Here is a 56877-nt window from a genome sequence, read left to right as displayed (position 1 = left end):
CTGAATTAACGTATACGCAGCAGCTGTTTCCGGGCACGCGTACGGAACTATTGGCCAAGATCAAGGCCCAATTAGATGATGCGCGCTACCAACACGTATTACGCGTGGAGCAAACGGCCATTCAGTTGGCTCAGGCTAACGACGTTGACGTGGAGCATGCTAGTATCGCGGGCTTGACCCACGATTACGCTAAGCAGCGCCCGGACCAAGACTTTATCGACGCCATTCATCAGTACCGATTGACCACCGATTTATTAGACTACGGTAACGCCATCTGGCACGGTGTCGTGGGAGCTGAGTTCGTCAAACGTGAACTCGGCGTGACCGATGAAGACATCTTAAATGCTATTCGCCACCACACCACGGGAGCAGAATACATGACCCCGTTGGAACAAGTGGTCTATATGGCCGACTTTATCGAATCTGCCCGGAATTTTCCGGGGGTCGACCGCGCTCGCGAGTTGACGGCTCAGCAACTGCAACTCGGGGTGACCTACCAGTCTAAGCACACGCTGGCTTATTTGGTCAGTCAGGGTCAGCCCATCTATCCGCAGTCGATTTTGGCGTATAACGCCTGGATTCGCCGTTATCCCAACGTTTGAGAGGAGAACAAAAACTATATGGAAAGTAAAGCACTATTAGAAATTGCGGTGAAGGCCGCCGAAAGCAAACGGGCCGAAAACATGGTCGCACTAGACATGCAAAAGGTCAGTCTGATGGCTGACTACTTCCTCATCATGGAAGCTAACTCCAGTCGGCAGGTCAAAGCCATTGCTGACGAAATCAACGACCAAATGGCTGCTAACGACGTCCAGATTCGGGACATCGAAGGTAAGGACAATGCCAGTTGGATCCTATTGGATTTAGGTGACGTGGTCGTCCACGTCTTTCAAAAGGAACAACGGGCCCACTACAATTTGGAAAAGCTGTGGGGTGACGCGCCGCTCGTTGACCTCAGCGATTGGGTCGAAGCGTGATCTACCAGTCTTTCGCCCAGCTTTACGATGAGTTATTCGATCCAGCCATGTACACCCAATGGCTGGATTTTGTGGCCTCACGGGTCGACCCGGCTAGCGGCAACTTGCTGGATCTGGCCTGTGGCAGTGGTCGTTTAGGCGTCCAACTAGCCCAGCGTGGCTACCAGGTTAGTGGCTTGGATTTGTCCGAAGAAATGCTGGCGTTGGCCGCAGAGCACGCTGAAGAGGCCCAGGTGACCTTCCCGTTGATGGCGGGAAACATGTTGGACTTGCAGGATATCGGGCAGTACCAGACCGTGACCTGTTTTGCCGACTCATTTTGCTACCTAACGGACCTAAACGAATTGACCCAGGCTTTCACGCAAATCCACGACCACTTGCAGGTTGGCGGACAGTTTTTGTTTGACGTCATCACGCCATACCAAACGGATGACGTCTACCCGGGGTACATGTATAATTACGTTGACGACCACCGGGCTTTTCTCTGGCAAAGTTATGGCCTCGAAGATGAGGCCCACGCGGTCGAACATGAGTTGACCTTTTTTACTCAGGATCAAGGCGATGAGGCTTATCGGAAAGTGACGGAACTTCACCATGAACGGACGTACGAATTAGCTGATTATCGGCGCGCCTTGGCGCAAGCTGGCTTAACTTTACAACGGGTCAGTGCTGACTTTGGCCAACAACCGATTGACGACCACACGACCCGGTGGTTCTTTGAAGTGACGCGGGAGGCGTAAGCATGACGTTACAAGCAGCGGGCATTATCGCTGAATATAATCCGTTTCATAACGGGCACGCTGACCAACTTCGTCGTGTCAAGGCCACGACTCACGCAGACGTCTTAGTGGTCGCCATGAGTGGTAACTGGGTCCAACGCGGGGAACCGGCGTTACTGGATAAGTGGCAACGCACCGAACTGGCGTTAGCGGGTGGAGCCGATTTGGTCATCGAACTACCGACCGCCAGTGCCCTGCAACCGGCTCATTTGTTTGCGGCCGGCGGCGTCCAGGTACTTGCCGCGTTAGGTTGCCGGTGGTTAGCCTTTGGCACTGAACACCCCGATTTGGATTATGACCGGTTGATGGCTCACCTGCCCACCGATCCGACGACGTTCAAACGTTTTGATCAGACTTACGCCAGCCTCTTTCAGGGCTATTTGCGTGAGCAGACCGGCATCACCCTGAACGCGTCGAACGACATCTTAGGCTTCTTCTACGCGTTGGCGAACCGCCGGCAGGGAGACCCGTTGACGCTGTTACCCTTAGCGCGGCGGGGCAGTCAACACACCGACCAAACCATTGCGGCCGATACGGCCTTTGCCAGTGCCAGTGCGATTCGCACGGCGGCACTAGCTGGAGATTGGGCTGCCGTGGCGCCGGTGGTGCCCCCAGCGACCCTGGAGCGGCTCCAAACCAGTCAATTGACCAGTTGGGCCGACTTCTGGCCATTATTGCGCTATGAGCTGGTTAGCGGGGCTGTGAGCGATTTGCACCAGTTGTATCAGCTATCGGAAGGCGTTGAGTACCGCTTGAAGCAGGCCGCACTACCGGCGACAAGCTTTGCGGGCTTCATGCACGCGGTGAAGACCAAGCGCTACACCTACACCCGCTTACAGCGGCAGGCTGCATCGGTGTTGCTGCAGACTAAGCCAGCCGAGATGCTGACCGGCCCGCAGTACTTGCGGGTCCTGGGCTATCGCACGGCGGGGCGTCACTATCTGCACCAAATCAAGAAGAGTGTGACGCTGCCAATCGTGAGTCATTCCGACCGGGATTGGCAACGCGGGGTCGGTGCTCTCGATGATCGGGCGGGCAACGTCCGCACGCTAGTGACCGGTATCGCACAGGATAACGGTCGGGTGCCGGTCGCGTTTCCCGATTCTCCGGGACTATCAAGGAAATTCCCTTGACATCAAATCTGTTGACAGGTATAATTTATCACGTTGCATTGGAGGGATAACGATGAAATGGTCGTTGACCGAGTTACGTAAGACCCACCGCAATGACCCGCTGACCTTTGAGGAGACGTTAGATTTAACGGCTGATTTGAAGGCTCGGTACGGAGATGAGGTCTTAGATCTCAGTCCGGTGAAGACGAAGGGCTTAGTGTCCGTCGTTTCCGGGGGAGATGTGGTGGTCGTCGCGCAGGTCAAGGCGGTCCTAACGGTACCGTCAAGCCGGTCTTTGACACCGGTGAAGCTACCAGTTGATTTTCAAATGACTGAGTACTATGTCGCGGACGCCGCCGCAACGCAACGGTTTGAGAAGACCGATGTTGTGATGGTCGTCCCCGATGGCGTGATTGATTTTAACAAAGCCGTCGGTGATAACCTTATTTTGCAGATTCCAATGCACATTCTGTCTGACGCTGAGAAACAGGGTTCCGCAATGCCTGAAGGGCAGGACTGGCAAGTTGTCAGTGAAGCGGATCTCGATCAGGTCGAGGCGGAACATCAATCAGTTGATCCACGTCTTGCAAAGCTCAAAGACTTCTTCCCTGATCAGGATGATAAGTAGTCACTTTGTAAGCCTTAAAAATTTTTTCACTAGTGGATAATTTTAATTAAAGGAGGTGTTTTCTTTGGCTGTACCAGCACGGAAAACGTCTAAGACGAAAAAGCGGATGCGTCAGGGTCACATTAAGTTGAATGTCCCTGGCTTGACCCCTTGCCCAAACTGTGGAGAATTACGTAAGTCTCACATGGTTTGCCCAAGCTGTGGCTTCTACGATGGCCGTCAGGTCGTTGCAACGAAGAACGCAAGCAACAACTAAACCAAACGAAAAACTCCCATGAAGTCCGCGGCTTCTGGGAGTTTTTTGGTTCTTGGTCAACCAGTGTTGATGAGGCGTTTTAGCGGAATCCAGTTCATTTTCGAATAGAGTTCCTTTTCTTTATGGTCATAAATCATTGACATAGCGTTTGTTTTTGCGTCGCTTAATAACGTCACCGGGTAAGTGCTAATATTAAGAAATACAGCTTTCTATTGATGCCAGGACTGGCGTTTTTCAGAAATACGAAGGGAAAAATGAGATATATTTTTTAATTATTTTAGGCTTACTTTATTTGGGGGCGATGATTTTGTAGAACTACTAAGATATAAATTAGCTCCTTAAAGCTGGTCACGCAAGTTAAGAAAAAATAGAAAAAACAGGAGGAAATCTTAGCTAATTCCATTGGGATTCGTGGTACACTGAGGGTATTGAAAGTTAGGGTAGCATAAGTATTTTTGAGCTAGGGCATAACTTGAAGAAGGAGCGGGTCACATGCTACGAATTCATTTCAATTGGCGGTTTTATCGCAATTTAAGCTTTTACATATTTTTGCTGTGGGTCGTTTTAGCATTGATTGTTTTGCGCCATGGCGATATCTTGGGTGGTTTAGTTTTTGTTTTGGCCATGCTGGCCCAAGCTGGAGACGCGTTTACCGATTGGGATAATCACGAGTCTCACCTGACGCAATCGCACGCTAAGTCGTTAAAAACAGGCGAATCGGGGAAATTCAGCGGAAAATAAGCAGTGGCATCGCACTCGTTCTTAAGACGAATGGGCCGCCAATTTTTAGGGTACTTGATTACCCGATGATGGTGAACGACCATCTTTTTGACATAGCATAAAGCCAAGACAACTCAAAAGGGAACGAGAAATTTGATTTCTCGTTCCCTTTGATGGTTTATCATGAATTAATAGGATTATTTAGTGAAGTCGACAACCATCCGGCCAACGATCGAGTTAGCTTTCATTTCATCGATGATGTCGTTGACTTCATCCAACCGCCGGGTTTGAACGATTGGGTGAACCTTGCCTTCAGCACCGAACTGGAAGGTTTCGGCTAAGTCTTGCCGGGTCCCGACTAAGGAGCCACGTACAGAGATACCGTCTAGGACCGTCTTAGCGATGTTCAGTTGCATGTCACCTTGTGGTAAGGCCACGGCAACTAACTTGCCATCGGGACGTAGCGCGTTAACAGATTGGGTAAAGGCGTCGGGCGTAACGGCCGTGATTTGAGCGTTGTTAACGCCGCCGACTTTTTCTTGAATCTGTTCAGCCACATTGTTGTCGTGCCGGTTGATTAAGACCTCGGCACCATCTTTCTTAGCCGCAGCTAATTTGTCGGGGTTCCCATCAACGGCAACCACGTGAGCACCGAAGACGTTGTGGGCGTATTGAACGGCTAAGTTCCCTAAGCCCCCACAGCCAACGACTTCGACCCATTGACCGGGTTTCGTTTCACCGACCTTTAAGGCCTTGTACATGGTCACCCCAGCACAGGTGAGGGAAGTGGCTTCAACGGGATCCAAGCCTTCTGGGACTTTGACCGCGTAGTTAGCGTCCACGATGCATTCTTCCGCCATCGCACCGTCAACCGTGAAGCCGGAGTTTTTAACGTTGCGGCACAACGTTTCCCGACCGGTCAAGCAGTATTCACAGTGGCCACAGCCCTTAAAGAACCAAGCAATGGAAACCCGGTCACCAATCTTCAAGTTGTCCACGTCGTCAGCGACTTGGATGACCCGACCGACACCTTCGTGCCCAATAATCCGGCCTGGTTGCTTGCCAAAGTCACCGGCAGCTACGTGTAAGTCGGTGTGACAGAGACCACAATATTCCATCTTGACTAAGGCTTCACCGTGGGTGATTGGCCGTAAGGTAACATCCTTAATATCAACATACCCATCAACAGAATCGCGAATAACAGCAGCTTTCATGAAAAGAACCCCTTTTCTTTTTTGTCTACAGTCCTAGTATACTTAAAAAGTGAGCAAATTCAAGTGAAAAAATGAACAATAAATAAAAAACTTAGTGCCCCTGAATGAATGCGGGCCAATACGGCCGCATAACAAGGGGAGTTGAGTTTCCTGTCTTGTGAAAGAAAACGTTTTCTGAACCTTTCAAAATAACAAAAAAATTGTATGCAACCGGTTGCTGTTTCGCGGCTTGCTCATTAATTACGCTAAATTGAATTCTCTCAGAAGGGTGATGTAAAAGCCGCACAATTAGAGTGAAATATGATAAAATTAAATATTGGAATGAATCACGGTTGTTCGCGGAATTAATGAGTATTGGCTTCCCGAACACAGCTAAATCGCCCTAGAGGAGTTAAAGAGTAATGAGTCGAATTTTAATTATTGAAGATGAAAAGAATCTCGCTCGTTTCGTGGAGTTGGAACTCAAGCACGAAGGATACGACACGAACGTGCAATTTAATGGTCGCACGGGATTGGACGCAGCGTTGTCCCAAGACTTCGACGTCATCTTATTAGACCTGATGTTACCCGAACTGAACGGTATTGAAGTGGCTCGGCGGGTACGCGAAATGAAAAGTACGCCTATCATTATGATGACGGCCAGAGATTCCGTGATTGACCGAGTATCCGGTTTAGATCACGGTGCCGATGATTACATCGTTAAGCCCTTTGCCATCGAAGAACTGTTGGCCCGCGTCCGGGCGTTGCTCCGGCGGATTCACCTTGAAGGTGAACAGAAGAGCACTAAGCAGACAACAGTCAAGTTCAAGGACCTGACCATTGAAAAAGAAAATCGCATCGTGCGCCGCGGCGACGAGGTCATCAATCTGACCAAGCGGGAATACGAACTTCTGCTAGCGTTGATGGAAAACGTCAACGTGGTTTTGGCTCGAGACGTGTTACTCACCAAGGTGTGGGGCTACGAGTCCGAAGTCGAGACTAACGTGGTGGACGTGTACGTCCGGTACTTACGCAACAAAATTGATGTCCCTGGCCAGAAGAGCTACATTCAGACGGTCCGGGGGACGGGGTACGTGATGCGTTCATGAGAGAACCCGATGTTGAAACGGAAGCACCGCAAAAAGCGGCCTTCCGTTTTTCCTTAAAGTGGAAGTGGACGATTGCCACGACCGCGGCGGTTTTGGTGATTTTTAGCGTCATTGCCATCCTGATTTTCAACAGTTTTATGACGGTTTTGATGCGTCAGGAGCGCAGTCACGTCAATGATACCTTGAACGTGGTAATCGAAAAACTTGAGACCCAAAGTCAAGACTTGGATAGTCAAAGTGTGAATAGTCTGTTACGGCCTAAGGCGGTTACGTTCCAACAGGGCAAAGACCCCCGCACCCCGTACAACAACGCCGTGATTACTAGTCTGGCGCGTGACAGTCAGACCGTTGTGGTCTACAATCGTGCCGGCCAGCAGTTGTTCAGTAGCCGTGATACCCCGAACGTGACCTTCAAGGCCGCGACAAAGCAACACGTTCGATCCCAAAGGGTTCAAAACGGCCCCGGCCTGATTGGTCGCGCGCCTATCCATTCGAAGAAAAATAACCGCACGATTGGATACGTTCAGGTCGTCGATACCTTGCAAGATTATCGTGAGACCCGGACCACTTTGATTCAGGTGGTTATCGTACTGGGCTTGATTGCGGCGTTGGCCGCGGCGGTCCTTAGCTACATTTTAGCGTCGTTTCTCTTGCGACCCATCGACGCGATTCGTGAAACCATCGATGCGGTGCGCGACGACCCACAAACGGATCAACGGGTTCCCGAATCTAAGCGAAGCGATGAACTGGGCGACTTGACGGAGCTGTTGAACGACATGATTGACACCACGCAACGCTACATCGACCAGCAACAGCAGTTCGTCGAAGATGTGTCCCACGAGTTGCGCACACCGGTGGCCATCATTCAGGGCCACATGGAGATGCTCGACCGGTGGGGCAAGGACGACCCAGAAGTCCTGAACGAATCGATTCAGGCTTCGTTACAAGAGACCAAGCGGATGAAGAGCCTGGTCCAAGAGATGCTCGACTTGCAACGGGCCGAACAAATCGAAATCACCTTTACCAACGACGTCACCGACGTCACCGAAGTGGTCAACCAAGTCTACGACAACTTCAAGATGATTCATCCGGACTTCATCTTTATCTTGGATGACGATGTCCACGAGACGGTTCAAGCGCAGATCTACCGCAATCACTTGGAACAGATTTTGATTATTCTGCTGGATAACGCGGTGAAATACTCCACCACGCGCAAGGAAGTCCACTTGTCCTACGAACGCGACACGCGCAACGTGGAAATCGCGGTCCAAGACTTCGGGGAAGGCATCTCGCAGGCCAACCGTGAACGGGTCTTCAACCGGTTCTACCGGGTCGATAAGGCGCGTTCCCGGACTAAGGGTGGTAACGGGTTAGGCTTGTCGATCGCTAAACGGTTGATTGAGGGCTACCACGGGAACATCACGATTGAGAGTGCCGTGGGCCACGGCTCGGTCTTCCGCATCTCATTACCGATTTTGTCGGCCAAAGCGGCGAAAACACTCGAACGTAAGAAACAACAGGCCCAAGCTGCTAATAACGGGATTCCGGGCATCAAGTCCGAGTTGCTAGAAGATGCGCCTAAAGACGATACCAATCACGATACGTCCCCCAAGGACTAATCACCTGCGTGAAAATGATGAAATTGGGGATTTAGCGGGTTTAGTACCTGAAATTGTTAGCTGCATAAATATAGAAAATGAACGGCCACATGTCAGTAGTTTACTGAGGTGTGGCCGTTTTTATCGGGGAACGTTAACGGTGATGGCCGGTTGACGAATAAGGGTGAGACTTATAGTATTAAGATTGAAAAGTCAACAGGTCAGAAGGTGTTAGGGTAAGGGGGTTGACGTTACAGTCAAAGGAGGTGGTAGCCCACCCGTGACGAGTCCAGACTCGTCAGCAAACGGTGCTCGCATTTTTTGAAAACTGGGGATGATCAATTAATGGTGAAGCGCAGCAACCATAAAATTGCTGGTATAAGGAGAGATTCACCTTGGAACAACAAGATATACATAGTCTGAGCAAGCAAGAGTTGCTCGACGCGTTAGCCATTTTAAGTCGGGGATTCAACATGTACGCCCAGACCCTTCAAAAAAGAAATCAGGATCGGTCCAGTTGGCAGGCCCGTTTGGGACAACAAGCCCATGAAAAATATCAAAAGGGCTTTTGGACGGTCTTTGGTGTGCTAATGGTTCTTTTCTATATGATGGTGTTCAGGGAAGATGGCTTTTTTACAGGTATTTTTCAGAGCTTCATCGTTTGTCTGGTAATCGTAGGACTACCGGCACTATGTTTCCGAATCAAAACAAAGTACGTGGCGGATGAGGTCAACCGCCTGCTGCCCAAGAGTCAGGGGTGGCAGCGAGTCCTAGCGGTGGACAACCAAAAGATCAATCAAGCGAACACCAACTTGAAGCGCTTAGGTACGGCGTTCAACTATCCGGCAAAGTACCTTTATTACGGGTACCCATCACGGCTGTACGACATCGTGTCCGTCGGTCGCGCCGATGACTTGAAGGAAGCGCTCAACGCTTTAGAAGACGATCTTTATCATGATAAAATGATTAGCAAGGCGGACTCCATTTACGAATCGAGTCATCAAGCCGAGATCAACGCCCGCGCGGCCAAAAATTGGGCCATCGCGTCGACGATTTTTGCGGCCAGTGCCAGTTACAATTCTTCACGCAATAACGATTAGTCAAGCACGTCAAAAAACGGTCACCCGTTCTCCAAACACGAGAACGGGTGACCGTTTTAAGTATCAAGTTATATGATTAGTGGTGATGTTGTTGCTTACCCGCGTTCCGATTTCGGTTGCGGTTGTGCGTGTGAGTCTCCGCGGCGGCCTGTTCGGGCTTAGCCGCTGGTTTGACTGGCGTTGGCATGACGGGTGCCGGTTGGTCCTTCATCTTTTCCTTAATTTCGCGGCGAATCCGTGGCCGATAGAAGTTGATGATCAACGTTTGCAGGCAGGCGAAGAGGCCCCCGACGAAGAAGTATAACCCTAATCCGGCTGGTGAATTCATAGTGAAGAAGAGAATCATCACGGGTGAGAGAAGCAAGGTGTAGCGCATTTGTTTCTTTTGTTCCTGTGGCAACCCCAACATGGAGAGGTAACTTTGTAACAGGTAGGACAGGAAGGACAATAACGCTAAAATCCAACTCGCCTTTCCCAGCGGGATGTTCATGAAGACCGCTTTAGACAATTCCGGAGAGTAGCGAATCGCGGCGTACAGAGCGGCAAAGATTGGCATTTGGATCAGGAGGGGTAAACACCCGATTCCACCAGTCATGCTGATACCGTTATTGCGGTACAACGCCATCATGGCTTGCCCCGCGGCGGCTTGTTCTTCCTGGGTCTTGGCGGCCTTTTGTTGTTTCTGTAAGGCGGCCATTTGTGGCCGAATCATCGAGATCTTTTCCTGTTGAATCGTGGCGTTGCGCATTTGCTTGACCATGATTGGCAAGAGGACCATCCGGACGATCACGGTCAAAATGATAATGGCCCAACCATAGCTGCCAGAAAAGATGCTGGCCAGCCAGTCCATCACGTGTTGGCCGGGGACGGCGAGGTAGTCGTAGACGAACCCGTAAGGCTTACCGTTCTTGGTTTGGACACAGCCACTTAGGACCAGTGCCAACCCCGCTAAGGCGGCGGTAGCCGAAAATTTCTTGGAGATTTTCATGTGTTTTCTTGAACCCCTTCATTAGTTAACAATGGGCGACGTGACCGTCCCCATGCGGCGTAAACGCCGTGAACACCCAACATATTACTTGATTTGGCGGGCTTTTTCAAATAATTATTGAAAAATCAGTAAAGCGGTGGACGGGCAAGTCCGTCACGGCCAAATCGACGACGTCAATCCAGGGCGACGCTTGTGGATGTTGGAGTGCCGTTTGAAACTGTGCGAGTTGCTCGGCACTGCCGCTAGCCACCACGGCGACTTGGCCGGAGCGCAGGTTCTGCACGGTGCCGGTTACCCCGAGGCGACGGGCAATCTGGACCGTCGTCCAGCGAAAGCCAACGCCCTGGACCCGCCCCGAAATCACGAAACGTTGCGTTTGCACGTCAAGGCCCCCTTTAAAAAAGTTTATATCTATCATACAGCGGTCGTCCCGGTCTGCCTAGGGATATGGTAGAATTAACCTAAAATTGAAAATAGGGGCAACTAACGGTGAGAGAAAAAATTACATCAAGTCAAAACAAACGGGTCAAGCAGTGGCGGGCGTTGACCACCAAAAAGGGCCGCAAGCAGACCGAAACTTACCTATTAGAGGGGTGGCATCTGGTCCAGGAGGCCATCAAAGCCAAGCAAGCGTTAACGGCCATCATGGGGACCGCCGAACAATTGACGGCCCACGCGGCGGTCTTCCCCCCCGACGTGGCGACCTTTGAATTAACGGACAGCATCGCCAAGACCATCGGCGATGCCAACACGCCACAGGGCATCTTTGCCACGGCACCCTTGGCGGAGACGACTTCGGTCGACCCACAGGACGCGCAGGGCGGCTGGCTCTTTTTGGATCAGGTCCAAGACCCGGGCAACATTGGTACCATGGTCCGGACCGCTGACGCCGCGGGCTTGACCGGCGTGGTCTTTGGACTGGGGAGCGCCAGTCGCTACCTGCCTAAAGTCTTACGGTCGATGCAGGGCAGTCAGTTTCATATTCAGTTAGTTGAAGATGATTTGCATGAGTGGATTCAAACCTTTACGGCCCGGCATTTGCCGGTCTACGGGACCAACTTAGATCCTCAGGCTAAGGACTATCGCGACGTTTCGCCGCTAACGGCAGGGGCCATCGTGATGGGTAACGAAGGTAACGGCATGGCCCCCGACTTGCAGCAACTGACCACGCGCAACCTCTATATCCCCATCAAAGGGCAGGCGGAATCATTGAACGTGGCTGTGGCCGCTGGAATCGTTATGTTTCAACTATTTGGCTAAATTCTATAAGAAATGATTAATCCCCGGGAAAACGGGGCGTTTTGATTGCATTTTGGCCAAAAGGCATTAAGATATACAGTAACTATAAGATTGAGTTTTTAGCTTTAAATTTAAAGGAAAAGGAAGCATTCTATGACCAAACTGACATGGCGTGATGACCCCGAGTATCTGGCACTTGTTTCTGATTTGTTGGCCAAAGAGCCGGTCCAACGACTGGCGAATTACACACAACATCACCATTCAAACCGCTTGGACCACTCCATTTCGGTTTCGTACAACAGTTACCTGATTGCTAAACGGCTGCATCTAAACGTCCGGGCGACCGCTCGGGGTGGCTTATTGCACGATTTATTTTACTATGATTGGCGGACCACGAAGTTCAACTTGGGTTCCCACGCCTTTATCCATCCCCGGGTCGCGCTACGTAACGCGGAGAAATTAACGGACTTAAGTCCGATGGAAAAAGACATTATTTTGAAGCATATGTGGGGCGCCACGCTGGCCGTGCCGAAGTACCGGGAAAGCCTGATTGTGTCATTGGTGGATGATTACGAAGCCATCCACGAGTTTTCCGGTCCAGCGCGGCAGCACGTTCACACGTGGCTGGCAAAAGGAACGCCCAACGCTTAACGTTTAAGCCGTTCGGGTGGAATAGGAGGCGAAATTGCTGATGCAAATGATGACATCTTTAAACTCGTCACCGGTGGACTTTACCCTGTGTCCCCGCTTCGAACGGACTTTTTCCTTTTTAGGGAAGAAGTGGAACGGGCTCATCATCGATGTCCTGTTACAGGAGGGGCCGCAACGTTTTCGGGACCTCGCCCACAACATCCCGCGCTGCAGTGACCGGGTCCTAGTCGAACGACTCAAGGAACTGGAAGCTAACGGCGTGGTCCTCCGGCAGACTTATCCGGATAATGCGTTGATCGAGTACCGCTTGACCCCTAAAGGCCAAGAATTGCAGGGTGTGATGACTGCGGTTCACGCATGGTCCGATAAGTGGTCGTGTGAAGACGACCAGAAGTAGTTGACAGGTTTTCAAAAAACCGTTACCCTTAAAACGATATCAATTAACTTAAAAACGATGACAGAAAAGTAGTAACCGGGCCGTTTTGCCAGGGAGGGTCGTTCACGATTGGAAGATGACCTCGAAGCGGACACGGTGAATTCAGTTCTCGAGTTGTGGCCGGGATTTACATCCGTAATGAATGGCCCACCGGTGAGTGACCGTTATCACGTCTGAGTGTGGCGACGCAATGAGTCGCTGAATCAGGGTGGTACCGCGAAGCGCTTCGTCCCTCTTTAGTGAGGGACGGGGCTTTTTTGTGGCCTCATCTGCGGATTGGGATAAGACAGAAATGGAGGATATGAGATGTCGTTAAAAGATAAATTAACTGCGTTGCGACAGCAGGGGTTGGCCGATATTGAACAGGCCACGGACCTCAAGGCTGTCAACGAGATTCGGGTGCACCTGTTAGGCAAGAAAGGCCCCATCACCGAGGTGCTGCGGGGGATGCGCGATTTAGAGGCTAGTGAACGGCCCGTAGTCGGTGCCTTTGCTAACGAGGTGCGCGATGACTTGACCACGGCGGTGGCTAACCGGCGCGAAACTTTAGAGAACGCGGCGTTGAACGCCCGTTTGGCTAAGGAAGCGCTGGATGTGACTTTACCAGGGACCCCAGTGGCAAAGGGTGAACCGCACGTGATCCAACAGATCATCGACCAAATTGAAGACTTGTTCTTAGGCATGGGCTACCAGGTCTTGAGTGGCCCCGAAGTCGAAGAGGACAAGTACAACTTTGAAATGATGAACTTGCCGAAGGACCACCCGGCCCGCGACATGCAGGATACGTTCTACATCACCAAGGAAATCTTGATGCGGACGCAAACCTCACCAATGCAGGCGCGGACGTTAGAGAAGCACGATTTCTCGCAAGGCCCATTGAAGATGATTTCTCCGGGAGTCGTTTATCGCCGGGATACCGATGACCCGACGCACTCCCACCAGTTCCACCAGGTTGAAGGCTTAGTCATTGACAAGCACGTGACCATGGCGGACTTGAAGGGGACCTTACAAGTCTTGGCCCATGAGCTATTTGGTGACAAGTTCGACGTACGGTTACGGCCAAGCTACTTCCCGTTTACGGAACCTTCCGTCGAAGCCGATATCACCTGCTTTAACTGTGGTGGTAAGGGCTGCAGCGTCTGCAAGCAGACCGGCTGGATCGAAGTCTTAGGGGCCGGCATGGTGCACCCGAACGTCTTGAAGATGGCCGGCGTCGATCCCGACGTTTACGGCGGGTTTGCCTTTGGGGTGGGCCCCGACCGCTTCGCCATGCTGAAGTACGGGGTGGACGACATCCGGAACTTCTACTTAAATGACGTTCGCTTCCTCACCCAATTTACCAAGAAAGGATAACCGCCAACCATGAAGATTTCATACAATTGGATTAAAAATTATCTCGATTTAGACGTTTCTGCCACTGACTTGGCGGAAAAGATTGAACGGACCTCCGTTGAAGTCGACAGCGTGGTCCAACCTAGTGCCGGCTTGAAGAAAATCGTCGTGGGCCACGTCTTGAGCGTGAAGGCCCATCCCGATTCCGACCATTTGCACATTTGCCAGGTCGATGTGGGCGATGAGGAGCCATCCCAAATCGTTTGTGGGGCCCCGAATATCGCTGAAGGCCAAAACGTCATCGTGGCCTTACCCGGCTCACGGATTGCGGACAACGTAAAAATCAAGCGTTCCAAGATGCGCGGCGTGGAATCCGCCGGCATGATCTGTGCCTTACAGGAAATCGGCTTTCCCGAAGACGTGGTGCCTAAAGCTTACGTGGATGGCATTTACGTCTTACCGGCTGACGCCCAGCCAGGCGCTCCCGTGTTTGACTTATTAGGCATGAATGATAGTTTAATTGACTTAGACGTCACGCCGAACCGGGGGGACATGCTGAGCTTGAACGGGACGTTACGCGATTTAGCGGCCATTTACGACCAACCCGTCCAACTTGACGTGCCTGAAGTTAAAGCGGAAGGTCCCGCGGTGGCGGACCAACTGACGCTGCACGTCGACGAGGCCTTAGCACCACAATACCGGATGCGCTTGGTGCGCAACTTAAAAATTGCACCTAGCCCAATGTGGCTCCAGATTCGCCTCTGGAACGCGGGCATGCGGCCCATCAATAACGTGGTCGATGTGACGAATTATGTGATGTTGAAGTACGGTCAACCACTTCACGCCTTTGACTACGACAAGTTCGATGGTCAAGACGTTTATGTGCGGGCTGCTCAAGCAGACGAAAAACTGACTACGCTAGACGAAAATGACCATGACTTGGATCCACAAGACATCGTGATTGCTGACGCTAAAGCACCGATTGCCTTAGCTGGCGTCATGGGGGGGCTGTCGACGGCCATTACCGACCAGACGACGACGGTGGCTATTGAATCGGCCGTCTTCGACCGGACTCACATCCGTAAGGCAGCCCAACGGCATAACCTGCACACCGATGCGTCCCAACGTTTCGAACGAGGCGTTAACCAGGCCGGGGTTCAAGATGCGGCGGACGCGGCAGCGCAATTGTTCACCGAATTAGCTGGCGGTGAAGTCCAAGCTGGAACGGTGGTCGGGAGTAATAATCAACCCGACCCTGCAATCATCAAGTTAACTCTGACCCGGGTCAATCAGGTCCTGGGAACATTATTGAGCTTAGACCAAGTGACCCATATTTTGGACACGTTGGGCTTTGCCGTGGAAACGGCTGACGACGAAATGACCGTCACGGTCCCGATTCGGCGCAACGATATCCATATTCCCGCGGATTTGTTGGAAGAAATCGCCCGAATCTACGGGTACGATAAGCTGCCGGCCACGTTACCGACCGGCCGGATGACGCAGGGCCGGTTGACGCCCGCCCAACGTCTAGTGCGGGCCACTCGGCACTCGCTTGAGGGCTTAGGGTTGAACCAGGCCATCTCCTATGCGTTGACCACCGAAGATAAAGCCAAAATGTTCTTGACCCATCCTGATAGTCAAGTCACGAAGCTGGCTTGGCCGATGAGTGTGGACCACGCGGTCTTGCGGATGAACTTGGTCACCGGCTTGTTAGACGATATCGCCTACAACACGGCCCGGAAGGTCAAGGATGTGGCGCTGTACGAACAAGGCCGGGTCTTCTACCGTGAAGACGGTCAAGAACGGCCGGCAGAAGAAGAACATATTGCCGGGGCTGTGACTGGAACGTTACTGCCGAAGGCCTGGAACCACCCCGCCCAACCCGTTGATTTTTATCAACTGAAGGGTATCGTGGAGGCCTACCTGCAAGACATGGCGGTCAATGGCGACGTGACCTTTGAAGCAAACCCGCAGATGAAAGAGATGCATCCGGGTCGGACTGCGGACATCTTGATTCACGGGCACAAGATTGGCTTCATGGGTCAGATTCATCCGACGGTGGCTAAAGCCTTTAAGATTGGGGCTACGATGGTCTTTGATTTGAATCTCCAGGCCATTATCGATATGCCAAAACGCGCGAACCAGTACGACGTGATTTCCCGTTACCCAGCCATTACGCGGGATATTGCGATGTTAGTCGACGAGAACGTCACGAATGATCAAATTATGGCGGTCATCAACCGGCGGGGTGGCGCTTATTTACAATCCACGAAGCTGTTTGACGTTTACGCGGGAGACAATGTGCCAGCCGGCAAGAAGTCACTGGCGTACACCTTGACTTATCAGGACAAGACGGCGACGTTGGTCGATGATGCGGTCAACCAAGCCTTTGAAAAGGTCACGAAACGCTTAGAATCGGATCTGGGTGCCGAAATTCGGTAAGCCACCCGTAAAAGAGTTTGGGAACTTCCCAAACTCTTTTTTGCAGGGACGCTAAGCCGTTGTGGGGCTTGAAAGATTACATTTTGGTCAAAGTCGGCTTTGCCGGTTTTCGTGAGCGCAGAAGTTCTGTATAATATAGGGGATTATGGCATAGAACGGAGGAAACAAGTTGGATAATGGTACGGATCCTACGCCTAAGCATGACGCCAGAGGACCCAAACGTAGTTCGTTTGGCCGGCGAATCATGATTGGTGTGGTAAGTTTATTAGTTATTTTAGCAGTGGCAATCGGCATCATCGGGTATCACTACTTTCAAACGGCGTTAAAGCCGTTGGATACCCATAACCAAAATGTCGTGCAGGTCCACGTGCCGATGGGGGCAACCTCGAATAAGATCGGTCAGATCCTGCAGGACAAGAAAATCGTCAAGAGTGGGATGGTCTTCAATTATTACGTGAAATCCCATAAATTTACGAATTTTCGGGCGGGGTATTACCAATTGAAGCCCTCGATGACGCTGAAGACGATTGCCAAGCAGTTGCAGCAAGGTGGCTCGGCGGAACCGGTTCAAAGTGCAACGGGAAAGGTGTTGTTACGTGAAGGCGAGACCATCGACCAGTTGGCCAAGGAGATCCCCAAGCAAACGGACTTCACCAAGAAGGAATTCTTGAGCTTGATGACCAATAAAAAGTTCTTTAACCAGTTGGCCGCCAAGTACCCGCGGTTGTTAAGCTCGGCCAAAAAAGCCAAGCACGTGCGCTACCGGCTCGAAGGTTACCTGGCTCCGGCAACTTACCAGGCTGGCAAGAAGATGACCTTAAAGGACATCGTCACGTCGATGGTTGCTAAGATGGACCAGAACTTACAGGGTCAGTACCAGACCATCAAGAAAAACAAGCTCACCGTTCAAGAAACTTTGACCTTGGCGTCGTTAGTCGAACGTGAAGGGGTCAACCAAAAGGACCGTAACAAGATTGCCGGCGTCTTCTTGAACCGCATCAAGGCCAACATGGCTCTGCAGTCCGATATTTCCGTGCAATACGCGTTGAAGACGACCAAGAAGACGTTGACCTATAAGGATTTGAAAGTCAAGTCACCGTATAACCTCTACGTACACACGGGGTATGGCCCAGGACCGTTTGACAACCCAAGTGTGTCGTCAATCAAGGCGGTGCTCCATCCCGCGGCCCGAAGCAAGGGGTATTACTACTTCATTGCCAATACCAAGACCGGGAAGGTTTATTTCTCTAAGACGTATAATCAACACCAAGCATTGACCAGCTCCTTAGCTGGCGATAATAAGTAAAGGATGGCGACAGTATTGGCAGATAAGAAACGCCCCATCATCATCGGGGTCACCGGGGGGTCCGGAAGTGGGAAGACGACTGTAAGTCGCGCCATTTTCAATCAGTTAGTGGGCCACTCCATCATGATTTTGCAACAGGATTCCTACTACCGGGACCAGTCGGATATGAGTATGGCGGAACGGCGGGCGGTCAACTATGACCATCCGTTGACTTTCGATACGGATTTGTTGATCGAGCAACTCAAGCAGTTGTTGCGCTACGAACCCATCGAAAAACCCGTCTATGATTATAACCGGTTCACCCGAAGTGACCAGACGATCTTGCAGGAACCCCGTGACGTCATCATCTTGGAAGGTATCCTGATTCTAGACGATGAACGGTTGCGAGATTTGATGGATATCAAGGTCTTTGTCGACACCGACGACGATATCCGCATCATTCGCCGAATCCAACGGGACATGAACGAACGGGACCGTTCCTTGGAATCAGTTATTGGCCAATACCTGAAGACGGTCAAACCGATGTATCATCAATTTGTAGAACCGACCAAGCGTTACGCGGACATCATTGTACCCGAAGGCGGCGAGAATCAAGTGGCCATCGATCTGTTGGTGACTAAGATTCGCGCGATTCTGGAATCACACGGCAACAAGGAAGTCTTTGACAATCCCGACACCACCATTTAAGATGGGGGAGTCAGTGAAGTCCGGGAATCGGACCCGGCAAGTCGTGGCGGAGAAACCGCTAACTCAGACTAAGTGAGAAAAAGGGGTGGCCATTGTGGCAGAAGAAAAAATGTATCCAATGACTGAAGAAGGTCAACAAAAATTACAAAATGAATTAGAAGAACTTAAAACGGTCAAGCGGCCGAAAGTCATCGACCGCATCAAGATTGCCCGTTCCTACGGGGACTTATCGGAAAACTCCGAATACGAGTCGGCCAAGGATGAACAGAGTATGTTAGAGACCCGAATCAGCACGGTCGAACGCATGCTCCAATACGCCCAAATCATCGATAACGATGACACCGACAAGGACGAAATCTCCGTCGGAAAAAAGGTAACGTTCAAGGAATTGCCTGACGAAGATCCCGAAGAATACACCATCGTGGGTGCGGCCGAAGCTGACCCGATGTCGGGGAAGATTTCTAACGAATCGCCAATTGCCAAGGGCTTATTAGGTCACCGCGTAGGCGAAAAAGTCACGCTGGAAACGCCCGGTGGTGACATGACGGTCGAAGTCTTGAAAGTCGATTAATCATAAGTTTAGCGTCAAAGAGGTTCCCAGTGCGGGCAGCGATGCCGGTGTTGGGAACCTTTTTTGCGTTAGTGTTTGGCGGAGCGGTCATGGCCAATGGTCTAGTCGAGCGGAAAGTTAGGCCAACGGTCATGCTATAATGGATTACATTTGAAGCATGAAACTGAAAGTAAGTTGGAGTTGATTGGAAAATGAAGATTGATACCTTACAGCTAAACCATGCCGTGACCCCCATCGTGGTCGCAACGGCCGGAATGACTTTTAGCTGGAAATTACACCGGGAGTCCACGGACCCCGCGACGGTGACATAAACCGCTTTTCAATTAGTGATTGCTGACGCGACCCGGGAGATCTGGCGGAGTCCAGAAGTCCAGAGTGCGCAGACCATTAATAATTATTTTGAAGCGCTTCCGCTGGCACCAGAAAAGCACTATACCTGGCAAGTCAGCGTGCAAGACAATCACGCCAACGTCGTGACGTCAGCGCCGGTGGGATTTTTTACCACCACTGATTGGGCGGGGATTCCGTTCATCAGTGCTCAACCTGCTACGGCTTTGCCCGTCTTTACCCGGCAGTTTACGTTACACCAGACCCCTAGCGCCGTTGCGTCGGCAATCCTATACGTTTCGGGATTAGGAGCGTACGCAGTACAGATGAATCACCACAACTTACAGGCAATCGGGGATGAACGCTTAGAGATTCTAAACCCTGGTTGGACGGATTATCATACTCGCATCAATTACCAAGCTTACGATGTGCAGGCTGACTTAAAACGTGACAATCACGTCAACATTCCTGTCGGCAAGGGCTATTTTTTGGGACGAATCGCGCAATTTTCAAATTACGAAAGCTTGTTTACAGACGGGATCAAACGACCACTCCTGATTTTTAAATTGGTGATAACATACACCGATGGTCAACAGCAAACGGTGACCAGCGCCGAGACCGACAAATGGGCCTACTACGATGATTACCGGGTCGTGGATAACGATATTTACGATGGTGAAACCATTGATTTTAGGTTAGCTCCTGGTGAGTTACAACCGGTAGTGACGCCACCAATCGACCAGGCGGCGGTGCGGCAGACTTTAGCCCCCAGTCATGAAGCAAAGGTCTATGAATTATTGGATCAGCAGAACAGTCCGGTCGCAAGCGCCAATTATCGCATAGACCGAATCGGCTCCAAGGCAACGCTACCGTTAGGGGCAGTTCAGTTGGTGGATGTGCACCACGAAGATTGGCGAGCAGACCGGCAACAACGTCTATTGTTCGATTTTGGCCAAAATATGGCGGCAACGTTAGCCGTGACCTTCCATGCCAATACGTTGGCGCTGACGAAAATTGAAGTGCGCACGGGAGAGATCCTCAACGATGGTCAGGGGGATGTTGTCCAGCAGACCGGAAGTGACGGGCCGAAAAATACGTTGCACCATCGTAACTTGGTCTCTGAAATCGGGGGTGATGCCCGGTCCGCAGAAGTCTTCTACACCCAAGACGAAAAGGTCCACACGGTCAATGCCCGCTGGACCTTCCATGGATACCGCTACGTCGAAGTGGTGACGGACGGACCGGTCACGATTCAGGCTATTCAGCAGATTCCGGTCAGCTCGCTGACTCACCAGACGGCTTGGTTACAGACCAATAATGCGGCTGTGAACCGATTGATTAAGAATATTCAGTTTAGTGAGCAGTCGAACTACTTGTCGATCCCCATTGATTCGCCCAACCGGGCCGAACGAGCCGGATGGACGGCCGATGCACAAATTTTTGCGCAAAGTGGCTTAATGGGCTTTGACAGCGTGGCGTTTTTAGGCCACTACTTAAAGGTCATCAACCAAACCGAGGTGGGTTCCGCCTACCAGATCATTATGCCGCAGTCCTTTTTACCGAAATTGGCGCAGGCAAGAGCGGCGGGGTGGTCGGACATTGGTATCGTGTTGCCGTGGCGGTTATATCAGTTCACGGGAGATAAAACTTTTGTGACCCAGTATTACCCCCAGATAACGGCTTATATGCGGCAAATTGGGCCGCTGACGACAACGGCAACGACTTACGATGAGCATCTATTCGGTGACTGGTTAGGTTTTGCGCCGGCAGCGACACCGTTCATGAACCTCATCTACCGTGCCTATACCGCCCAATTGATGACTAAAATGGCACGGGTCGTGGCAGATGATCTGGGGCAGCAACAATATGCCCACCTCTTTAAGTTAGTTCGAGCAAAAATCCAAGAAAAATACGTTGCTGACGATGAGACGGAAGAGTTCCATTTGCTGACACGGACCGCTGATCAGGTGGACCGGTCATTTCAGGGGTATTCATTCGTGGATGATGCGGAGACTGGTTTGCTGTGGTTTTTGAAATTGCAGCTATTCACGGACGAGACGCAAAAGCAACGGGCTATCGCCACCTTGAAACGGGTCGTGGACAACCACGACCAAACGAGTCGGCCAACGATGCCGGCAAAATCCTTGGCCGTGGGCTTTTTGGGAATCAACGTGTTACTTCCCGAACTGAGTGCGGCCGGACTAAACGACCAAGCTTATGACTTACTCTTGAGTGACCAGAATCCCTCGTGGCTATTAGCGGTCAAAAATGGAGCCACGACCCTGTGGGAACGCTGGGACTCTTACACGCAAGAACGAGGCATCTCACCCGACGCGATGAACTCGTATAACCACTATGCTTACGGGTCGATTGCTCAGTGGTTGTATGCCACCATGTTAGGAATCAACGTTACTCCCAGTCGTGGCGAGGACGCCATCGTCATCGCGCCGAAAATTGACCGGGGACAGGTGTATAATGATGAGTCCAGGATTACGACAGTCACGGGAGAAATGGATTCGGTTTACGGCCCCATTAAAGTGGCCTGGCAATCAGACGGCGCCGCTCTGACCAGCCTGAAAGTGACCATTCCGGTCAATACGCAAGCGACCCTTAAACTTCCGCTAGCAGATGCTCGCCGGTTAAATTTGGTCAGTCATGAGGCCTCGGCACCGGACAGCTATGAACTGACACTAGCAGCCGGGACAACGTCCTTTGGCCAATCACAATAAGATTTTTTGCAACGGTCACTCTTTTAATAAGGGTGACCGTTTTTGGTGGTGGGGTCTAGCTTTGATGAGAACAATCCCTCAATATAAATTGATTTTTGCTGGCAGGGGTCGACTAATTCCACGAAAACGATGTTGTTCGGGTTAGTAGGAGCGGGTTATTGGCGCTGTTTAGAAGCCAACCCGTTGTTCATGATTGTCGTTCGGGAGAATTAAACGGACCATTGTTTACAATTAAATTGATAACAATTAAGTTGGGCGATTTACTTGCCAAAACTATTTAACTCATGGTATAAAGGGAGGTGAAAACGGATACAAAGTCTTGGTTAAGAGGGGTTTAATATGAAAATTACAGTGACGGATGCAGCTAGTAAATGGTTTCGCGAAGAAATGGGCATGACGGGCCGGGGCATCCGGTTCTTCGGTAAGGTCTACGGCAAGACGCCGGTCCACCAGGGCTTTTCTTTGGGGATGACCCCTGACGATAATCCCCGCGACCCCGTTGTGACCGAGTCCAAAGACGACGTAACTTACTACATCACCGAGGGTGACGAGTGGTTCTTTATCGGTTACGACTTAACGGTTGACTATGACGAAAAGACAGACGGTCCTAAGTATGACTATACAGAAAATGGCGAACTTTAAGGTGATTGGAAAACCGCGACAAATAAGGGCGTGAGACTTTAGCCTCACGCCCTTATTTAAGCATTTATTTAACGGTTGGTTTAGCGGGGACGCCGATGGGCGCGCCACCACCAGCTACCGAAGACCAGTACCAGGCTCAAGCCACTGATAAGCAGTCCCCAATTCAACAGGGGTGGCCAGTAAGTGAGCTTGACGTGGTTGGTGCCCTTCTTAAGTTTAACGGCGGTAAACATGTTAATCGTCTTGTAAGTCTTGACGGACTTGCCATTGACGGTTGCGTGCCAGCCGGGCGAATAAGGAATCGAGGTGTTGAGCACCTGATTGTTCTTAGTCGCGGTGACGGTCCCGTTAAAGTTGCGGTCAGAGTGGTGACTGAGCTTCCACGGGTGTTGTTGTAACTTATGGACGGCTTGTTTGAATCGCTGGGTATTCAACCGATATAGGGTGAAGTTTTGCAGCCACAACGAGCCCTTCTTGAGCTTGATGGTCAGCTTCATGGTCTTACCCTTATCGTGATCCGCTGCACTGACGATGATAGTGTTCCGGTAGGTTGGGTATTGTGCCAAGGCCTTACCGTTCAACGTGAAGGTCGCATTTTGCGGGTTGACCGTCGATCCCATGGTTAGGTAGTAAGCCGCGTTGTCCTTAGGCTTAAAGGTCAGCGTGATACTACCATCTTTGACCAGACTCTTCTTCTGCAACATGGCGCCAGTAATCTTACTTTGTTGGTTGATGTTTTGGAAGGCGACCTGGTCGAAGTTCTCGGCGGTGAAGAGGTGCTTATCCTGCTGATTACCGGTCAAGGCGGCCAGCCAATTTGCTTGATACTGTGTCGGGTCGGCTGTCTTGTCTTTTAGCGTGAGGATATCATCACTGGCCGCGTAGCCCATCGACAGGGCATACGGATTCTTGTAGCGCTTGGCCCACGTGTCTTGGCCAACGACTTTATAGTCAGCGAGGTCGGCCTTGTTACTGGAGGCGGGCAGCATCGATGTGCCGCTCAACGCTCCGGAGAGTTGTTTGTCTTGGAAGTAATACTTCATGTTCAACAGCGAATCGGTGACCAAAGTCCCGTTACTGTACTCGACAAAACCATCGCCATCGGGACTCCCGATGTTCCCCATAAACGTGGGCGTGGTCTTTGGCAAGGCCGAGGAGAAGACGGACCCGCCGTTGAAACCGGTCTGAAAGGCGTCTCCCTTGGTCCGTTCAAAAGTCTTGCCGATACGGTAGAAACTGTGGTCGCTCTTAGTCGTTTTGTTGACGAGTCGTTGGAGTTCCGCAGTGTAATTTCCATATTCCGATTGTGAAACGTAGCTGATGTTGTTCAAATCCATGTAGGCGTTCGCCGTGACCTCAGTCACCCCAATAACGAAGAGCATTACCGGATAAATCCAGTGTTTCTTATACGGGAAGGTCGCGAGAATCAACGCGAAGACGACGAACAAGATACCCAACCAGAATTGGTTAGCTTTAAGGTACTTGAAGCTTTTGAGGTGCGCTTCGACGTAGTAACAACCGAGTGCCACCACGACCACGACGGCGCCAATAGCAATCGGTCCCGGGTGAAAGTCGAGGGTCAGCGTCTGGGCAGCCAGCCAAATCAGCCAAAAACAGATGATAAAGGAGAAGCGGTACGGGTACCAAACCGGAAATTGCCCGGCGTGCCAGAGCAAATCTAACGGTTGCAGGCAAGTGGAGAGGGCCAAAAAGACGGTCACAACACCGGCGGCTAACCGACTCTTTAAGGCAATGCGCCGATCGACGAAGAAGAACAGTGCGCCGAGTACGGCCAAAGCCCCGATAAAGATGTTGGCGGGACCGTTAGGCATCTGGTCGAAGTTGAACGCCCCCAAGAAGAATTTGGAGAGTGTCTTGAACGGGACTAGTTCGAAGTGCCACTTGAAGGACTGGATGGTGTATTGGACCTTACTTTGGGTCAAGGACCACCAGGTCGGCAGTAGTAAAGCGGCGACCAACGCCCCACTTAGAAGAGACGCCCCCGCAAACCGGCCAGTCTGGACGGCAAGATTACGCCAGGTCGAGAATTTATCGACGGCCAACCAGATAAACGCCAGAATCAGGAACAAGCAGATCATGTACGCCATATAGTAATTGACGATGAGCATGATGGGAAGCCAGATCAAGTAGGGTTTCCAATGGCCGGTGATCATCAGCTGCAATAACCCGTAGAAAATCAGGGGCAACAGGACAATGGCGTCCAGCCACATGATGTTCAGTTGGTTAGCGATGGCCCAACCCATCAAGGCATAGGCGGTCGACAGGGTGATGGCAATCAGCCCCCGTTGTGGCGTCACTTTGAGCAGTAACCACGCGAAGGTCAGCCCGGCTAATCCGTATTTAAGTACGGTGATGAGTAGAATCCCACTAGTCAACGTATTACCCGGAAAGGCCAGTAAGAGCAGGTTCAAGGGACTTAACAGGTAGTAAGCCCAGGTCCCGACCATCTCGCCTCCAAGCCCGTTGCTAAACGAGTAAAAAATGGAACCAGGGTCGTGCAACAGGGCGCGCCGCAGGTAAGCGAAAAAGTCCACGTATTGTTGCCCCAAGTCGACGGTCAGTAAACTACTACTACCGAAGGGGGCCATCTGGCGGTACGCAAAATAGACCGTCATAATAATGAAAGGCGTGAGGAATGCTCCCAAAAGGGTCCACTGTTTGGCAGTGAAGGCCCAACGCCGTTTTCTTTCTGGCAAAGCTAGCCACCTCAATCTTTAGAAAGTATAAAAGGTTCTGAGGGAACCTGTACATTTTGTTCTCAATTACCTAGAATAGCATAGAATCCGCTGGTGACCTATCGGAAGTACCCCGGTATCTGTGCCTCTTGGGGCGTATCGGAGCCAAAACGCCGCTTGGTGAACGATTCTGAACCGCGATGAATTAGGCTTAAAGACGCGATGACCAGGCCATCTAGGCTGTGGTTATCTGACGGAACAAACTGATTGGGTCAGGTTATTTGGCTGCGGTCTAAAGATTCGCTAAAATTTGGTGGGCGGTTAGGTGGACCGCAGCACGTAGCGATGAGCATGGCGAAAACTGGCTTAAATTTTTGCTTAAATTCTGGTGTGGGATAGTGGAGTTTACCGAAGTTTGGTAGAATAGGTAGCAGTACAATAAGGAGCAGAGCTGTTGTGAAGAATTTTTATAATCGGATTAGTAACCGCAATCGGCAGTCGCGAGGTCCGCAAAAGTCCTCCATCCCGTTTCGGTTAAACTTTCTTTTCATTATCGTAGCCCTGTTATTTGCGGCGTTGATTGGTCAATTGGCGTATTTGCAGGTAATCTACGGGGCTCAGTTTAAAGCGGTCGTTAACCAGACGGACACCACCGTTGAAACCACTAACGTTCAACGGGGGATGGTTTACGACTCGACTGGTCGGGTCTTGGTCGGCAATAAAGCCCACCAAGCGATTTCGTATACCAAAGGGGTCAACGTATTATCGACCGACATGTACGCTATCGCCAACCGGCTGAGCAAGTACTTAACGGTGTCCACCAGCTCATTAACCCCACGGCAAGCAATCGATTACTATCTGACCGATACGAAGCGGTTAGCTGCCGTGGAAAAGAAGATTCCTAAGATCAAGCAGTATTCTTCTTCTACCCGGTACAATAAGGCGTTAAATTACTTGGAAAACGATTCCTCGTTCAAGCTGACCGCAGCCCAGAAAAACGCGGCGGCCATCTTTGCGAAGATGAGCGGAGCCTACGCGCTGTCCACCACGTATATTAAAGACTCAGATGTTTCCAGTCGTGAAATTGCGGAGATTGGAGAACATTTGTCCGAGATGCCGGGAATCAAAGTCGGGACAAGTTGGTCACGGGATTACCCGAACGGGGATTCCATCAAGTCGATCATTGGGACCGTTTCGTCCGAAAAGTCGGGGCTTCCGAGTGATGAGATCAACGAGTTACTGGCTCAAGGGTACTCACGAAACGACAGTGTCGGCCAATCGTATCTCGAAAAGGAATACGAATCTGTCTTACGGGGAACCAAGGCTGAGAAACAAGTCGAAGTCGCCGGCAACAACACGGTGACCAAGGAAGTCAAGAAGTACGGTGGTCAAAAGGGTGACAACCTGCAATTGACCATCAACTCGAAGTTCCAGTCGAAGCTGCAGAAGTTGGTCCGTTCCGCTGAATCGAGTGCGGGGGGCTATTCTACTGGGACCTACGCGGTAGTTATGAACCCGAACACCGGGGGCGTAATCGGTATCGCTGGGGTCGACCGGAACCCGTCGAGTGGCAAGCTGACGAACAACGCGCTGGGGACCATCAACAGTGACATCGTCATGGGGTCGGTCGTCAAGGGCGCCATGGTTTCCGGGGCCTTGATGAAAGGGGTCATTACGCCGTCCAACAGTACCTTGACCGATAAAGTCATCAACACCGGGGGCGTGAAGAAGTCGTCGTGGTTCAACCACAGTGGGAATGCCAACACAACGTTGAATGCTGCTACGGCGCTAGAAGTCTCGTCTAACTCCTACATGATGCAACTAGCCATGAAGGAAGCCGGCTTCACTTACAAAGCTGGTGGTGCTTTGAACATGAGCACGAAAGCCTTCGATATCGAACGGGGTTACTTCAACCAATTTGGGCTGGGAGTCAAAACTGGTATCGACTTGCCGGGTGAAAGCTCTGGTTTGGAAGGGGCCAGTTCGAAGACTTACATCGGGAGTGCGCTTGACCTGTCCTTCGGGAACTACGACGCCTACACGACGATGCAGGTCGCTCAGTACATGTCGACGATTGCCAACGGTGGGACGCGGATCGCACCGCACGTGGTCCAGGCCATCCGGGGGACCACGTCGAGTGGTAAACTAGGAAAGGTCAAATCGACGGTGACGCCGAAGGTCTTGAACACGATCGATATGACGGCTGCCGAAAAGAAATTGGTCAAGGAAGGCTTGTACGACGTGGTCCATGGGACTAACACTTACAAGACGGGGGCCGAATTAGCCTCAATCTCACCAGGAATCTCCGCGAAGACGGGGACGGCCGAAACCTACTACAAGGGTCACTCCACCGTCACTTTGAGTCTGGCTTCCTACGCGCCATCTAATGATCCACAGGTCGTGGTGGCGTTAGCGATGCCGAACTTGAGCACGGACGACGAAGACAACAACATGCAGTTGGCCAAGAAAATCTACTCGGCCTACTGGAAGACCGTTCAGTCGAAGTCGACGCTGACGAACCCAACGAAGGCCACCAAGGCCGGGTCCGCGCAGAACGCGGCGGGATAATCACGTGTAAAGTAATTTTCCTTAACATTATTTAGACAATGGGCTGGTAATTATGGCCGATTAATGGTAATATATTACGAGTTAAGGCTCAAGCCTGTAATTCTGAACAAGTTGGGAGGTTACCCACATGCGTGTCCACATCACTTTAGAATGTACGGAATGCCACGAACGCAATTACTTATCCAGCAAGAACCGGCGTAATAACCCGGACCGGGTTGAATTCAAGAAGTACTGCCCGCGTCAACGGAAAGTAACTTTGCATCGTGAAACTAAGTAAGGGTACGGGCGAAAGTCCGCACCTTTTTTTGTTTCCCGGCGTTTGGTGGGCGATTGACTTAAAGGTCGCGGTGACTACCAAGTCAGTTGCTATTCATCGCGTAGCCGGGTAATATCGACAGTAACGGTCTAGGAACACGTAAAGGAGAAATTGCTCATGGACGATAAAGCCACCGTGCGCCTACAAACGATTCAAGCGTTACAACAGTTGGCACCCGCTGACCGGCAAGCCGCTGCTCAGCGCCTCTATCACGCCTTATTTGCGACGCCGCAGTGGCAGGCCGCTCAAACGGTCGCTACGACCTTGAGTGGGCCCTTGGAGTTGCCTACTCAGCCAATTATCGACCGAGCTCAAGCCGAAGGCAAGGTTGTGGCGGTGCCACAGACGTTGCCCAAACGGCAGATGGCGTTTCGTCCGCTGACGGCGAAAACAACGCTCATAACCACTAAGTTCGGTCTCCAAGAGCCTCAGGACGGCGTGATTTTAGCGCCACATGCCCTGGACCTCATCGTGGTCCCTGGCTTGCGATTTGCGCCGAATGGTGAACGGCTAGGCTTTGGTGGGGGCTATTACGATCGCTACTTGCCCCGAACCACGGGCTACAAGGTGGCTTTGGCGTTGCCCGCCCAGCAGGTGGGGCAACCGACTTGGCCGGTCGAATCGTTTGACGTGTTACTAGATGCTGTAATTAAGGCCTAACGGGCTAATGAGGGGAGTTTTTTGGTGACAACACAACGAAATTGGTTCCGGCGTCTGGACCAGACCCCATATATGACCGTGGGGTTGATCGTGATCATGGTGCTGGTCTATTTAGGCATGACGCTGGCCGGTGGGAGTACCAATATCAACGTTTTGATTACCTTTGGGGCTAAATTGAATGCGTTGATTCAACAGGGACAATGGTGGCGCTTGATTACGCCAGTCTTTCTCCACATGGGCTTTACCCACATTTTGATGAATATGATTACCCTGTACTTCGTGGGGATGCAGCTGGAAGCAGCCTTCGGACATCTACGTTATCTGGGCATCTTCTTGCTGGCTGGCATCGGCGGTAACATCGCCAGTTTTTGTTTTTCAACCAGTTTATCGGCGGGGGCCAGTACTGCCATCTTCGGGCTGTTTGGCGCGTTTATGATGCTCGGAGAATCCTTCTGGCAAAATCCGGTGATTCGGCAGTTGGCCAATACTTTCTTGTTGTTCATCGTGATGAACTTGGCCGTGGACGTTTTCAGTCCCGGCATTGATATCGCTGGCCACCTGGGTGGGTTAGTCGCCGGGTTCTTGGCGGCCTACCTGGTCGGCGTGCCCCGAATCGGCAAGGTCAGTGTAGTTAAACGGGTGATTGCGACGGTCGTGCTCATTGGCGGCTACGCCTGGTTATATTTGCACGGGATGGCGCAGTAGTTTACAAATGTATCGTGCAATTTAACGGAGGTTGTGGGACAATGAGAACGTTATATGATGTTCAGCAGTTACTTAAAAATTTCGGGATTTATGTCTACGTGGGCAAGCGTATGTGGGACATTGAAGTCATGGCATTAGAGCTAGACCACTTGCGGCAAGCAAGGTTGGTCGATGAGCCGACCTTTCTTCAAGCAAAATTAGTCCTGACACATGAACACCGAATTGAGGAACAACGGGCACGAGATAAACACCAATCCATTGGAGGCATTTAGGACTATGGCACGGAATTTAATTGGAATTGATTTGGGTGGTACGACCACCAAGATAGCGTTTATTTCTGTTGACGGGGAGATCCTAACCAAGTGGAGTATCCCAACTAATACGGATGATGATGGCAGTCATATCGTCCCGAACCTGATTCAATCGGTCACCGAACATATCACCAGTTCGGAATTTACCCCGGCTGATTTCCTCGGGGTGGGGATGGGGGTCCCCGGACCGGTGGACATTGAAAATGGAACCGTTCTCTTTGCGGTCAACCTGAACTGGAAGAAGCGTCAACACGTGCGCGACCAGGTCCAGGCTGGCTTAGGTCTTCCCTTCGTGTTGGATAACGACGCGAACGTGGCGGCTTTAGGTGAGTACTGGAAGGGTGCTGGCGAAAAGGATGAAGATGTGGTCTTCGTTACGCTGGGTACCGGCGTCGGGGGCGGCGTCATTGCTGGTGGCCGCCTCTTACACGGGGGCAACGGCGGGGCCGGCGAACTCGGTCACGTCACGGTCCAACCCAACGGGTACTTGTGCAATTGCGGCAAGCGGGGCTGCTTGGAACAGTATGCCTCAGCCACTGGGGTTGTCCACGTGGCCTCGGATATGGCTAAGGATTTCTTGGGCACGTCGCGGTTGAAAGAAATGGAAGACAATCAAGAAAACATTACGTCCAAGATGGTCTTTTATTTAGCCGACAACGGTGATATCCTGGCTAACCAGGTGGTGGATCGGGTCACGTTCTACTTAGGCCTAGCCCTCGCCAACGTGGCGAATATTTTGAACCCTGCGAACATCACCATTGGGGGCGGCGTGTCGAACGCCGGGAACACGTTATTGCAACCGACGACCCGTTACTTTCAAGAAAACGCCTTTCCGGCGGCCCGGGATACGACCAAATTACGCTTAGCGCAACTTGGCAACGATGCCGGGGTGATTGGGGCCGCGTCACTGGCATTACGGTTCCAAAAGACTAATTAGAGGCGGGTTTCCCGTCAAGGAAGGACGATTTTGTTTTGGTAATTGCAGTTTCTGGATGGACGATTTATACCATCGTCTTGATTTTGATTTTGGTCATCTGGGGGGGCTGGCAACTCAGCACGGTTATCCGGCGCAACCGGGTCGCGACCCTGATTGATGAAAAAACCTTTCAAGAAGGCATGCGCAAAGCCCAAGTGGTCGACCTGCGTGAAAAGAAGGACTTTAAAGCGGGGCACATCCTAGGCGCTCGCAGCATTCCGTTCTCAACCTTCCGGACGGCGCAAAACCAATTGCGGCCCGACTTGCCGGTCTATCTTTACGACCAAGGCAAGACGTTGAGTACCCGGGCAGCCATTACCCTGGGCAAAGCGGGTTTTCAGGAGATCTATATCTTGAAGACCGGTTACGCTCGCTGGGAAGGTAAAACCAAAAAAAGTAAGTATTAAGCTAACAGGCAGGTCAACTCCAGAGGTGGAGGGGGCCTGCCTGTTTTGGCCTCTAATTGGCCGTTTAACGGTTGTTAACTTGGCGGTGGGGAATTAGACGGAAATAGTATTTCAAGGCGCTGGTTAAGCACCGTACCGGCTTATTGCGCACACGAAAGCCCCCGGAACACTGACGAGAGGTGTTCCGGGGGCTTTGCGGGTCCCTCACAGGAGACCTTGCGATTAAACGTTAAGGCATAACGCTTACTGGATCTTCGTTGACGTCAACGACAGGTTGCTCCAGAACTCGTTGTTGGATGGGTCAATGTTGTAGCCTTTGACCCGCTTGTTAACTGGACTCCAAGTGTAAGCGAAGGAACCAGGGGCCACGGCGGCCTGTTCGTTCATGTAAGCTTGCCACTTCTTGAAGATCTTGGTCCGGTAGCTATCGTTCCAAGCCTTCTCACTGTTCATTTCATTCATCAACTTCGTGTTTTCTTTCGAAACGAAGTGACCCATGTTGTAAGGGGCTTCAACCCCGTACAGTTGCGTTGGCGTTGGTTCGGAAGACAGCCCCCAGGCAGCGGCGTAAACGTCAATCTTGCTTTGCTTTGGCGATTGCAGGGTGGAGTAGAAGCTGTTCATTTCCATGGTCTTGCCACCGGTCAACTGAACGTTCAAGCCAATCTTGTGCCATTGTTGCAGGTAATCTTGGTACTCAGCGGCTTGCGCGGAGGTCCCGGTCATGGCGCCGAAGTAGATGGTCAACTTCTTACCATTCGGATCGCTCCGCCACTTGCTGCCGTTACGCTTCTTGTAGCCGGCTTCATTCAAAAGCTGTTTAGCCTTCTTCAGGTTCAACGGGAAGCCTTTTTCGGAAGAATCCCAGTACTTCGTGAAGATTGGTGGAATCAGGGTGTTCGCCCGCCAAGTCATGCCGTACCCAAACTTCTTGGTGACTTGATCCAGGTTCAAGGCGTACATCATGGCTTGCCGCAAGTTCTTGTTGGCCATCTTGCTGTTCTTATCCATGACGTTCTTGCCTGTCTTAGTGTCGTAGTGGCCGACGTTAAAGCCGAAGTAGTCGTAACTCAAAGCGGCACTGCCGACCATCTTGTAATTCTTCAAGTTCTTTAATTGCTTGTAGTCGGTTCCGTGCATGACGCCACCAGGAGCCGTAAAGTCATACTTCTTGGACTGGATAGCCTTGTCGATGTTGTTCGAGGAAACCACGTTGATACTGATGTGCTTGATCTTTGGCGGCTTGCCGTAGTAGTACTTGTTCGGGGACCAAGTCGTAGATTCGCCTTCGACCACTTTATCCAGCTTGTAAGGCCCGGTGAAGATTGGGGATTTCCGAACTTGCTTGGAAGCGGCTAACTTAGCAATTGGCACGTTCTTGATATACTCGTAAGGTTCAACGGTCGTCCAGAGGAAGGAGTTCCCACTGAACTTCATGCTTGGTGAGATGCTGGAGTAGTGGATGACCACTTTCCGGCCCTTTTGACCGTCTGGGAAGGTGATACCGGAGATGGTCTTGGCTTTACCACTGTGATATGCGGCCATCCCTTTGATCCGAGCATAGTCAGAAGAGTACTGCTGTGACGTCGTCTTCTTATTGGCAATCACTTCATAAGGGTACTCCACGTCCTTAGCGGTGACCGGATCGCCGTTCGACCACTTGGCGTCTTTCCGCAGCGTTATAGTAGCCGTATTGTTCTTCCGGCTGAGCCGCAGGTTAGCTAACCCACCGTCGATGATCTTGTAGTTCTTGTCGACGTTAAAGAGGCTATCTGAACCACCAGGTGCAAAGACGTCGGAGTCTTCCGCGTTAGATGCCAAGACGGGGTCTGAAATCCCTTGGAACGGCGAGTCGTTTGGTTCGGCGACCTTCAGCGTGGTGTTGTTAGCGGCCGTCGTGCTCTTCGCCTTGTTGTTGTATGATTCGGAGAGCTTGACGGACGCGTTGTCGTTGGCGCCAGATGAGCTCTTCTTACTGCTACTGCTGGAACAAGCAGCCAGGCTCAAAGTGGCTAGCACGGCCATAGCCGAGAGTGCCAATTTCTTTTTTACCATATATGTTTCCCCCTTAAATAAAATCCTCATGAACGGGTGACCAGTCGGAGTTTCTAAAAGAAATCAGGGCTGGGTGAAGCTGGATATCGTCACTAACTGGATGGCACCATCTCCTTAACTGGGTGGAAGTGAAGTTAGTCGCCAGCGCCTTGACGTTGCGACGCGTCGGCGGCCCGGCGAATAACTTGACCGATGTAACTAATGGATAAACAAAGAATAATGATCTCTAACGCCGCAGGGAGCCAAGTCCACCAGTACTGGGTGATGTTGTTGGGGTCGTTGGCGTTAGCAATCATGGTCCCTAAAGACGGTGTCTGGGTCGGTAAGCCAAAGCCCAGGTAGGAGAGCCCGGTTTCGACCCCGATGTTTTCAGCGAAGGACAAGGTGGTGTCAACGATGATCAGTGACGAGATATTTGGCATGATCTCGCGAAAGATAATCTTAAAATTGCTAGTTCCCGAGGTCTTGGACGCGGCCACGTAATCCTTTTCCGATTCGGCCAAGGTCCGCGAACGAATCAACCGGGACGTGCCTTCCCAGTAAAAGATGGAGAAGATCAGCGTCAGAGTGATGGCGTTATAGTGCGGGATGATGGTGACCAATACGATGATCATCATGGTCATCGGTAGCATCATCATGAAGTCGTAGACCCGTTGCATGCCCCAGTCGATGTAACCGTTGAAGTAGCCGGAGATGAGTCCCCAGCAGATCCCGAAGGTGGACGAGATCACGGTCAGCCCGATAGCAATGCCAATCGAGTTTCTGGACCCCACGATGAGTTGCTTGGCGACGGAGCGACCGGCGGAATCGGCGCCGAGCCACATGCCGTCGGTGCCGGGGCGGTCAAAGTAGGCCATGATATTGGTCTGCATCATTTTGGGCGTGTTGATAAAGAGACTGGCAATCATCACGAAGAGGATGAAGCCCACCACGATGACTAGAGCGACCATCGCGGGTTTGTCGGCCTTGAATTCGTCCCAGACGATGCGGGCCGATGACGGCGTGGCTTCAGCCTCGGCTTCTTGCGAAAGCCGGGCGAGGTCGTTAGCCGAGACATTGGTGTTGCGGTTAAAGTTTTCTGCCATGGTGTTATCGACCTCCTATTCAATCCGAATCCGGGGATCGACAATACTCAAGATGATGTCTGAGAGCAGGGTCCCTAACAGATTCAAAATGCCATAAATTAAGACCAAAGCGGTGATGACGGTGTAGTCCCGATAGCTGATTGAGTTCACGAAGAGCAGGCCCATGCCGGGATAGGAGAAGACGGTCTCGGTGAAGATCGACCCGTTCAGTAAGCCGGTAATGGAGTAACCCGCGAAAGCCGCGATAGGTAACAGGGAGTTTCGGAAGATGTGGTGCCGGTAAACGTCCTTGTTCGGGACCCCTTTGGACCGGGCCGTCCGCACATAATCGGAACGTTTGGCATCGATGACTTCGGAACGCAGGTACTGGACGATGTTAACGGTACTGAACAGTGCTCCCAAAATAGCCGGTAAGAGAATATGATAGGCGCGAGACCAGATAGATTTAAAGCCGCTAGTCGCGTCCGCCGAAATCGACCCGGTCGTGGGGAACCACCCCAGCACGTAGCCGAAGATCCAGATACCGATGACCAAGATGACGAAGAAGGGGATGCAGTAGGTCACATAGGTGTAGACCCGGATAACCGTGTCGGGTAACTTTCCTTCATGCCGGCCGGCAAAGACGCCCATGGGTAACGCCAACGCGTAGGTCAAGACCATGGTCAGTAAGGCTAACCAGAGAGTGTTGGCCGCCCGGCTACTAATCAAGCGGGTGACCGGTTCTTGGTACTGGTAGCTGTTCCCCAGGTTACCGTGGAACAGATGGACCACCCAGTTCCAGTATTGCTGGTACCAGGGGTCGTACAGCCCATTGATTTTCATTAAATGGTGAATCTGGGCGGGGTCCGCCTTGGGGTTGATCGAGCCGGTAAACGGGTCACCGGGCATGGCTTTCGCCAGTAAGAAGACTAAAATACTTAAAATAATGACTTCGGGGATCATGATGAGGACCCGCCGTAAAATCGTTTTCCACATTAGACGTCCGCCTCGCTTTCCTGGTGGGCAAGTTGCTGGGCAATATCCGGTGGGAGGGCCACCTGATGGGTCGGCGACACGGCGACCAGCGGATAGGCCCGTCCGTTATCGTCGTAGTACTTATCCTGCTGCTCACGGTAGATTTCCTCAACGGCTAACCGGGAAGCCCGGTGTGCGGCGCGTTGGGACACGTCGGTGCGGGGAATCGCGGCTAGCAAACGCTTGGTGTAAATATGGAGCGGGTGATTATAGATATCGTCACAGGTCCCAATTTCAACCAAGCGACCGCGGTTCATGATGGCCAAATTGGTGCACATGTGGCGAACCACGCCTAAATCGTGGGAAATGAAGAGGTAGGAGATACCGAAGTCACGCTGAATCTTTTTCATGAAGTTCAGTACCTGAGCTTGCACGGACAAATCCAACGCGGACACGGGTTCATCGGCGATGATCAATTTGGGATTGGTCGCCACGGCCCGAGCGACCCCGATCCGTTGCCGTTGGCCCCCTGAAAATTGGTGAGGATACTTATACAGTGCATCGGCATCTAACCCAACGATGTCGAGAAGTTGCAAGACCCGCAGTTTCTCGTCTTGCTTACTGAGATGTTCAAAGTTCCGCAGGGGTTCGGCGATAATGTCTTCAATCCGTTTCCGAGGGTTCAAACTAGAGAGTGAATCCTGAAAAATCATCTGAACGTCGTGGTTATAGTCGAGCTTGCGCCGGTTGTTGCGGCGGGTGATGTCGTGTCCGTTGTAGAGAATCTGGCCGCTAGTGACCTTTTCGAGACCCACCACGGATTTACCGGTCGTTGACTTGCCCGACCCGGATTCACCCACCAAACCATAAGTTTCACCGGCTTCGATGTTGAAGCTGATACCGTCTACAGCGGGGACTTCGTCGGTGATGCGGTTCCAGAATCCCGACCGAATCGGGTAGTGGACCTTAAGATTTTTGATTTCAACTAAACTCATGGGGTCACCGGTCCTTTCTGCTGGTCGGGAAACGTGAAGACCTTGTAACAAGTGCAGCGGACCGAATGCCCCGGCGCCACCGTGTGCATGGTGGGTTCGGCTTCATGAGCGCTTTGCGGGACCCAGGGAATCCGAGGGGCAAAGCGGTCGCCGCCTTGGGGCATCCGTTGAAGGGAGGGCACGTTGCCCTGAATCACGTACAGGTCGTCGTTTTCGTTTTCCCGTTGGGGCATCGACCGTAGTAAGGAACGGGTGTAAGGGTGCTGGGGGGTGGTAAAAATCTGTTCGGCACTACCCTCTTCGACAATCTGTCCGGCGTACATCACGGCGACCCGGTCGGCCGTCTCGGCAACGACCCCTAAATCGTGGGTGATGAGGATGATGCCGGCGTGGTTCTCCTGTTGAATCGCCCGTAAGACGTCGAGGATCTGGGCTTGGATGGTCACATCGAGCGCGGTGGTCGGTTCATAGGCGATAATCAAATCGGGTTTGCAGGCAATCGCGATGGCGATGATGACCCGTTGGCGCATCCCACCGGAAAGTTCGTGGGGGAATTGCCGGGCGGTCCGTTTGGGGGCCACGATGCCGACTTGGTCCAGAAGTTCGAGGACCCGGGCGTGCTTGGCATCGCGCGACAAATCGGAGTGGTAGTCCATCACCTCACTGATTTGATCCTCCACGCGTTTTAACGGGTTAAGGGCTGACAAAGGATCTTGGAAGATCATGCCAATCTTAGCGCCCCGGTAATCATTGTACTGGTCGTCGGAGAGCTGCAGTAAATCGGTCCCTTCAAAATCAATCACGCCGGAAGTCTTAGTTTCGGCGGGGTCATGGAGTCCCATGATCGTCGTGGCCAAGGTACTCTTGCCGCAACCGGATTCGCCCACAATGGCCATAATTTCATCGCGGTGGACCTGCAGGTTGATGTGTGAGATGGCGTCATAAAAGCGCCCGTTAATCTTAAAGGCGGTGCTGACGTCCTGGATGTTCAGAAAGTTCGTTGCATTTTCCATGGAAAGCCCCCATTTTCTAATGTATCTCTCATTTTCAGGCAAACGCTAATGTAATCAGCGTTTTGATGAAGCTTTAATCTGATAATCGTTTATTGTGATTGATTATAGTTAATCAAATTCTCATTTTCAACCCTGTTTTATGAGAAAAGTCCTCAAACTTTATTCATGAATTATTCATAATCACCGCTAAGCGGGCATTAGCACGGGCTCCTGGGAAGATAAGAAAAAAGTAAGTGTCAGAAGCAAGGAACGGTCACAGGACTAACCAACGGCCTGGGGGTATGGCCGTGGTGACCACGCCAGCAGCAAGATGTGTACGGACTCGCCACGATTTCTCAGAATGGTGTTGAACCTGCGTCGTGCTTGACCCCAATTATTAACTAAATGAGTAGACGACTGCTGGAAGAACCACCTGGTAGGAATGGTTGTTTCACTTACTAGTCAGTAGGAGTCACCGTTAGAGTTGACTGGTGACGAGCCAAATTTTGGACAAAAAAAGCGTTGTTGGATGAATTAGCATCCAGCAACGCAGGTAACGGTCGGCCGGTGAGACGTCTTAGCCGTGGTGGGCGGCATGACTCTTACGGTTGGCTTTTTTACGGTTTTCTTCAAAGCGAGCTTCTTGGTCTTCGATGGGTTGGACGACCTTTTTCTTAAAGGAGAAGACGGCGCCGGCAACGGCACTGGCAGTAGCCACGACCCCAAAGAGGAACCCCTTGGTAAAATGTTTCATTTTAAGTGAACTCCTTTCAGTGGGCAAATCAATTATCCGCTTCCATTATGCAGGCTTGGCAGTGAAATAGCTAGTGATTTAACTCCATTTGGCCTTAAGTGGACGGTGGCCACATTTTTTCTGCGCGGGCGGCAGTCCTATGTTACCCTTAACTTATCTTAGATTGAGGGGACCCTGATTATGGAAAAAGTGTTGGCCATCGTGGGCCCGACAGCGGTCGGCAAGACTGCGTTGGCTTTGAAGTTGGCCCAAAAATTCAATGGTGAGATTATTTCTGGGGACTCGATGCAGGTGTATCGCCACCTGGATATTGGCACGGCCAAGGCCACCCCGGCCGAACAGCGGGTGGTGCCTCAGTATCTGATCGATGTGTGTGACGTCACTCAGCAGTTTACCGTGGCCCAGTTCGTGGTAGCCGCCCGGCCGTTGATCACGGCCATTACGGCTCGGGGTCATTTACCAATCATCGCGGGGGGAACCGGCTTTTATTTACAGGCGCTCTTCGATGGCTTGGCTTTGGGAGCCGATGCGCCGGGTGATCCTGAGATTCGGCAAACGTTACGCCAGGAAGCCGCCGAACAGGGCCCCGAAGCGTTGTGGCAGCGTCTACAACAACGTGACCCGGTAGCGGCCGCGAAGATTCCGCCGACTAATATCCGGCGGACGGTTCGCGCACTAGAGGTGATTCAGGTCACGGGCCAGTTGTTCTCCCAGCAGAAAAATGGGGGACCGACTTATGATGAGCAATATGTGGCGTTGACCACGGACCGTCAGTTGCTGTACCAACGTATCAATCAACGGGTGGATGTGATGGTTCAAAACGGGCTATTAGATGAAGTCCGCTGGCTGGCCCAGCAGGGTGGGAGTGCCTTACCCGCTGCCAGTGGCATTGGTTACCGCGAACTCTTACCAGTCTTAGACGATCCTGAGCGCTTAGCGGCGGGCATCGACCGCGTCAAGCAAGATTCCCGCCACTATGCCAAACGACAATTGACTTGGTTTCGGCACCAGACGATGGCCCGTTGGTTTAATCTCGTGCAACACCCGGAACAACAGGACCAGGTGGTGGATCTCGTCACCCGGTGGTGGGGGCATTAGTTTTTACGATTAACTAAAGATGGGGCGGAAAACGAGGTTCATGTTATAAAATCTAACACGATACCTTGACTCCCCCCGGTGGCGTGGTATGATATCGGTAGTGTTGAAGGGGGGTCGGTAGGTTGAAAGGTAAAGAACTTCGACGGTCACTGGCCGTTTTACCAATTGGAACCGTGATGAAATTGACGAGTTTGACTGCCCGGCAAATTCGGTACTACGAGGCGCAAGAACTTATTACGCCACAACGTAACGAAGGCAACCGGCGCATGTATTCGTTGAACGACGTCGACCGGTTGTTAGAAATCAAGGATTATCTCGATGATGGGGTCAACGTGGCGGGCATCAAGGCAATTTACACCCAGCAAGCCCAAGCGGCCGCGGCCAAAAAAGCAGCTCAAAAGCAGCCGTTGACGGACGAGGACGTGCGACACATCTTGCAGGATGAAATCTTGCGTCAGGGCGGCCTTAACCGGCCGAACGCTGCACACGAGCCGCACCGGCCTCTTTAGCAAGTAAGGTAGTTTGGCAGTTAAAAATTTGATAGGGAGCGATTTGAATGGCAAAACCGGCATACACAAAAGACGATATTCGTCAGATGGCGAAGGACGAAGACGTCAAGTTCTTGCGGTTAATGTTCACTGACCTGTTCGGTACGATCAAAAACGTGGAAGTCCCAATCAGTCAATTAGGAAAATTATTGGATAACAAGCTCATGTTTGACGGGTCTTCGATCGATGGCTTCGTCCGTATCGAAGAAAGTGACATGTACCTGTATCCCGACTTATCCACGTGGATGATCTTCCCGTGGAGTACGGAACGGGGCAAAATCGCCCGGGTCATCTGTGAGGTCTATAAGCCCAACGGCGAACCTTTCGAAGGCGACCCGCGGAACAACTTAATTCGGGTCCTCAGCGATATGCGTAAGGCCGGTTTTACCGACTTCAATATCGGTCCAGAACCGGAATTCTTCCTGTTCAAGATGGATGAAAACGGGAAGCCGACCATGGAATTAAACGATAAAGGGAGCTACTTCGACATGGCCCCGATGGACTTGGGGGAAAATTGCCGACGGGAAATCGTACTGACCCTGGAAAAAATGGGCTTTGACGTCGAAGCGGCCCATCACGAAGTGGCTCCTGGCCAACACGAAATCGACTTCAAGTATGCCGATGCGTTGACCGCGGCGGATAACATCCAGACCTTCAAACTGGTTGTCAAGACGATTGCCCGCAAGTACGGGCTGTTCGCAACGTTCATGCCGAAACCGTTGACGGGCATCAATGGCTCAGGGATGCACCTGAACATGTCGCTCTTCCACGACAAGGGCAACGCCTTTTACGACAAGCAGGGGAAGATGGAATTATCTGAAGACGCGTTCCACTTCCTGGGCGGTCTGTTGAAGCACGCCCGTAGCTTTACCGCTATCTGCAACCCCATTGTGAACAGCTACAAGCGGTTAGTGCCGGGGTACGAAGCGCCAGTTTACGTGGCCTGGTCCGGGTCGAACCGTTCACCATTGATCCGGGTCCCAAGCTCACGCGGCTTATCGACACGGTTAGAGTTGCGTAGCGTTGACCCGGCGGCCAATCCTTATTTGGCCATCGCAGCGGTCTTAGAGGCCGGCTTAGACGGCTTACGGAACCAGCTGGTCCCACAAGAGGCCGTGGACCGCAACATCTACCGGATGGATGCCGAGGAACGGCAAGAGAACCACATCACCAATTTGCCAGACACCTTGCATAACACCCTTAAGGATTTGGCGGCTGATGAGGTCATGCGTAACGCCATGGGGAATCACCTGTACCAGAGCTTCATCGAAGCCAAGAACCTCGAGTACAATTCCTACCGGACTCAGGTTTCCCAGTGGGAACGGGACCAGTACCTGGAACTCTACTAAAGGTTTAGGTAAAAATTTAAATTTTGAAACGGGACCGTTGATGGCGATGTCATCAACGGTCCTTTTGGGTCTTGGTATGACGGCCGTAGCGTTTGACCGAGGTAAAAGGGTCTACCGGGTAAATTATGGCGGTCGTCATTATAAAAAGTATTGTTTTTGGTCAAAATTGGGGCAAACTGCTTTATTCTGTGTCTTTTTTTGGTAACATGAACTTATAACCAATGTTCACGGCAGTGCCTAAGAACACGAGAATGAGGGATAATTCATGGAAAATCAAGAACAGCAAGCAAGTGCTGCCGACGTTTTAACCCAGGCAATCGCCAACAAACTCGATTACTTGAGCACGTTGCAGGCAGCGGTTCAACACGGCGATGACCGGCAAGTCTACGAATTACTTGACCAGGTCCGCTATCATAAAGAGGTCAAGAAGACCCGGGCGACTAAGACCGTGAATCATCTTGCGGAATTGGTCGACAATATTCACCCCCAGATCAGTCACTATTTAAGTGACCGGCTGATTGATTATTTGGGTCATATTTACCCGTTCTTTTACTATGACGAGTACACGACGGGCCTCTTTCACATTTATTTTGGGAACTGGTGGGATCGGCGCCTGTTTGGTGACCTCGATGTGATTAACGTTAAATTCGAGTTCGACCAGACGGAGTACCAGAAGCTCCAACAGTCCTTCAACCTGGAAAGTCAGCATCAACGCTTGAATACGGCGCAAATCGAGAAGATTTCGGCGCAAAGTGAAGACCTGCAAAAACTGATGGATGCGCAGCCAGTTCGGGATAATCAAAAGACCAAGTTGCGTGAACAATTAAAAGAAAATAGTCAAAAAAGTAGCCTGCCATGGGACTCCGGCAAATTAAAGGACGAACGGCAAGGCATCATCGACCAGTTGACGCAGTTGGCTGACCAGGACGAAAAAGCCTTGAACGCACACAAACTGATTAAGAAAAACGACGACCAAATCCTAGTGTTGTCCAAGGAAGACACGATTTTAAACTACGAAAAGCAAAGTATTCGGGATGCCTTTGACGACTTTGAACACTTTGAGGCCCACAATCAAAGCCTCTACGCTGACTACCTCAATAGTCTGATTGGCAAGAGTGAAGGCGGGGTGAAGGCTGATGATTAATGACAATGATCCAGCAACTCTGACGATTAGTGGTCGGTTGTTGAACTATAACGAGGCCATTAAGAGCGGGTTGGCTACCGGCTTAAAATTTACCCAGCTGATGGACCAACTGATCAAAACCCACGATGCCGATGAACTGGTCGCTGCGGCAACGGAACTGGCCGACTTTCAGTTGGATTCAGATTACGTGACCTTTCCGCACCAATACAGCAACGCGGACTACTACTTATTGTTCATGTCGCGGATGCTAGAACTGCATGATCAGGGTAAACACGTCATGCTGCAGTCCCGAGATCACCAAGAAGAATTGACCCAACAATTGACCCCCTTGGGTGACCGGGGAACCTTCAACTTTCGGGTCGAGACCTCCGCTAATGGTGGCGTCTTCTACCGCGAGAAAGCGACGGGCCAATCGCTCTTTTACTTAAATTTAGACCGCAAGATGTTTCGGTTTAACAGCCACGCGCTAACTCAACTGTTCATCATTGATCTGCACGAGACGGTCCCTGCCGATACGGTCAAATCTTCCGTTCAGGTTTTGGTCGACTTTGCCCGGTATCTGAAAGAGGACTATGGCTACTCCGTGGACTTCAACATTTTAGACGCGGCGAACCGACAGAATTATGCCGTGCGTTCGGCAGATTTACCAGCCGGTGTGGTTGACCGGCTGTTCGTGGCTGCGGCGAAGCACGATTACATGCTGACCAACGGGGCGAACGGCAACGGGGCCCGCATCGAACTGGATAAGGGCGTGACCGTGGACATTTTCAACAACCAACTGGAGGGTCAACCGGAATGGGTCCTGACCGTCCACGATGATGAACAGAAGATCTCCTGGTTTGATATCCTGTTACGTTACCCGTTCATGCGGGATTGGTACTTAGAAAATTTGAATGATTTAGAGGTCGTTTCGGATCCCTTGATTTTTAGCTAGGAGGAACGTGTGTGTTAGAACTTGCCAAACTCGTGCAACAGTCCATCGCGCTGGATGAGCAGATCACCCGCGACCGTGATCTCGAACTGTCGCGCACCCGTCAGATTGAAAACGCCTACGTGGCGCTGGACGTTGAACTAGCCGAAGTGGCCAACACTTCAGAATGGTTCAAAGTCTGGAAGACCCACCGGGGGAAAAGTGACCCGAACAAAACGCCACGGGAAACGCTGTTGACGGAGTACACCGACGCGCTAGATTTCTTCTTATTAGTGGCGGCCAAGAAGACCTGGACGCAACTGATCATGCTTAAGGAAGAGGACTTGACCTTGCTGGAAAAGAGTCGGCCGGCCAAAGACCTCGACCAACAATACTTAATCTTGAAACGGATGGTCTTTAACAGTCACTTCAGCCACCGGCAAGATGATTTTCGCCACGCTTGGCGGCTCTTCTTGAAATGGGGCTTCGTTGATTTAGGCTTCAGTCAAGATGAGATTCAAGCGGCTTACGAAGCCAAACGTGAGGTCAACTTAAAGCGTCAGTCAGCGGATTACTAATTATTAAGTTAACAGCTAGCAAGAAATGCGCCCAGCTAAATCTAGCTGGGCGCATTTTATGGTTTGATGGCAGGAAAAAGGCTTGACAGGAGCAGGGGCTTCCGGTACAATTCTCATGTTGTATTTGTGGACTTCCACAGCTGCAACCGCTCGGAACGAGTTTCTAAGTGTCGCTTTGCGGCCACTTGTCTTCGGCGAGTCTAAGTCTTAACTTATAAGGAGGTGCACATAGATGTACGCAATTATCGTAACTGGCGGTAAGCAGTACAAGGTCGAAGCTGGCCAAGCTGTTTACGTGGAAAAGTTAAACGTCGAAGCCGGCGCTAAGGTCACTTTTGACCAAGTCGCTTTCGTCGGTGGTGAGACGCCTAAGATTGGGACGCCTACTGTAGATGGCGCAACTGTTACGGGAACTGTTGAAAAGCAGGGCCTGGAAAAGAAGGTTGTGACCTACAAGTACAAGCCTAAGAAGGGTCAACACACCAAGAAGGGTCACCGTCAACCATACACCAAGGTTGTCATTGACGCCATTAACGCTTAAAGATTAAAGGAGCGAGTCCGGATGATTCAAGCTACGATCCATCGCGGATCCGATCGAATCAATTCATTTCAAATCACTGGCCACGCCGATTCCGGTGAATATGGTCAGGACATCGTCTGTGCCGCGGTCTCGGTGCTTGCGATTACGACGGTCAACGGGTTACAACGGGTCGCTAAGATTCCAGTTACCGTGGACAATCGTAATCAGGCGGGGGGCTTTCTGGAAGTGCACCTGCCACCAAAGCTGGAAGCAACGACCGAACTTAAGGGACAAACGTTACTCCAGAGTTTTGCGGATGGATTACGGGACGTCGCCACGAATTATGCCGACTTCATTCACTTGAACGAAGTCGTTGATTAAATTCACGGGGGTGAAACAATATGTTGATGAACATGAACTTACAATTCTTCTCTCACCATAAAGGTGGTGGGTCCACTGCCAACGGGCGGGATTCTGCAGGTCGTCGTCTTGGGACGAAGGCTGCCGACGGTTCAACCGTAACTTGCGGTTCTATCCTTTACCGGCAACGGGGCACGCACATCTACCCAGGCCAAAACGTTGGTCGTGGTGGAGATGACACCTTATTTGCTAAGGCAGCTGGTGTGGTTAAATTCGAACGCTTAGGTCGCCACAAGCGCCAAGTATCCGTTTACCCAGTTGCTGAAGAAGCAGCTAAATAATCACGGGGTTTTCCTCGTACGACTGAAGAGCTTGAGGCGAGACCAATTCGCTTTGAGCTCTTCTTTTGTTCCACAACCTTGAGGAGGGGTTAGGATGGCCACAAGAATCGAACGGTTACGCGCCGCATTGCCGGCGTTAAGTGTAGATAGTTTCTTAATTCAGGCACCCAGCAACCAACGTTACCTAGTTGGTGCTAGTGTGTTAGCCGGTGACGGCTACGTCTTGGTGACGCCCAAACGGGTGGTCTTCATCACCGACGCCCGTTACCAAACGGAGTTGCAGACGACGGTGCCTCAAGTTGAACTGGTCATCACCAGAAACTACCTGCAAGCAGTCAACGACGTGTTACAGGCCGACCAAGCGACGGTGTTGGGCTTCGAAGACACGTTGAGTTGGCGGGAGTTTTCCTGGTTAGATGAAAACCTATTGGCCGACCCGGTCCCCTTAACGGGCGTAGTCGACCAATTACGGCAGGTCAAGGATTCCAGTGAAATTGCGGCCTTACGGCACGCTACGGCTTTGACCAGTCAGGGCCTAGAAGCGTTGTTTAAAGTCCTACGCCCGCAAATGACGGAACGGGCCGCGGCATTATGGCTGACCCGCTGGATGCAAGACCACGGCGCGATTGGCGAGAGCTTTGCGACCATTGTGGCCAGTGGGGCCCGAAGTGCCTGGCCCCACGCCCAGGCCAGTGACCACCCCCTCGAACAGAACGCTTTGGTGACCATCGACTGTGGATTTTACGTGGACGGGTACACGTCTGACGTGACGCGGACCGTGGCGCTGGGCGACCCGGGTCCAGCGTTGACCGCCGCGTACCGAGCCGTCCAGACCGCCCAGGAGAAGATCAAGGCGGCAGTTAAACCCGGTGTCACCGGCGCAGAGTTGGACCAAATCGGGCGTGAGTATCTGACCCAGGCCGGGTACGGTCAAGCCTTTATCCACGGGACCGGACACGGCATTGGCTTAGATATTCATGAGGGCCCCAACATTGGTGCTGGTTGGCCAGACAAATTGGTGGCCAACCAGGTCATCACCGTAGAACCGGGCGCCTATTTCCCGCAACAAGGCGGGATTCGCATCGAAGACGACTTACTGGTGACCCCCAGTGGTCACGAGGAGTTGACCTCGGTGCCGCGAGAGTTAATTATTTTGTAAACTAACCCCCTGTCTTGCTTTTTAGGGGGGAGAATTGATATTATAAAGAGGACATCTTTTAGGAGGCTGACACATTATGGCAATTTCAACTGCTAATTTCAAAAATGGTTTAACCATCGAAGTCGATCACGCTATCTGGCGGATCATGGAGTTCCAGCACGTTAAACCCGGTAAGGGTGGCGCATTCGTGCGGACGAAGCTGAAGAACTTACGGACTGGTGCCGTGCAAGAAAAGACTTTCCGGTCCGGGGCTAAGATGGAACAGGCGGACATCCAAACGCGCAGTATGCAATACTTGTACGAAGATGGCGACAGCCGGGTCTTCATGGATACGGACAACTACGAACAAATCGCGGTACCAAACGATACCATCAAAGATCAACTCCCATTCTTGCAAGAAAACATGAACGTGGATTTGATCCAGTACAACGCCGAAGTGTTGGGCATCGAAGTGCCAAACACGGTCGTCTTAGAAGTGGCTTCAACGGAACCGGGCATCAAGGGGAACACCGCTTCCGGTGGCTCCAAGCCGGCAACTATGACCACGGGCTTAGTGGTTCAAGTGCCTTTCTTCGTTAACGAAGGCGACAAGTTATCCATCAACACGCAGGACTCGACTTACATTTCTCGGGCCTAAGTGCAACGGACTTAACTGACGTTTAATCTGTAAGGGAGGGTCAATGAATGGCAGAAGATACGAATATTATTTTAGAATCCAAGGAACCGGCCTTAGGAAAGATTGAAGTCGCGCCGCAAGTTCTTGAAATCATTGTCGGCATTGCGGCTAGTCAGACCGAGGGCGTGGCCCGGATGCGGGGTTCTTTGGCGAACAGCGTAACGGAGCTGTTTGGCAAAAAAGAACACGGTAAGGGTGTCAAATTGACGTTTGATGGCGACGAACTCGCTGTGGACGTTTACGTTTACCTGAACTACGGTGTCGCCGTTCCCAAGGTTGCCTTAGCCATTCAGGATAGCGTCAAGCAACAATTGTTGTTCATGACGGACCTTGACTTGCGTGAAGTCAACGTTCACGTGGAAGGCGTCATTCCCGAAAAGACGGCGCAACAGGTCGATCCTGATCACCTGTTCAACCAATCAGATGAAGGAGACAGTGAGCAATCGTGACACTTACACGACATCAAATTCGGGAGCGGGCTTTTCAAATGCTGTTCGCCCTCAATGCCAACGCGGACGCTGACCAAGAGGCACTCTACCAACGAGTGTTAACGGATGATCCGGACCAAACGGTTCCCGTGCCCGAGTATCTGCAGACGTTGGTCACCGGGGTGTTAGACCACCAACGGGACCTAGACGCTGAGATTACGCGTTACTTGAGTGCCGGCTGGCAACTGCAACGGATTGCGAAGACTGACCTGGTGATTTTACGCCTGGCATTCTTCGAAATCGATCACGTCACCGATGTGCCGAACCGAGTGGCCGTCAACGAAGCCTTGGAATTAGCCAAGAACTTTAGTGATGACCGGTCGCGGCGGTTCATCAACGGGGTCTTGGCCCACACGTTAGATGACGAGGCCAGTGACGACGCGCAAGCGTAATCAGTGCCTGACGTGACGTCTTAGGGTCACCCAATCAAAAAAATAATCACTAACCGGTGCTTCAGGACTTTGAGTTCTTGAAGCGCCGGTTTTGTGTTTTTTCGGAGTTTTTCGGGTTCTTGCACCCGACCGGGTTCGTTTTCAGTTCAAATATGCTAGAATTAGACATGACTTTGTGGGTGCCGTAACCTGACACCGACAACATTGGTGATCATTTATGAGAATCACTGATGAAATTACTTTACTATGAGACGGGGGAAGTTAACATGACGACCATCATTGATGGCAGACAGTTGGCCCGTGAGCTGAACGCAAAGACCCAGCAACGCGTGGCCCAGCTAGCCCAACGGGGGATTACGCCCGGACTAGCAGTCATCATCGTGGGGACAGACCCTGCAAGTTCGATTTACGTTCGTAATAAACATAAGAAGGCCGGGCAACTGGGGATTCGTTCCGTGGTCCGGACGTTTTCACCAACGGTCAGCCAAACGGAATTATTGGCGGCCGTGGCGGAATACAACGCCGATCCCACAATCGACGGGATCCTGGTGCAATCACCACTCCCGGCAGGGTTAGATGAGCGGGCAGTTTTTGACGCTATTGCCCCAGAAAAGGACGTTGACGGGTTCCATCCGCTGAATACCGGCAAATTATTCGGGAATCTTCCCGGACCTTACCCCGTATCCTGCACGCCACAGGGGATTATGACCATGCTGAAGAGCCTCCACCAGCCACTGGCAGGGAAGCGGGCCGTGGTGGTTGGACGCAGTAACATTGTCGGACGGCCGATGGCGGCGTTGCTCTTAAATGCCAATCTCGTGGTCACGGTCGCCCACCGCTACGCTCAAGATTTGCGGGCACTGACCAAGACGGCCGACGTCTTGGTGGTGGCGACGGGCATTACCCACTTGATTAAAGCTGCCGACGTGAAGCCGGGGGCCATCGTGATTGACGTGGGCATGGATCGCGACGCTCAGGGCAAATTGACCGGCGACGTCGACTTTGATGCGGTCAGTCCCGTAGCGGGGGCCATCACCCCAGTACCTGGCGGTGTGGGGCCGATGACGATTGCAACGTTGATGCAACAGACCGTGGATTTATGTGAGTGGAGGGAACAACGTGGCAACAACTGATTACTTAACGGTCACAGCGTTGACCCAATATTTAAAACGCAAGTTCGACATGGACCCTTATTTGGGCAAGGTCTATCTGACCGGAGAGATTTCCAACTTCCGGTTACGGCCGCACGCGCATCAATACTTTAGTTTGAAAGACGACCACGCTAAGATCAACGCGATCATGTTTCGCTCAGCCTTTGAAAAGTTGAAGTTCACTCCCGAAACGGGGATGAAGGTCCTGGTCGTTGGCCGTATCTCGTTGTATGGGCCCAGTGGGAACTATCAAGTCTACGTGGAGCGCATGGAACCAGACGGGGTGGGGCAACTCTACCAGGCCTATGAACAATTGAAACGTAAACTCGCTAGCGAAGGGCTGTTCACGGCGCCCAAGCAGGCGTTACCACGTTTTCCCAAGCGGATTGCCGTGGTGACCAGTCCGAGTGGGGCCGTGATTCGCGATATCATGACGACCACCAAACGACGTTTTCCCATCGCCCAGATTGTCTTATACCCGGCGTTGGTCCAGGGCCAAGAAGCGGCGGATGACATCGTGCGTCAGATTACCAGGGCTAACGCCAACGGTAGTTTTGACACCTTGATTATTGGTCGGGGCGGGGGGTCCATCGAAGACCTCTGGCCGTTCAACGAGGAGAAGGTCGCCCGGGCCATTGCGGCCAGTACCTTACCTGTGATTTCATCGGTCGGCCACGAAACGGATACCACCATCGCCGATCTGGTGGCTGACGTACGGGCGGCAACCCCGACCGCAGCGGCTGAACTGGCGGTGCCGGTCTTAAGTGATGAGTTGGTCAAGCTCCAACAACAGCAGACCCGCTTGGTCAACGCAATGGCTAACCGCATCAAGTTACGCCAGGAACGGTTGAACCAATTGATGACCAGCTATGTGTTCCAACAGCCACAACGGTTATACGAGACCTACGTGCAGCGGCTGGACAACGCGCAACAGGGGTTGACTCAGCGGATGCAACTACAACTCCAGCAGCGCCAGCAGCGCGTTCAATTGGTCACCCAACGGTTACAGAGTCAAACGCCACTAGCATTAGTGCGCCAGGACCAACAACAGGTCACGGTCACGACGGAACGGCTGACCAACGAGATTCACCGGTACTTGACGACGCAGGAGAATCGCGTGGCCCAACTGGCTAGCGGATTGGACTATTTGAGCCCGTTGAAGATCATGAGCCGCGGATACAGTTACGTGACACAAGATGATCAGATTATTCGTCAAACGGCTGCTTTGAAGCCGGGACCTGCCACGATTCACTTGAGTGACGGGACGGCCGAAGCCGAAATCAAGACTATTAAACCAGCAACGGAGGCTAAACATGACTGAAGAAGCACCAAAACCAACCTTTGAAGAAAATTTGAGTACCTTAGAAAACATCGTGACCCAATTGGAAAAAGGTGATGTCCCCTTGGAACAGGCCTTAGCCCAATTCCAAAAGGGCGTGGCGTTGAGTAAGACGTTGCAAACGACCCTGCAAGACGCTGAAAAGACGTTGACCACCATGATGAACGATAACGACCAGGAGGTTCCATTTGAAAAGCCGCAGGGAGGCCAAACGGATGCCCAGTAACGCACGTCAACGCTTAAGTGATTTTGAACAGGCGTGGGTGCCCCGGTTGAATGCGCCGTTAGCCGCGGCGGTGCAGGCAGACACCACCGACGTCCGGCTGGCTGAAGCCATGACGTACTCGTTGTTGGCTGGCGGCAAGCGGTTGCGGCCGTTACTGACGGTGGCAACGTTGACTACGGTCGGCGGCCAGTTCGACGATGACCGTGATTGGCGGCCCGTGATGGCGTTAGAGCTATTACATACCTATTCGCTGATTCACGACGATCTACCGGCGATGGACAACGACCCCTTACGCCGCGGAGAACCTACGAACCACATGAAGTTTGGGGCCGGGATGGCCACCTTAGCCGGCGATGGGTTGTTGACGCTGGCCTTTCAGTGGCTGACCGCCACGGACTTGCCTAGTGAGACCAAGGCTGCGTTGGTCAGTGGCTTAGCCCACGCGGTTGGTCCTAACGGCATGGTCGCGGGGCAAGCGCGCGACATTCAGTCCGAACAAGTGACTCTGTCGATGCCGCAGTTACAGACGCTTCACCGCGAAAAGACCGGCGCTTTGTTGCATTACGCGGTCGAAGCCGGCTTGATTCTGGGCGGCTTACCCACGGCGCAATGGCAACCGTACTTACGGTTCGCTGATGCTTTTGGGCTGGCCTTTCAGATTTACGATGATATTTTAGACGTCGTGGCGACGCCCGAAGAATTAGGCAAGGCCACGCAAAAGGACGCCGGCGAAGCCAAGAACACGTACCCCGGACACTTGGGTTTACAGGGCGCTAATCAGGCGCTGATCGACACGATCGCTAGTGGACAAAAAGCCCTGAAAGCCTTACCGAGTGGGCAAGATGCGAGTTTATTAGCGGCATTCTTTAGTTACTTTAAAACGGATCGGGTGAAGGCATGAAGAAAAAACGCGTCGCAGATTTATTAGTGGAGCAGGGCCTCTACACCTCGCTGGACGACGCCAAGCGCGCCGTGATGGCCGGGGAGATTTTGGGGACCAATGAAGAACGGCTCGATAAACCCGGGTCGTTAGTGCCTATCGATACTGAACTTCACCGCAAGGGGCATCCGTTGCCGTACGTGTCGCGCGGCGGTTTCAAGCTTGCCAAGGCCCTGGAAGTTTTTGGTATCGACGTCACCGACCAGGTGGTCTTAGACATTGGGTCGTCGACCGGGGGCTTTACCGACGTGATGCTTCAAAACGGAGCCAAGTTGAGTTACGCTCTCGATGTCGGCAGTAACCAGTTAGTCTGGAAACTCCGGCAAGACCCGCGGGTCATCGTAATGGAACACACTAACTTTCGCTACAGTCAATTGCGTGACTTTACCCACGGGCAACCGACCTTTGCGTCAATCGACGTGTCGTTCATCTCGTTGAAGATGATTTTGCCGCCGTTGAAGGCCATTTTGAAGGTTGGCGGTGACGTGGCGGCGCTCATCAAGCCCCAATTCGAGGCCGAACGTGACCAGGTCGGCGCGCACGGTATCGTCCGGGATCGTGCCGTCCACGAGGCTGTGATCCAAGAGATCATCGACTTTGCACTAGCTAACGGGTACAGTGTGTTGGGCCTCGATTTTTCCCCCATCAAGGGTGGCGAGGGCAATATCGAATTTTTGATACACTTGCATTCGGTTGATAAAGATGCAGTTTGTGCGGATACCGTGTCGGTCGCTAAGACCGTTACGGCAGCCTATGCGGACTTAAAGCACTAGATTATGAGAAAATTGAATATACTTCCCAATTGCTTAGCGCTGGTATATGATAGATTTATGCATTTTAGCGACTAAGGGGGGACTTAGGTGTGAAGAAGCAAGAACGACAACAATTATTGAAGCGATTACTCACGACCCGCGAGATTCAACGACAGGAAGACTTTGTGGCGTTACTCGCCGCAGAGGGGATTCAGGTCACGCAAGCCACCATTTCCCGCGATATTAAGGAGATGCAACTGGTAAAGTTACCGGCTGAATCCGGGGGATATCGGTATAGTTTACCAGTCCAAAAGAAGATCGATACCCAAAAAAAGTTGCAACGCACACTCCGAAACGCCTACGTCTCCTTTGCAGTGCAGGACCAATTCACGATTCTGAAGGTCTTGCCCGGTAACGGACCGGTGATTGCGTCACTCTTAGACCAGATGCGCTATGACTTTATCTTTGGCACGGTGGGGGACGACAGTTCGGTACTCACGATTTGTGTTTCCCACCAGGGTGCTTTACAATTAGAACAAACGATTGACCGCATGCTTGCGGATTGATCACGGACGACCACGACTCCCGACCAGCTTCAGCTGACGACGTAGCGGTGGTCGTTTAGTTTAGGGGGCCAAGACGTGCTACAAGAGCTGTCGATTAAAAATTTTGCGATTATTGATCACTTAGACGTGACCTTTAAAAACGGGATGACCGTGTTGACCGGGGAGACCGGCGCCGGTAAGTCCATTATCATTGATGCCGTCGGGTTACTCGCTGGGGGGCGCGGCTCGGTCAACTTTGTCCGCACCGGCACGGCCAAGGCCGTTATCCAAGGCAGTTTTACTTTTCCACCGGACGGGGTGACCTACCGGGTCTTAGACGACCTGGGGATCGACCACGACGATGGCAGTGTCATTTTACAACGGGAGATTCATCGCACCGGGCGTAACGTGTGCCGAGTCAACGGGATGCTAGTCAATACCAGTACCTTAAAGCGTATCGGGGAAACCGCCGTGGACATCCACGGGCAAAACGAACACCAGGAACTGATGCAACCGGAGAAACATTTGGGGATGCTCGATGAATTCGCGTGCGCTAAGGTCGCAAAGCTCGCGGCGACCTATTTGACAAAATATCAAGCCTACACCAAATTAAAACACACCCTAGAAAACCGGCGGGCCAACGAAAAGGAATGGGCCCAACACCTCGACATGTTGAAATTTCAGGTCAACGAAATCGAAGCCGCCCAACTTCAAGCTGGTGAAGAGGATCAGTTGACCGCCGAACGTGACCGGTTGGATAACTTTCAAAAGATCAACGATGCTTTGCAACGAACCCAGGTGATCTTGACCGGAGAAGATACCGTCCCCGGCGTCAACGACCAGTTGAGTGAGGCGATGCAAGCCATGCAGGGGATTGCGGACTTTGACGACGATTTCAAACAAATTGCGACGAGCCTGGAGAACGCCTACTATACGCTGGGGGATGCGGTGGGCGACGTGTCGTCACAACTTGATTCCTTAGAGTGGGATGAGGGCCGTCTAGACGAAATCGAACGTCGCTTGGAAGTCATCAACCAGTTGAAATACAAGTACGGGGACTCGGAGGCGCAAGTCTTAAAGTACTACGATAAGATTGCCGCCGAGTTGAAACGTATGGAAGCCACCGACGAAACGGCCGATGACCTCGAAGAGCGGGTGACCAAGCAGGCCGCCGAGTTACACACCTTAGGTGACCAGTTGAGTGACGAACGTCAGCGCGCCGCTAAGCGCCTGGAAAAAGCCATCCATCATGAATTGGCCGCACTCTACATGGCAAAGACCGTCTTTGCCGTGCACTTCGATCACAGTGACAAGCTGTTACGTACGGGACTCGACCACGTGGAATTTTACTTGCGGACCAATCCTGGCGAAGCCATGCGGCCGTTGGCTAAGATTGCGTCCGGGGGAGAACTCTCCCGGATTATGTTGGCCTTAAAGACCATCTTTTCGGAATCTCAAGGCGTCACGTCGATTATTTTCGACGAAGTGGACACTGGGGTCAGCGGCCGGGTCGCCCAGGCGATTGCCGAAAAGATTAGTGGGATTGCCCGTAACTCGCAGGTCTTGTGCATCACCCATTTGCCGCAGGTGGCCGCGATGGCCGACCACCACTTCTTTATTGCTAAACAAATCGTTGGTGACCGAACGGAGACCAAGTTGACGCGGCTCAGTGCCGCCAAGCGGGTCGATGAACTCGCGCGCATGTCAGCGGGAACTCAGGTCACCAAATTGGCGGTGGAACACGCTCACGAACTATTGACGCTAGCCGATGAAGCCAAGGCTAAAGCGAAATAACTAGCTTGAAAACGCCAAAAGAAAGCGCGCAATAACCTGACTTTTGGCGTCCGTTTCGACACCATTAGAGTCACCGAATAATTTAAAAAGTGCACCTTTTTTAAATGGATTTTCCATCTAAAAGGGTGCACTTTAGTGTTTTGTCCCGAACTCTCACTTTTACCGGGCCACCCGGCGAATGCTACGGAGCAACGCGGGGGTCACGATAGTGATAAGATGGGGCGATTTTAAAATGAGGTGACCGGCAACATCTTGCTGCAGGTAACCGGTGACGGTCATGGGCGCGACTTGTGGCGCTGCTTTGAATTGTAACGTCACGTGGTAGTGGCGCATCAAAGCTTGTTGTAAAAAGTAGGTCAGTTGAAAAGCGGGCAGTTGGGGATAGACCACCTGACCCGCGATCACGGGCAACGAATTAAAGAGTTCCTGATAAACTAAGGTCGCCCGCTCGGTCAAAGGTTTCAACCGACTGGCAGCGGAATTAAGCATGCTGATCACCTCGAACGTTTGTTTGTATTTTTATTATACGAACATGTGTTTGAAATTGCAAGGCCTTTTTTTAGCCGGCTTTTTCGAGAAATTCCCGCTAAAACTAGCCATAGCCCCTTAATTAGTGGTAGTATAGTAAACTATAGATTAAGCGCCCACCGCGTCCTTAACCGGGCGGGCGAGCCGACTAGAATTCAAATAATGAAGGGATTTTTAGACAATGGCGAAACGTGGAATGCTCATTGTACTCTCGGGGCCTTCGGGAGTCGGAAAAGGAACGGTCCGTAAGGCGCTGTTTGAAACGGGTGCAGCTGATTTTTCCTACTCCATTTCGATGACGACTCGTAAGCCCCGCGAAGGGGAAGTTAACGGCGTCGACTATTATTTTGTGTCTAAGGAAGAATTCGAAGAGAACATTCGCAACGGTGAAATGCTTGAATACGCCAAGTATGTTGACAACTACTATGGCACGCCGTTAAAATATGTTAATGAGACCCTCGATCAGGGAAAAGACGTCTTCTTAGAGATTGAAGTCAATGGCGCGATGCAAGTGCGAGCAAATTGCCCGGACGCTGTTTTTGTCTTTTTAACGCCACCTGATTTGATGGAATTAGAACACCGTTTGATTGGTCGGGGCACGGATGCCATGGACGTGATCAATAAGCGGATCAAAAAAGCTGTGGGTGAGATTCGGATGATGCGCAACTACGACTATGCCGTGGTCAACGATGAGGTTGGCAAGGCGGTCGAACGCATCCAGACGATTATTCGCAGTGAACGGTTGCGGGTCACCCGGGTGATGCCGGATTATGAACAAATGATTGGAGACGAATAGACATGCTACTTTATCCTTCAGTTGATGATTTATTAGCACAAGTGGATTCACGGTACTCGTTGATTATGTTGGCGAGCAAGCGGGCCCACGAATTAGACGCCCACGCCAAGCCGTTGTTGGCAGAATACAAGTCGCCCAAGACGATTGGGAAAGCCTTAGAAGAAATTGCGGCCGGGGCGTTAATGATCGATCCGGACGAAAAGGATTTGAACGCCTAAGTTGAGTGCGGAGAAGAGACCAGGTTGCCAGTGGGTAATCTGGCCTTTTTGTTCAGGAATGGGAGGGCAAAGATGTTTCAGGATAAACACGTAACGTTGACCATTAGTGGGAGTGTCGCCAGTTATAAGGGCGCAATCCTGGCCCGAGACCTACAGCGGGCGGGGGCTACGGTCCGAGTCGTTCTCACCTCTGCGGCGAGTCGGTTTGTGACGCCAGCGACTTTGGCGGCGTTGACCAAGGCCCCGGTCTTGACCGATGAGACTTGGTGGGTCGCCGATGGTCAAATCAACCACATCGAACTTGCCGATTGGACGGATCTAGCGTTAGCGGCCCCGGCGTCTGCCAATTTGATGGCCCAACTGGCCAACGGCCTAGCTGATGATGTGGCCAGTGCGACCTGGTTAGCGACCACGGCGCCTAAAGTCGTGGTCCCGGCCATGAACACGCATATGTGGCAGGCTCCCGCGACCCAACGTAACCGGCAGCAACTCATCGCCGATGGGGTGACAGTGCTGGCGCCCGTAACGGGGATGCTCGCCGAAGGGTATGCCGGGACCGGCCGGTTCATGGAGCCGGCCGATATCGTGGCTCAATTGACTGCTACAGCGGCGACGGCCACGCCATTGGCCGGGAAGAAACTCCTGGTCACGGCCGGGGGAACGCGAGAAGCTTTAGACCCGGTCCGCTTTTTGACCAACCGCTCATCGGGGAAGATGGGCTACGCGGTG

The 56877-nt window shown here is 51.9% G+C and carries 62 protein-coding genes, 1 pseudogene and 1 other annotated feature (3 of these 64 only partly in view); of the genes and pseudogenes, 52 read left to right on the top strand and 11 right to left on the bottom strand.

All coding sequences use genetic code 11. The features are described 5' to 3' along the window. Positions 1-4, top strand: the end of a protein-coding gene (locus DXH47_RS03460) for a nicotinate-nucleotide adenylyltransferase (RefSeq protein ID WP_129031692.1). It extends 629 nt beyond the left edge of the window; the window shows 4 of its 633 coding nt (coding positions 630-633); its start codon lies off the left edge, out of view; it ends in the stop codon at positions 2-4. Continuing rightward, a protein-coding gene (gene yqeK / locus DXH47_RS03455; protein WP_129031691.1) for a bis(5'-nucleosyl)-tetraphosphatase (symmetrical) YqeK crosses the window boundary here: on the top strand, positions 1-602 show its 3' portion. Its footprint begins 7 nt before the window's first position; only the last 602 of its 609 coding nucleotides appear in the window; its start codon lies beyond the left edge, outside the window; the stop codon is at positions 600-602. Before DXH47_RS03460 ends, yqeK begins: the two co-directional genes overlap by 11 nt. 18 nt (positions 603-620) lie before the next feature. Further along, positions 621-977 (top strand): ribosome silencing factor, encoded by a 357-nt coding sequence (gene rsfS, locus DXH47_RS03450; protein ID WP_129031690.1) that lies wholly within the window; start codon positions 621-623, stop codon positions 975-977. Beyond that, positions 974-1717 (top strand): class I SAM-dependent DNA methyltransferase, encoded by a 744-nt coding sequence (locus tag DXH47_RS03445; RefSeq protein WP_129031689.1) that lies wholly within the window; start codon positions 974-976, stop codon positions 1715-1717. The genes rsfS and DXH47_RS03445 overlap by 4 nt, the downstream gene beginning before the upstream one ends. 2 nt (positions 1718-1719) lie before the next feature. Further along, complete coding sequence (locus DXH47_RS03440; protein WP_129031688.1) at positions 1720-2889, top strand: nucleotidyltransferase; 1170 nt, start codon at positions 1720-1722, stop codon at positions 2887-2889. Positions 2890-2941: 52 nt separating this feature from the next. Beyond that, complete coding sequence (locus DXH47_RS03435) at positions 2942-3496, top strand: DUF177 domain-containing protein (protein WP_129031687.1); 555 nt, start codon at positions 2942-2944, stop codon at positions 3494-3496. 64 nt (positions 3497-3560) lie between these two features. Then, the gene (rpmF, locus tag DXH47_RS03430; protein WP_129031686.1) at positions 3561-3752 is read left to right on the top strand and encodes a 50S ribosomal protein L32; all 192 of its coding nucleotides are present in this window, start codon (positions 3561-3563) and stop codon (positions 3750-3752) included. A 492-nt stretch (positions 3753-4244) separates the two neighbouring features. Then, positions 4245-4493 (top strand): hypothetical protein, encoded by a 249-nt coding sequence (locus DXH47_RS03425; protein ID WP_129031685.1) that lies wholly within the window; start codon positions 4245-4247, stop codon positions 4491-4493. Positions 4494-4669: 176 nt separating this feature from the next. On the opposite strand, the gene adhP is transcribed toward DXH47_RS03425, so the two are convergent. Then, complete coding sequence (gene adhP, locus DXH47_RS03420) at positions 4670-5686, bottom strand: alcohol dehydrogenase AdhP (protein ID WP_129031684.1); 1017 nt, start codon at positions 5684-5686, stop codon at positions 4670-4672. Positions 5687-6087: 401 nt separating this feature from the next. On the opposite strand from adhP, the gene DXH47_RS03415 reads away from it, so the two are divergent. The 3 genes from DXH47_RS03415 (at position 6088) to DXH47_RS03405 (ending at position 9472) form a co-directional block, all read left to right on the top strand. Next, positions 6088-6774, top strand: coding sequence for a response regulator transcription factor (locus DXH47_RS03415; protein ID WP_129031683.1), 687 nt, complete (start codon positions 6088-6090; stop codon positions 6772-6774). Beyond that, the gene (locus tag DXH47_RS03410) at positions 6771-8393 is read left to right on the top strand and encodes a HAMP domain-containing sensor histidine kinase (protein ID WP_129031682.1); all 1623 of its coding nucleotides are present in this window, start codon (positions 6771-6773) and stop codon (positions 8391-8393) included. The genes DXH47_RS03415 and DXH47_RS03410 overlap by 4 nt, the downstream gene beginning before the upstream one ends. Before the next feature lie 374 nt (positions 8394-8767). Continuing rightward, on the top strand, positions 8768-9472 hold the full coding sequence (locus DXH47_RS03405; protein ID WP_129031681.1) for a hypothetical protein: 705 nt from the start codon (positions 8768-8770) through the stop codon (positions 9470-9472). A 76-nt stretch (positions 9473-9548) separates the two neighbouring features. Here the strand turns inward: DXH47_RS03405 and yidC are convergent, their stop codons facing one another. Together yidC and DXH47_RS03395 are read right to left on the bottom strand one after the other, a co-directional pair. Next, on the bottom strand, positions 9549-10460 hold the full coding sequence (gene yidC, locus DXH47_RS03400) for a membrane protein insertase YidC (RefSeq protein WP_129031680.1): 912 nt from the start codon (positions 10458-10460) through the stop codon (positions 9549-9551). A 106-nt stretch (positions 10461-10566) separates the two neighbouring features. Continuing rightward, positions 10567-10842: an acylphosphatase gene (locus DXH47_RS03395; protein ID WP_129031679.1), complete on the bottom strand. Its 276-nt coding sequence runs from the start codon at positions 10840-10842 to the stop codon at positions 10567-10569. A 107-nt stretch (positions 10843-10949) separates the two neighbouring features. Between DXH47_RS03395 and DXH47_RS03390 the strand changes: the two genes are divergently transcribed. The 11 genes and pseudogenes from DXH47_RS03390 to DXH47_RS03345 all read left to right on the top strand — a co-directional run bounded on the left by DXH47_RS03390 (position 10950) and on the right by DXH47_RS03345 (position 22822). Continuing rightward, complete coding sequence (locus DXH47_RS03390) at positions 10950-11720, top strand: TrmH family RNA methyltransferase (RefSeq protein WP_129031678.1); 771 nt, start codon at positions 10950-10952, stop codon at positions 11718-11720. A 132-nt stretch (positions 11721-11852) separates the two neighbouring features. Continuing rightward, positions 11853-12350 (top strand): HD domain-containing protein, encoded by a 498-nt coding sequence (locus DXH47_RS03385; protein ID WP_129031677.1) that lies wholly within the window; start codon positions 11853-11855, stop codon positions 12348-12350. A gap of 40 nt (positions 12351-12390) precedes the next feature. Then, entirely contained in the window at positions 12391-12747 is a 357-nt protein-coding gene (locus DXH47_RS03380; RefSeq protein ID WP_129031676.1) for a winged helix-turn-helix transcriptional regulator, read from the top strand. A 345-nt stretch (positions 12748-13092) separates the two neighbouring features. After that, a complete protein-coding gene (gene pheS / locus DXH47_RS03375; protein WP_129031675.1) occupies positions 13093-14139 on the top strand; it encodes a phenylalanine--tRNA ligase subunit alpha in 1047 nt (348 codons plus the stop codon). A 9-nt stretch (positions 14140-14148) separates the two neighbouring features. Further along, positions 14149-16560, top strand: a complete 2412-nt coding sequence (pheT, locus tag DXH47_RS03370) for a phenylalanine--tRNA ligase subunit beta (protein WP_129031674.1) — start codon at positions 14149-14151, stop codon at positions 16558-16560. 169 nt (positions 16561-16729) lie between these two features. After that, positions 16730-17866 (top strand): endolytic transglycosylase MltG, encoded by a 1137-nt coding sequence (mltG, locus tag DXH47_RS03365; protein ID WP_404820003.1) that lies wholly within the window; start codon positions 16730-16732, stop codon positions 17864-17866. Between the two features lie 3 nt (positions 17867-17869). After that, a complete protein-coding gene (udk, locus tag DXH47_RS03360) occupies positions 17870-18553 on the top strand; it encodes a uridine kinase (protein ID WP_129031673.1) in 684 nt (227 codons plus the stop codon). Positions 18554-18647: 94 nt separating this feature from the next. Further along, complete coding sequence (gene greA, locus DXH47_RS03355; RefSeq protein WP_129031672.1) at positions 18648-19124, top strand: transcription elongation factor GreA; 477 nt, start codon at positions 18648-18650, stop codon at positions 19122-19124. 323 nt (positions 19125-19447) lie between these two features. Next, positions 19448-21832 (top strand): annotated as a pseudogene (locus DXH47_RS03350) (family 78 glycoside hydrolase catalytic domain); the annotation flags it as partial. Positions 21833-21844: 12 nt separating this feature from the next. Then, positions 21845-22180 (top strand): alpha-L-rhamnosidase C-terminal domain-containing protein, encoded by a 336-nt coding sequence (locus DXH47_RS12130; protein ID WP_455429371.1) that lies wholly within the window; start codon positions 21845-21847, stop codon positions 22178-22180. Between the two features lie 339 nt (positions 22181-22519). After that, positions 22520-22822 (top strand): HesB/YadR/YfhF family protein, encoded by a 303-nt coding sequence (locus tag DXH47_RS03345; protein ID WP_129031670.1) that lies wholly within the window; start codon positions 22520-22522, stop codon positions 22820-22822. An 80-nt stretch (positions 22823-22902) separates the two neighbouring features. Here DXH47_RS03345 and DXH47_RS03340 read toward each other — a convergent pair whose 3' ends face one another. Continuing rightward, entirely contained in the window at positions 22903-25539 is a 2637-nt protein-coding gene (locus DXH47_RS03340; RefSeq protein ID WP_129031669.1) for a YfhO family protein, read from the bottom strand. A gap of 435 nt (positions 25540-25974) precedes the next feature. On the opposite strand from DXH47_RS03340, the gene DXH47_RS03335 reads away from it, so the two are divergent. From DXH47_RS03335 to DXH47_RS03305, 7 genes are all read left to right on the top strand, one after another. Further along, positions 25975-28086 carry a peptidoglycan D,D-transpeptidase FtsI family protein gene (locus DXH47_RS03335; RefSeq protein ID WP_129031668.1) on the top strand — a complete coding sequence of 704 codons (2112 nt, stop codon included), beginning with the start codon at positions 25975-25977 and terminating at the stop codon, positions 28084-28086. A 127-nt stretch (positions 28087-28213) separates the two neighbouring features. Then, on the top strand, positions 28214-28363 hold the full coding sequence (gene rpmG, locus DXH47_RS03330) for a 50S ribosomal protein L33 (protein ID WP_129031667.1): 150 nt from the start codon (positions 28214-28216) through the stop codon (positions 28361-28363). Between the two features lie 156 nt (positions 28364-28519). Further along, positions 28520-29062, top strand: coding sequence for a 5-formyltetrahydrofolate cyclo-ligase (locus tag DXH47_RS03325; RefSeq protein ID WP_129031666.1), 543 nt, complete (start codon positions 28520-28522; stop codon positions 29060-29062). Positions 29063-29134: 72 nt separating this feature from the next. Continuing rightward, the gene (locus DXH47_RS03320; protein WP_129031730.1) at positions 29135-29767 is read left to right on the top strand and encodes a rhomboid family intramembrane serine protease; all 633 of its coding nucleotides are present in this window, start codon (positions 29135-29137) and stop codon (positions 29765-29767) included. 41 nt (positions 29768-29808) lie between these two features. Continuing rightward, positions 29809-30039: a YqgQ family protein gene (locus DXH47_RS03315; protein WP_129031665.1), complete on the top strand. Its 231-nt coding sequence runs from the start codon at positions 29809-29811 to the stop codon at positions 30037-30039. 4 nt (positions 30040-30043) lie between these two features. Continuing rightward, positions 30044-31015, top strand: a complete 972-nt coding sequence (locus tag DXH47_RS03310) for an ROK family glucokinase (RefSeq protein ID WP_129031664.1) — start codon at positions 30044-30046, stop codon at positions 31013-31015. A gap of 35 nt (positions 31016-31050) precedes the next feature. Beyond that, positions 31051-31461: a rhodanese-like domain-containing protein gene (locus tag DXH47_RS03305; RefSeq protein ID WP_129031663.1), complete on the top strand. Its 411-nt coding sequence runs from the start codon at positions 31051-31053 to the stop codon at positions 31459-31461. A 243-nt stretch (positions 31462-31704) separates the two neighbouring features. Here the strand turns inward: DXH47_RS03305 and DXH47_RS03300 are convergent, their stop codons facing one another. From DXH47_RS03300 to DXH47_RS03275, 6 genes are all read right to left on the bottom strand, one after another. Continuing rightward, on the bottom strand, positions 31705-33516 hold the full coding sequence (locus DXH47_RS03300) for an oligopeptide ABC transporter substrate-binding protein (RefSeq protein WP_129031662.1): 1812 nt from the start codon (positions 33514-33516) through the stop codon (positions 31705-31707). A gap of 134 nt (positions 33517-33650) precedes the next feature. Continuing rightward, entirely contained in the window at positions 33651-34601 is a 951-nt protein-coding gene (locus tag DXH47_RS03295) for an ABC transporter permease (protein ID WP_129031661.1), read from the bottom strand. 15 nt (positions 34602-34616) lie between these two features. Next, positions 34617-35576 (bottom strand): ABC transporter permease, encoded by a 960-nt coding sequence (locus tag DXH47_RS03290; protein WP_129031660.1) that lies wholly within the window; start codon positions 35574-35576, stop codon positions 34617-34619. Then, complete coding sequence (locus tag DXH47_RS03285; protein ID WP_129031659.1) at positions 35576-36550, bottom strand: ATP-binding cassette domain-containing protein; 975 nt, start codon at positions 36548-36550, stop codon at positions 35576-35578. Before DXH47_RS03285 ends, DXH47_RS03290 begins: the two co-directional genes overlap by 1 nt. After that, positions 36547-37563: an ABC transporter ATP-binding protein gene (locus tag DXH47_RS03280; protein ID WP_129031658.1), complete on the bottom strand. Its 1017-nt coding sequence runs from the start codon at positions 37561-37563 to the stop codon at positions 36547-36549. The genes DXH47_RS03285 and DXH47_RS03280 overlap by 4 nt, the downstream gene beginning before the upstream one ends. Positions 37564-38119: 556 nt before the next feature. Then, positions 38120-38296: a DUF3042 family protein gene (locus DXH47_RS03275; protein ID WP_129031657.1), complete on the bottom strand. Its 177-nt coding sequence runs from the start codon at positions 38294-38296 to the stop codon at positions 38120-38122. A 180-nt stretch (positions 38297-38476) separates the two neighbouring features. On the opposite strand from DXH47_RS03275, the gene miaA reads away from it, so the two are divergent. The 20 genes from miaA (at position 38477) to recN (ending at position 54606) form a co-directional block, all read left to right on the top strand. Continuing rightward, complete coding sequence (miaA, locus tag DXH47_RS03270; RefSeq protein WP_129031656.1) at positions 38477-39394, top strand: tRNA (adenosine(37)-N6)-dimethylallyltransferase MiaA; 918 nt, start codon at positions 38477-38479, stop codon at positions 39392-39394. 122 nt (positions 39395-39516) lie between these two features. Continuing rightward, positions 39517-39903 carry a MerR family transcriptional regulator gene (locus DXH47_RS03265; protein ID WP_129031655.1) on the top strand — a complete coding sequence of 129 codons (387 nt, stop codon included), beginning with the start codon at positions 39517-39519 and terminating at the stop codon, positions 39901-39903. Positions 39904-39950: 47 nt separating this feature from the next. Beyond that, entirely contained in the window at positions 39951-41291 is a 1341-nt protein-coding gene (gene glnA, locus DXH47_RS03260; RefSeq protein ID WP_129031654.1) for a type I glutamate--ammonia ligase, read from the top strand. Between the two features lie 265 nt (positions 41292-41556). Then, positions 41557-42435, top strand: coding sequence for an exonuclease SbcC (locus DXH47_RS03255; protein ID WP_129031653.1), 879 nt, complete (start codon positions 41557-41559; stop codon positions 42433-42435). Further along, positions 42428-43369: a hypothetical protein gene (locus DXH47_RS03250; RefSeq protein ID WP_129031652.1), complete on the top strand. Its 942-nt coding sequence runs from the start codon at positions 42428-42430 to the stop codon at positions 43367-43369. The genes DXH47_RS03255 and DXH47_RS03250 overlap by 8 nt, the downstream gene beginning before the upstream one ends. Before the next feature lie 11 nt (positions 43370-43380). Continuing rightward, the gene (locus DXH47_RS03245; protein ID WP_129031651.1) at positions 43381-43923 is read left to right on the top strand and encodes a dUTP diphosphatase; all 543 of its coding nucleotides are present in this window, start codon (positions 43381-43383) and stop codon (positions 43921-43923) included. Between the two features lie 134 nt (positions 43924-44057). Beyond that, positions 44058-44135 (top strand) — a sequence feature (ribosomal protein L21 leader region). A 20-nt stretch (positions 44136-44155) separates the two neighbouring features. Further along, positions 44156-44464, top strand: a complete 309-nt coding sequence (gene rplU / locus DXH47_RS03240; protein WP_129031650.1) for a 50S ribosomal protein L21 — start codon at positions 44156-44158, stop codon at positions 44462-44464. A 21-nt stretch (positions 44465-44485) separates the two neighbouring features. Further along, complete coding sequence (locus tag DXH47_RS03235; RefSeq protein ID WP_129031649.1) at positions 44486-44824, top strand: ribosomal-processing cysteine protease Prp; 339 nt, start codon at positions 44486-44488, stop codon at positions 44822-44824. Positions 44825-44850: 26 nt separating this feature from the next. Continuing rightward, positions 44851-45144 carry a 50S ribosomal protein L27 gene (rpmA, locus tag DXH47_RS03230; protein WP_129031729.1) on the top strand — a complete coding sequence of 98 codons (294 nt, stop codon included), beginning with the start codon at positions 44851-44853 and terminating at the stop codon, positions 45142-45144. 94 nt (positions 45145-45238) lie between these two features. Beyond that, on the top strand, positions 45239-46303 hold the full coding sequence (locus tag DXH47_RS03225; protein ID WP_129031648.1) for a M24 family metallopeptidase: 1065 nt from the start codon (positions 45239-45241) through the stop codon (positions 46301-46303). Positions 46304-46379: 76 nt separating this feature from the next. Then, positions 46380-46940: an elongation factor P gene (efp, locus tag DXH47_RS03220; RefSeq protein WP_129031647.1), complete on the top strand. Its 561-nt coding sequence runs from the start codon at positions 46380-46382 to the stop codon at positions 46938-46940. A gap of 47 nt (positions 46941-46987) precedes the next feature. Next, positions 46988-47428, top strand: coding sequence for an Asp23/Gls24 family envelope stress response protein (locus tag DXH47_RS03215; RefSeq protein WP_129031646.1), 441 nt, complete (start codon positions 46988-46990; stop codon positions 47426-47428). Next, positions 47425-47859 carry a transcription antitermination factor NusB gene (nusB, locus tag DXH47_RS03210; protein WP_129031645.1) on the top strand — a complete coding sequence of 145 codons (435 nt, stop codon included), beginning with the start codon at positions 47425-47427 and terminating at the stop codon, positions 47857-47859. The genes DXH47_RS03215 and nusB overlap by 4 nt, the downstream gene beginning before the upstream one ends. Before the next feature lie 266 nt (positions 47860-48125). Then, positions 48126-48992 carry a bifunctional 5,10-methylenetetrahydrofolate dehydrogenase/5,10-methenyltetrahydrofolate cyclohydrolase gene (locus tag DXH47_RS03205; RefSeq protein ID WP_129031644.1) on the top strand — a complete coding sequence of 289 codons (867 nt, stop codon included), beginning with the start codon at positions 48126-48128 and terminating at the stop codon, positions 48990-48992. 49 nt (positions 48993-49041) lie between these two features. Further along, positions 49042-50331, top strand: a complete 1290-nt coding sequence (gene xseA / locus DXH47_RS03200) for an exodeoxyribonuclease VII large subunit (protein WP_233449241.1) — start codon at positions 49042-49044, stop codon at positions 50329-50331. Continuing rightward, positions 50324-50575, top strand: coding sequence for an exodeoxyribonuclease VII small subunit (locus DXH47_RS03195; RefSeq protein WP_129031642.1), 252 nt, complete (start codon positions 50324-50326; stop codon positions 50573-50575). Before xseA ends, DXH47_RS03195 begins: the two co-directional genes overlap by 8 nt. Then, on the top strand, positions 50565-51476 hold the full coding sequence (locus tag DXH47_RS03190) for a polyprenyl synthetase family protein (protein WP_129031641.1): 912 nt from the start codon (positions 50565-50567) through the stop codon (positions 51474-51476). Before DXH47_RS03195 ends, DXH47_RS03190 begins: the two co-directional genes overlap by 11 nt. Further along, positions 51473-52288: a TlyA family RNA methyltransferase gene (locus tag DXH47_RS03185; RefSeq protein WP_129031640.1), complete on the top strand. Its 816-nt coding sequence runs from the start codon at positions 51473-51475 to the stop codon at positions 52286-52288. The genes DXH47_RS03190 and DXH47_RS03185 overlap by 4 nt, the downstream gene beginning before the upstream one ends. A gap of 89 nt (positions 52289-52377) precedes the next feature. After that, complete coding sequence (locus tag DXH47_RS03180) at positions 52378-52833, top strand: arginine repressor (protein ID WP_129031639.1); 456 nt, start codon at positions 52378-52380, stop codon at positions 52831-52833. Positions 52834-52908: 75 nt separating this feature from the next. Next, positions 52909-54606 carry a DNA repair protein RecN gene (recN, locus tag DXH47_RS03175; RefSeq protein ID WP_129031638.1) on the top strand — a complete coding sequence of 566 codons (1698 nt, stop codon included), beginning with the start codon at positions 52909-52911 and terminating at the stop codon, positions 54604-54606. A gap of 159 nt (positions 54607-54765) precedes the next feature. Here recN and DXH47_RS03170 read toward each other — a convergent pair whose 3' ends face one another. After that, positions 54766-55095 (bottom strand): hypothetical protein, encoded by a 330-nt coding sequence (locus tag DXH47_RS03170; RefSeq protein WP_129031637.1) that lies wholly within the window; start codon positions 55093-55095, stop codon positions 54766-54768. Between the two features lie 220 nt (positions 55096-55315). On the opposite strand from DXH47_RS03170, the gene gmk reads away from it, so the two are divergent. From gmk to coaBC, 3 genes are all read left to right on the top strand, one after another. Beyond that, positions 55316-55930, top strand: a complete 615-nt coding sequence (gene gmk, locus DXH47_RS03165; protein WP_129031636.1) for a guanylate kinase — start codon at positions 55316-55318, stop codon at positions 55928-55930. A gap of 2 nt (positions 55931-55932) precedes the next feature. After that, positions 55933-56148: a DNA-directed RNA polymerase subunit omega gene (rpoZ, locus tag DXH47_RS03160; RefSeq protein ID WP_129031635.1), complete on the top strand. Its 216-nt coding sequence runs from the start codon at positions 55933-55935 to the stop codon at positions 56146-56148. A 72-nt stretch (positions 56149-56220) separates the two neighbouring features. Beyond that, a protein-coding gene (gene coaBC / locus DXH47_RS03155) for a bifunctional phosphopantothenoylcysteine decarboxylase/phosphopantothenate--cysteine ligase CoaBC (RefSeq protein WP_129031634.1) crosses the window boundary here: on the top strand, positions 56221-56877 show its 5' portion. Its footprint extends 552 nt past the window's final position; only the first 657 of its 1209 coding nucleotides appear in the window; its start codon is at positions 56221-56223; its stop codon lies off the right edge, out of view.

Source organism: Levilactobacillus suantsaii (assembly GCF_004115745.1).
Classification (GTDB): domain Bacteria; phylum Bacillota; class Bacilli; order Lactobacillales; family Lactobacillaceae; genus Levilactobacillus; species Levilactobacillus suantsaii.
This window is presented reverse-complemented; position numbering and strand designations above follow the sequence as displayed.

Coding starts and splice junctions, on each gene's coding strand:
- rsfS (WP_129031690.1), top strand. CDS start 621: ATGGAAAGTAAAGCACTATTAGAAATTGCGGTGAAGGCCGCCGAAAGC.
- DXH47_RS03440 (WP_129031688.1), top strand. CDS start 1,720: ATGACGTTACAAGCAGCGGGCATTATCGCTGAATATAATCCGTTTCAT.
- DXH47_RS03435 (WP_129031687.1), top strand. CDS start 2,942: ATGAAATGGTCGTTGACCGAGTTACGTAAGACCCACCGCAATGACCCG.
- DXH47_RS03425 (WP_129031685.1), top strand. CDS start 4,245: ATGCTACGAATTCATTTCAATTGGCGGTTTTATCGCAATTTAAGCTTT.
- adhP (WP_129031684.1), bottom strand. CDS start 5,686: ATGAAAGCTGCTGTTATTCGCGATTCTGTTGATGGGTATGTTGATATT.
- DXH47_RS03415 (WP_129031683.1), top strand. CDS start 6,088: ATGAGTCGAATTTTAATTATTGAAGATGAAAAGAATCTCGCTCGTTTC.
- DXH47_RS03410 (WP_129031682.1), top strand. CDS start 6,771: ATGAGAGAACCCGATGTTGAAACGGAAGCACCGCAAAAAGCGGCCTTC.
- yidC (WP_129031680.1), bottom strand. CDS start 10,460: ATGAAAATCTCCAAGAAATTTTCGGCTACCGCCGCCTTAGCGGGGTTG.
- DXH47_RS03385 (WP_129031677.1), top strand. CDS start 11,853: ATGACCAAACTGACATGGCGTGATGACCCCGAGTATCTGGCACTTGTT.
- DXH47_RS03380 (WP_129031676.1), top strand. CDS start 12,391: ATGCAAATGATGACATCTTTAAACTCGTCACCGGTGGACTTTACCCTG.
- pheS (WP_129031675.1), top strand. CDS start 13,093: ATGTCGTTAAAAGATAAATTAACTGCGTTGCGACAGCAGGGGTTGGCC.
- pheT (WP_129031674.1), top strand. CDS start 14,149: ATGAAGATTTCATACAATTGGATTAAAAATTATCTCGATTTAGACGTT.
- udk (WP_129031673.1), top strand. CDS start 17,870: ATGGCGACAGTATTGGCAGATAAGAAACGCCCCATCATCATCGGGGTC.
- DXH47_RS12130 (WP_455429371.1), top strand. CDS start 21,845: ATGTTAGGAATCAACGTTACTCCCAGTCGTGGCGAGGACGCCATCGTC.
- DXH47_RS03345 (WP_129031670.1), top strand. CDS start 22,520: ATGAAAATTACAGTGACGGATGCAGCTAGTAAATGGTTTCGCGAAGAA.
- rpmG (WP_129031667.1), top strand. CDS start 28,214: ATGCGTGTCCACATCACTTTAGAATGTACGGAATGCCACGAACGCAAT.
- DXH47_RS03325 (WP_129031666.1), top strand. CDS start 28,520: ATGGACGATAAAGCCACCGTGCGCCTACAAACGATTCAAGCGTTACAA.
- DXH47_RS03320 (WP_129031730.1), top strand. CDS start 29,135: ATGACCGTGGGGTTGATCGTGATCATGGTGCTGGTCTATTTAGGCATG.
- DXH47_RS03315 (WP_129031665.1), top strand. CDS start 29,809: ATGAGAACGTTATATGATGTTCAGCAGTTACTTAAAAATTTCGGGATT.
- DXH47_RS03310 (WP_129031664.1), top strand. CDS start 30,044: ATGGCACGGAATTTAATTGGAATTGATTTGGGTGGTACGACCACCAAG.
- DXH47_RS03300 (WP_129031662.1), bottom strand. CDS start 33,516: ATGGTAAAAAAGAAATTGGCACTCTCGGCTATGGCCGTGCTAGCCACT.
- DXH47_RS03295 (WP_129031661.1), bottom strand. CDS start 34,601: ATGGCAGAAAACTTTAACCGCAACACCAATGTCTCGGCTAACGACCTC.
- DXH47_RS03290 (WP_129031660.1), bottom strand. CDS start 35,576: ATGTGGAAAACGATTTTACGGCGGGTCCTCATCATGATCCCCGAAGTC.
- DXH47_RS03285 (WP_129031659.1), bottom strand. CDS start 36,550: ATGAGTTTAGTTGAAATCAAAAATCTTAAGGTCCACTACCCGATTCGG.
- DXH47_RS03280 (WP_129031658.1), bottom strand. CDS start 37,563: ATGGAAAATGCAACGAACTTTCTGAACATCCAGGACGTCAGCACCGCC.
- DXH47_RS03275 (WP_129031657.1), bottom strand. CDS start 38,296: ATGAAACATTTTACCAAGGGGTTCCTCTTTGGGGTCGTGGCTACTGCC.
- miaA (WP_129031656.1), top strand. CDS start 38,477: ATGGAAAAAGTGTTGGCCATCGTGGGCCCGACAGCGGTCGGCAAGACT.
- glnA (WP_129031654.1), top strand. CDS start 39,951: ATGGCAAAACCGGCATACACAAAAGACGATATTCGTCAGATGGCGAAG.
- DXH47_RS03255 (WP_129031653.1), top strand. CDS start 41,557: ATGGAAAATCAAGAACAGCAAGCAAGTGCTGCCGACGTTTTAACCCAG.
- DXH47_RS03250 (WP_129031652.1), top strand. CDS start 42,428: ATGATTAATGACAATGATCCAGCAACTCTGACGATTAGTGGTCGGTTG.
- rplU (WP_129031650.1), top strand. CDS start 44,156: ATGTACGCAATTATCGTAACTGGCGGTAAGCAGTACAAGGTCGAAGCT.
- DXH47_RS03235 (WP_129031649.1), top strand. CDS start 44,486: ATGATTCAAGCTACGATCCATCGCGGATCCGATCGAATCAATTCATTT.
- rpmA (WP_129031729.1), top strand. CDS start 44,851: ATGAACATGAACTTACAATTCTTCTCTCACCATAAAGGTGGTGGGTCC.
- DXH47_RS03225 (WP_129031648.1), top strand. CDS start 45,239: ATGGCCACAAGAATCGAACGGTTACGCGCCGCATTGCCGGCGTTAAGT.
- efp (WP_129031647.1), top strand. CDS start 46,380: ATGGCAATTTCAACTGCTAATTTCAAAAATGGTTTAACCATCGAAGTC.
- DXH47_RS03215 (WP_129031646.1), top strand. CDS start 46,988: ATGGCAGAAGATACGAATATTATTTTAGAATCCAAGGAACCGGCCTTA.
- DXH47_RS03205 (WP_129031644.1), top strand. CDS start 48,126: ATGACGACCATCATTGATGGCAGACAGTTGGCCCGTGAGCTGAACGCA.
- xseA (WP_233449241.1), top strand. CDS start 49,042: ATGGACCCTTATTTGGGCAAGGTCTATCTGACCGGAGAGATTTCCAAC.
- DXH47_RS03195 (WP_129031642.1), top strand. CDS start 50,324: ATGACTGAAGAAGCACCAAAACCAACCTTTGAAGAAAATTTGAGTACC.
- DXH47_RS03190 (WP_129031641.1), top strand. CDS start 50,565: ATGCCCAGTAACGCACGTCAACGCTTAAGTGATTTTGAACAGGCGTGG.
- DXH47_RS03185 (WP_129031640.1), top strand. CDS start 51,473: ATGAAGAAAAAACGCGTCGCAGATTTATTAGTGGAGCAGGGCCTCTAC.
- DXH47_RS03170 (WP_129031637.1), bottom strand. CDS start 55,095: ATGCTTAATTCCGCTGCCAGTCGGTTGAAACCTTTGACCGAGCGGGCG.
- gmk (WP_129031636.1), top strand. CDS start 55,316: ATGGCGAAACGTGGAATGCTCATTGTACTCTCGGGGCCTTCGGGAGTC.
- rpoZ (WP_129031635.1), top strand. CDS start 55,933: ATGCTACTTTATCCTTCAGTTGATGATTTATTAGCACAAGTGGATTCA.